A 57,671-nucleotide genomic window follows, 5' to 3' on the forward strand; every position below is an offset into this window, starting at 1 on the left:
GGCTCGATCAGATCGTTGTCCTCGCAGAACCTCAGAAGAACGGTACCCAGGATCCACGCCATGGCGGTGCGGGCCGCGTGTTCCTCCTGTTCCGAGGAGGAAGCGGACGGCCGCAGTGCCGAAGGCTCGCGTAGGTGAGCCTCCAGGGCGACCATCTGTCGGCGGATGTCGGCCAGTAGAGCCGTCCGATCGATCATCGAAGTCTCCTTTGAGGCAGACGCCTGCTCGGGGGCGTACGGACATCGGCAGTTCGCGGCTTTGACGGCCACGGTATGGGACAACTCCCCTCGGATGACGCCGGTCGTGCCCTTCTCGGAAGGGCAGTGGTATTTATCTTAGCGTGTTAGCGACATCTCCTGCGGCCTTCGCTGGTAGGGAGCCTGGAGGATGATCAGGGCGTGCTTCGCTCCTGTGACGTCCGCTTCTCCCTTCTAAGCGTCGCGTTCTGGTGATGTCCGCCTGTCCTCCGTTAGAAGGAGTTGCGGAATCCAATGATTTTTAGCATCGTGTTAGAAGCCATCCTCTCCCCCTAGGAGGTTGCACATGTCAGGCACAGTGAGCTGGAACGCCCCTCACCTGGTCTTCAGGTTTCCGTTCGACCGCAGCGCCAACGAAGCGCTCCAGGTCGCCACGTGTGGAGTCGCCCGCTGGGATTCGGAGCTCCGCGGGTTCGTCGTCCCTGTCCACCCGCGTGGTCTCGCGGGTGCCCTGCTGGATTCGATCAATCGGTTCGTCGTGGAGCACAAGCTCCAAATCGCTCCCGAGGCGCTCAAGCCGCTGGGTCGTCGTCCTACCGGCGGTTCTCGTGCGTGGGTGATGGAAGTCAACTCGTCATCTCACGGCCTGGGACAAGGACGGCTCCGTGCCGACCTCCTGCCGGCCGACACGTGGGGGTCCAACCTGAGGGGAATCCTCCCCAGCGCTGATTGGGATCGATTGCGTATCCCTGTCTGCGAGAGCGTGGGCAACCGGTGTGAGGTGTGCAAGGCGCTGTGCTTCATGGAAGGCGACCGGAAACGGCGCCCTGACTGCCACGAGCTCTGGGTTTTCGAAAGTAGCGAGGGTCGCCATGTCCAGCGGCTTGAGCGGCTGATCGCTCTCTGCCCTGATTGTCACCGTGTGCAGCACATGGGCTGGGCTGAGGCCAGGGGTGAGATGCCGCAGGTGATCGCCAAGCTCCGTGAGGTGAATCGCTGGACTTCGGATCAGGCCATGGCCGAGATCTCGCGTGCTCGCCGGATCTGCGCCCAGCGCGAGCTGGTCCGCTGGGACCTCGATCTCTCCGTGCTCGCTGAGCTCATCTCGATCGATGGATTTCCGGATCTTTATGTCCCCTCAGCCGACCGCCGGCGTTTGGGCAACTCGTTCTACGGAGAACGTTGAATTTCCTTAGAGGTTGTCGCCGGGCTCGTAGAACTTGAAGCGGCGGTCCCCGCCTCGGGCATACCTGGTGGTAGGGCTGGAGCAATCGCCATTTCACTTCTGAGTGAGATGGCCGGTCGCCGCTGTCGACGACTTCGTGGGCTGAGGTCGTGGTGCGCCGATAGGGTTCGGAACGTGGACCAGCACAGTGTTCCTGGGGGTCCTGCCCTCCCTAGCGAGGGCGGGCAGGTCATGCTGCCCTTGGAATCACTGTCGCCGACGGCGGCGGCTGTATCGGCTCCTGTCCCGTTCGCGATTGCGCTCCTCGCTCTCGGCGGGGTACGCGGGCTGGGGGTTAAGGGGTTGCGCGCTCTGGTGCGCGAGTACAGGGAGCAACTGGGTCGGCTCTGGGATCTGCCTGCTGACGCCTTACGTCAGGAGTTGGCTCGGGTCAAGGTGCCGACCGCGGCCAAGGTCGCTGACGAACTCGGGGACCATCGTCCCAGGTTGCTGGAAGCGGCCCAGGCCAAGGCCGCAGGCCTCGCTGAGCGCGGCGTTCACGTGCTGGGCCCCTCCACGGTTCCCCCACGACTGGCCGCGCTGAGCGATGGCCCACTGTGGCTGTTCGTTGAAGGCGATCCACAGGCGCTGTTCGTCGGCCCGCATATTGCAGTGGTCGGCACGCGCAATGCCACCAAGGAGGGGGTACGCGCCACTGACGCCGCGGTTCGCTCCCTAGCCGCGTACCCGATCACTGTGGTGTCCGGGTTGGCTAACGGGATCGACGCGGTCGCGCACGCGGCTGCCCTGCGCGATGGTGTGCGTAACGTCGCTTTCCTCGGGCACGGGACCGACCTGGTCTTTCCTGCGGAGACGGCCGAGATGCGCGCGCGGATCGTACACGCCGGAGGCGCGATTGCCAGCGAATACATGCCAGGCGAGCATTACCGCAAGGCGCAGTTTGTTCAGCGTAATCGGCTTCAGGCGGCTCTGGCGGACGTAGTGGTTGCCGTCGAGGGTGAGCGCCGCGGAGGGACCGCGCACACAGTGCGTTTCGCCAGCGCCTATGGCCGCCCAATCGTCGGCTTCACGTGGCCCGGTGCCGGAGACCTAACCGTGCTGATCGAGGCCGAGCCCGCGGGGCAGCTGATCGATATCTTCTCCCTGACCGGGCGCCGCGCGTTCGATGGGTTGTGCCGCCGCCTCGCTGACTCCTATGGGCACGTGACCTTCGGTCTCACCCTGGTGGAGCGCCAGCTCATCCGCGAGGTTCAGCTTCGCGCGCTGCCTCGCGAGGATCTCGCGCGGTTGCGGCGGCGTATTGATGCCCTTCTGGATGAACGATGAGGTGCCATGGCTGTCCAGGCTGTTATCTTCGACTACAAGACGCTGCTGATGCGGCCCGGCACCCCCCAGGCCCAAGCGGCGCGCGGCATGCTGGAATGGCTGCGCGATAGAGGGCTGCGCTGGTGCGTCTTCACCACCGACCCCTTCTCCGAAAACTACCGGCAGGACTTTGGCCAACTGGGATATCCAGAACCGGACCTGCTGGTCGACCTTGGCCACATAGCCAGCGGAAAGCGGCGCGGCTCGCCGGACTGGGTGGATACCGTCACCGCGGCGTTCGAGCTTGAGCGCCGCGAGTTGCTGTATGTCGGTTGCAACGTGATGGACTGGCGCACCGCCATCAACTCCGGTGTGCTGTACCTGCACGCCTGCTGGGCCGGTCCGATGCCCAGCGGAACCACCTCGCTCACAGCAGACTCGCCACAGGAGATCCCTAAGTTCACCGAGACCTTCCTGACTGGTCCGCCCTCCTGGTCGCACCGCCTGGACCAGGACCACTGGTCCCTGCGCTCCCTGCTCCCCGCGAGTGCGACCCTGCCCTCCACCAGCCCGGCGAGATGGTTCGCCCTCCAGGACGTCTTCACCTACGACAAGACTATAAAGATTAATAATGACGATGCTCGCGACGTGCTCATGCTCTTTGTTCTCGCAAACGCGTACTTGGAAGGGTTGATCCCGGCCAACCCCTACATATGCGTCTACCCGGGAAGCAAGAAGGGCAAGGTGAGCGCACAGCTTAAGGACTATCTGGACAAGGCGGCGAAGCTGTTCCACGGCTACTACCGCGACGACCTGCTGGTCCGCATGGTTGACGCCCCCGATACCAGCATCGAGCGTGCGAGGGCGCGCAGGCAGGGCGGTACGGCCGACGTGTCAATCGCTACACAGGCGACGACCGTGCACCTTGGTCCCAAATATCGGGGCAAGCTCAAGGGTAAGACCGTTGTCGTCTTTGACGACTTCACTACCCATGGCATGTCTCTGGAATGGGCACGCCTCCTGCTCGCTGCGGCCGGTGTCGGACGGATCGTCATGCTGACCGTCGGCAAGTACGGGACGGGACACACCCGCTACGAGCTCAAGGACGGCAAGGTCCTAGACCCGTACGTCCTTAATGCGCTGACCGCCGACGACTTCAGCTCCGTCAACTGTCGGCCCATCGTGGACCAGGCGGCTGAGGGCCGCCTGAGTACTCTCATCTCGATCTCCCTGGGCACGACCGGCCATTGAGTCGACCCTCGCGCCGCAGCCTACGCTGGGATCGCGATAGCGGCGTCGCCGTGAGTTGCAGGAGGAACAGGAACGCAAGAAAAGAGAGCAGCGAACGCGATGGGAAGCCGCAGTACGCGAGACGCAGGAGGCCGCGGCGGAGGAACGCCGGAGGCGATTGTTCGCCAATGCCTTGGAAGCCTGGCGATCCGCGGCCGAGCTGCGTAGGTTCTGCGCAGCGCTCCAGGAGTCGGCGGCGGCGAACGAAGATGCCGAGGCAGTCGAGAACCTCACCCTGTGGATCCGCTGGGGCCAGTCCCTCGCGGACACCTTGGATCCGGTACTGGCCCCCGGGGCGCTTGCGGAGGAGGGCTTCGATCCGGAGCTCGACGGCGATGAACTCCGTCCCTATCTGGACGCTTGGAGTCCGTACGGTCCCCACATGGAGTACCGGTTTCGGTCGACGGGACAGTCTCCGTCGGCACCGCCAGCTCCTCCAGCGAGGGGGCAAGTACGGCGGTTCAGCAGGGAGGGAACGGAATGGTGGCGCTGGACATAGCTTTCTTCGCCCCCCCGGCTGTGTGGGTCCGGACATGCGACCCGGTGGCGATCAAGGAAATCGGGTACAGCTCACGTACTTCGTGCCACCTGCACCTCAGAGGTCAGCTCGGTCACGATGCCGCCCACCTGGGCCAGGAGCCGCTCGGCGGGCAGCATGAGGTCGAGCGCGTGACAGACGATCTCGATCCCCGCATGCCGCACCACGTGCGAGGCTGCGGGGGCGTTTCCCTTGGCGTAGACCAGATAGCCGCGCGGCAGCCGCAGCGCGGTGCAGTAGGCCAGCATCTGATAGAGGTCCGCATCCGGATAGCCGGCCGGTTTCTCTCGTTTGTACTTGGCGTCAACCACTGCCGCGGGGCAGCCGTTCAGCTCCCATACCAGGTCGGGCCGCATCCGCACGGCCAGCGCTTCGTCCAGGTGGCAGTTGTACTGGGGGTAGGCGGCTCCGCCGTACCTGGCGTGGAGTTCCTCCGAGACGGCCACGGTCACAAAGTCCTCGAAGATCTTCGGGAGGTCGAAGAGGAAGCCGTTGGCGGCCACGGAGCCAGGGGAGTGTTCCGGGGAAGTCGCCCGCCAGACGATCTCCGCCAGTCGCAGCGCCGTGTGATAGCGCGTGTTCAACCGTGACGCGTGCCAGTCCGGTAGCGACGTTCCCCGGACTAAGGTGGTGACGTTCGCCAGCCTGGCCCGCAGAGCGGCCAGCCGCCGCCGGGACTCCCCATCCACACGCGGTACGGTCAGCAGCCGCGTGATGGCGGCCAGAAGGATCTGGTTCTCGGGGATGTCCACGGTGAAGTCGTCGTGGCGGATCTCCAGCGGGATCACGCGCCCATGGTGCCGCCGGAGCTGATCACCTTCCCGGAGGCGCCCGCGGAGAACGTACGAGATCTCCTCGACGGTGCGATATCCCTGGAGCAGCCCCTGCCGCAGGGCACGCTCGCTCTGTCGCCACAGAGCCTGTGCCACGGCCGGGATCAGCCCGTCCCGGACGTCCAGGTGAACGGTCTCGTCCCGCCACCCTTTGGGATCGACCGCGTATCCGACCAGGAAAAGGAGCCGGTCGATCGGCAGTTTCGGCGTTACCCACACCTCGACGTCGCCGATCAGCGCAACGCCGACCTTGCCGCGCGGAGTGATCTCCCACAGATCCGGCTCGTACGGAGACGGCCGCGCGTCCACGACTCCGGAGCTCGCCAGCCGGCGTCCCTGCGAGGGCGTGAGCTGTTCCAGAGTGTGGCCGGTTTCGGCGACCTCGATCCTCATTCGGGCGCGGCCAGCCCTCGGCGGAGGGAGGCGAGGCGGTAGCGGTCGAGAACGCTGGGCGGGCTGCCGTAGTGGTGCTCGGCGAGTAACGGCAGGATCGCGGTCTCCCAGACGTCGGCCAATCCGTCCTCGCGTCGGTAGATCCCGGGCTTCATCAGATACGACGGGCCGATCGCCAGGTCGTGATCCTCAATCCGGGCGTTGAGCGCGTCCAGCACCTCGGGGGCGTCCAGGTTGTGCACGGCAGCCTCGTCATCCTTACGGAGACGCTCCAGCCAGCGGCCGAGCAGGCCTTTGACGGGATCGAGGCCCGGGTGCAGCTCGACGAAGCGGAACCGGCGGCGCATCGCCGCGTCCACCAGCGCGATTGATCGGTCGGTGGTGTTCATGGTGCCGATGACGAACACGTTCGGAGGCAACGTGAAGTCGGTCTCGCCCGAGTAGAGCAGGCCGATGGCGTCGTCACGGTATTCGAGCAGGAAGTACAGCTCGCCGAAGACCTTGGCCAGGTTCGCCCGGTTGATCTCGTCGATGATGAGAATGTACGGGTCAGATGGGTGCTGCCTGGCAGCCTCGACGAGCTGCCGGAACGGTCCTGGGCGTAGCTCGAAGGCGAGTTGCCCGTCCGCGCGCTGCACCGGGCGGAACCCCTCGAAGAAGTCCTCGTAGGTGTAGGACGGGTGGAACTGCACCAGCTTGATTGCGCTCGGTTCGGCGAGGCTTCCGGCGAGCTTCCGAGCGATGAAGGTCTTTCCCGTGCCGGGCGGGCCGTACAGGATGAGCTGCTTGTTCTCCCAGAGGAGGTCGGCGAACCGCTGGAGTCGCACGCGGTCGACAAGAATCTCATCGGCCAGGTCCTGATCGATTGCCGGGAAGGCAAGTTCCTTGGCCGGCTCGGAAGCGGCGTCGCCGAGGTCGATGTCGAGAGCGGCCAGTAGTTCCTCGATCGCGCCGATGTTCTCGGTCAGCTCGACCACGTCCGACTGACTGTGCAGCTTGGCCGGGAGCGGCTGGGGCAGGTTCGCGAACGGCACCGGAGCCGTGGGGTTGAGCCACTCGGCGGACCGACGGAGGTTGGAGCGCTTGTCGGAGGAGGCGACGAACATGGCATCCCCGGTGATCCGGCCGACATATGTCTTACCCTGCGTGGTGGTGAGGACGTAGTCGCCGGGCCGCATCCGGTTGCAGAACGCGTCGAACTCAGCGAGCTTCGTCTCACGCACCGCGTAGGACTTGTGCTGATAGTTGTCCTCGACGATCGCCTTCAACTCATCGCGGGCGACGGGGATGGGGATCTCCTGCAGGCTGGACGCGGCCAGAGAGGCGGACTCCTTGTGCAACCAGATCGGCACCAGGTCCCGCCCGTCCACCGATGACCCGCGCACCAGCCAGGCCCGCTGGACTTGCGACTCCGGATCAGCAGGTGGGAGCTGGGCCAGGCGTTCCTGGATTTCCCCGCCGGTCACACGGTCCTCGGCGGCCAGGCGACCCTGGTCGTCGAACGTCGCGCCTTCGGCTTTGAGCCGTCGTGCGATGTCGCCGCCCCGGTAGCGGAAGTGACGCATACCGTCGCTGGGCAGCGTGCCGTCCTCATAAGCGACCCGGTACGCGCCGGGGATGTCGACATGCGCGAGAAAATGGGAAAGCTGCTCCTCCGGCAGGCCGGTCGCCTCGGCGAGGTCGCGGTACGAGGTCCAGCTCCCTCCGGGAACCGCACCAAGGGCATTCGCGAGCAACTGCTCGCTGCCCGATAGCGCCTTGTGCGCCTGGATACGGTGCTTTCTGATCTCCTGGTAGCGACGCAGGAGTTCCGCGAAAAGTTCGGCTTCGGAGTATGTTTCCAGGGCATCGATGCCGGGCTCTGTGAGCGCCCACAGGCCGTCGCGCTTGATGATCCAACCTACGGTGCCGGCGTCGCCGGTCCGCCAGCCGAGCATCACCTCCCAGCGAGGACGACCGTGATCGTCGCGCTGGTTCTCATAGGGAGTGAACTCGAACCGGCTTGCGACCGCCTCCGTGACCTGTCGCTTGGTCAGGGGTTCCGGGCTGTCCCGGAGCACCTCCATGGCGGCACGGAACATCGCCTCGATGCGTACGTTGTCAGCCACGATCGTTCTCCGAGGGGTTGAGCCTCCGCTCGGGATGGCGGGGGCCGTGGCCGGGCGGGGGAGTGAGGACGGATCGGTACGGCGTGGAATCGGCGATCGCCATGGCCATGGCCTCGTAGATCTCCAGAATCGCCTTCTTGGTACGGGCGAACAGATCCGGGCTGACGTTCCGGAACGCGCGGAAGCTGTCCATGATGTAGTGCACGTCATCCTCGGCAACGCCGTAGAGGTGGAAGTAGGCCGCATCGAGCTCGGCCCGCAGCCAGAACCGCCGCTCCTCGTCCCACCGGTACGGCGGACCGTCGTCACCGTGGTCCCGCGCGAACGGCTCCATGGCATAGGAGGTGTAGGTAAGTTCCAGCACCCGTGCCCGTACCCAGTCATCCAGCCGCTCCCCCCCATCCCAGGGGCACTTCTCTTCGTAAGCCGAAGGTGGCAGCACGGGAAGCTGCTTGAAGTAGTTTTGCGTGTAGTTGGTTCCTGCCATCTTCTGGCGGCCGACGAAGTCTAACGCGAACGACGCAAGATTCGCATAGAGCAGAGCAGCCAAGCCTAAACGGGGGAGGATAAGCGGGAAGCTGTGTGCTACTCCCGCATACGGAAGCAAGCTGCAGATTAATGTACGAACATCACTGCTACGCGCAATATTGCGCCAGCCGAGGAGCCAACCGTGGGCCCACTGGCGGGACCGTCTGCTGCTAACGTCGTCTTCAGGATGCAGCCGGTCCGCGACGTCCTTCTCCGGGACCCAGTAGCGGGGGATGGTGACGTAGGCCGGGTTGTCCTTTTGCTCGGACGTCGGATGAGGGACTGTGCCGACATTGGCCTGGGCCTCGGTCTGGCCCTTGTAGGTGCCGAACCGATCATCGAAGTGGTGCAGCATCTTCGCCTCATATAGAGGCAGCAACCGCTGGCCGTCACGGATGAGGACGTTGCCGTCGAACATCCACCCCGTGTCGAGCATGTCCTGCAGCGTTTCACTATCGGTTGCGCTTGGCCGGAAGAGTTCCGAGTCGCTGGCTATGTTAAAAATGCCTTGCATGAAGGCAAGGGCCCAGAGATTGGTTTCGGGCGACTCCTGCCAGAGAACGGGGACGCGGCGGTAGATGCCGATCGTGATGTCAGCGTTCCGCCTGTAGTCGAACACCGGGAGGGTTCCGGTGTTCGGGTTGAGCCGGCTGATGTCCTCTGGAGTGAGAACGAACCTGCGTTCGGCGATCTGTGACACCTGCCGAAGCCGAAACGCCAAACTAATGCGCGGCTGAGGTGCGCGGCGACCTGCCCCGCTCCAAAGGCAGAACCGGAAGGAGTGGTGCACATTGAGAAAGAGCTTTTCCTCGTTCTCGAAGTCGTACAGCGACGCGACCGTCTTGGTCTCCACCATGTCCCTGAAGAAGAACTGCGTCGTGGCGTCGGTGGCGATGCCGGTTGGCAGGACCATGCCGACCCGGCCGTACGGTGATAGGAGCATCCGGCCGGTTTCGGCGAACACGGCGTAAGTGTTGAGTCGTCCCATGCCTGTCAGTGGGTAGCGGCCCGACGTCTTAAGGAAGTGGGTCAATGCTGATGGTGTACGCAATGCCAGAACGAATTCGCCGTAGAGATTTCGGTCGAACTCCTCCTCGCTGTCCTTGAGCGCGGCGATGGCCTTCTTGCGGGCAGCGGCGTTCTTGGCGTTCGCGATGTCCTCGTTGCGGGAGGCGAAGAACTCCTGTTCCTTGAACTCGACCTTTTCCCAGGGCGGGTTGCCGATGACGCAGGTGAACCCGCCGTCCCAGCCGGTACGCGGGTCTTCCCGACCGTCCTGCGACACCCGGAACACGTGTGGGAACTCGACATGCCAATGGAAGAACTGGTACTGCTTCGTGAGCTCGTCGACTCGGCCGGCGATCAGCGCCTGGTGCTCATCGAGTTCTTCGCCGCCGATCCAGTCCAGGGCCGCCTGGGTGATGGCGGTCGTCCGGGTCTTCGGAGTGAGCTCCTGCACGAACGCGGCGCACCAGGCGTCGGCCACGCGCTTGGCCGCGCGGCGTTCCGCGTCGACCAGACGCAGCCTGCGCCGCTGCACGGCCGCTTTGGTGAGATCGTCGGGCAGGAACGTGACGATGTCACGGGTGCCCTCGGCGATCGCCGCATTGGACCAGTCGAGCTGAGCCTCGTCGAACAGGCTGACCTGTGTAAGACCGTGCGACCGATGATCCCGTTCGGTCGCGTTCTCCTTCGCGACGGCCGACGCTACCGCGCGGTCGTCGCCCTCGATCGGCTTGAACGCCTCTTTCGGGATCCCCCCGTCGATCAGAGCGGGCGTGGCGCCGAGCAGGGCGTTGCCGACGCGGATGTTGGTGTCGAGGAACGCCAGAGGCCGGCCCGGCTCGACCGACTCGATCCACAGCGACACCTTGGCCAGCTCCGCCGCCATATCGTTGATGTCCACGCCGTAGATGCAGCGTGACACCACCTCGCGCATGGCGTGCCGTACGAGATCGGGGGAGGGCTCGTCCTCCCCGGAGCGGATCTGCGCGAGGCGGCGGGCGATCCGGCGGGCGGCGGCGACCAGGAAATGACCGGAGCCACAGGCCGGGTCGCAGACAGTCACGTTCAGCAGGGCCTCGATCTTGGCGTCGACCATGTCTGCGCTGCCGGCGGCCTCATCCAGAACGGGGTCGAGCGTGGTGTCGAGCAGCGCCTCGGTCAGTGAGGAGGGCGTGTAGTAGGAACCCGACCTCTTGCGATCGTTCCCGTCTGCCTTCTTCAACGTGAAGGTGCGCTCGGCGGTGTCCAGCTCGACGTGGAACTCCAGCAGCCACTCGTAGACGCTGCCTAGCTCCTCCGAGTCGAGCTCGCGGAAGTTGACCGGCCGCCGCTGGAACTCCGAGTCCACGACGGCGAGGTGGCGGATGGCCTTAAGGAGGTGTCCGTTCTCGATCCGCATGCCTTCCAGTGGGGCGTCCAGTGCGTCCGGCCGGCTGTCCTTCAGGGGAGTGCCGTCGTCGTCCTCTGTGATGCGCTCGAACAACCCGCCGAGACCGGGGATGGCCAGTTCGGGACGTCCGTTCTCCTCGCCGAGGCTGCGGAGCACGAGCTGGACGGCCTCCCAGAGGTCGTCGTGGTGATCGGTGCCCCCGCGAATGGCCCGTTCCCTTAGGCGTTGGGCCGAGAAGTACCTCGTGTAGCGTTCTCGCGCGGCCAGGACGAGCTTGCGCTCGTGTGCCTGTTCCGGGCCGTCGGGGAGCGGGATCAGCAGGACGTCGCGGTCCTCGGCCACGAACCAGAACAGCAGCCGGTAGACCAGGCGCAGGACCGCCCTGTTGTAGTCCTCCTTGCCGAGCCTGTGGCCTTCCAGGGCGGCGCGGAGCGCGTCGTTCGCCGGGTGTCTGAGGAAACCGGTGCCGAGGGTGTTGATGGCCTGCGCGACGCCGGTGCGTAGCCGGGCCAGCGCTCGCTCGCCTACCTGGACGGAATCGGCGCGCCAGCGTTCCAGCCAGCAGTCCGCGGGCGTTTTCTCCGGCGGTACGGCGAAGCGCGACGCGTGGACCAGGCGGAACAGCAGCACGAAGTCGGCGAAGAGCTGCTCGGAAAAGATCAGTTCGAGATCGAATTCGACGAACGCCGACCCGGCCAGCGCCCGTGAGTCCCGCAGCAGCCGGAGCTTGCTTCCGTTTGAGAGGATCGCCCACAGGTGGTCGTCGCTGCGGTTGAGCAGCTCCTGCACCATCGACTGCGGAGCCTGGGCGGTGACACGGGGAGTCCGATGATCGAGGTCGACGTTCCAGCCGAGCAGGTGGATGGGCACGTGCTCCCAGCGGTGGCTCACCGGGAAGGAAACACCATCAACGGTGATGCCGCTCGCCGCGGTCAGATGGCCGTAATCAAGCTGCCGCAGCAGCGGCACCAGCCATCGGTCGCGGGTACGCAGTGTGCGGCCCTCCTGGGCGGCCTTCTCTCGCTCTCTTGTGAAGGCCTGCCAGGCGCCGTTGAGGTAGTCGAAGGCACGCGCGGCGGCTTCGCGGACGTTCTCGTGCGGGAGCAGCCCGTATGTCTCCGGTTCCCGGCCGGGGAGCGTGCTCTCCCCGGATTTGGCCTCCAGGATCCGATTGAACAGGTCGGCCGGAAGCAGGCCGCCGGCGGTGCGAACCGAAGGGAAGGGGGAACGGCTCATGCGCTGCCCTCACGACTGGCTGGTGCCGCCACGACCTGGGCGCCGTGGTTGATGTCTCGCTCGCTCACTTGGTGACTCCGGAGGGGACCGGGACATAGACGTAGACGCCGAGGAGGTCGGCGGGGGTGTTCGGGGTGACGGTGATCTTGCTGATGCTCTGCCGCGAGGCGGCCCGCGCTCGGGCGTGCGACTCGCGCAGTCGTTCCGCCATCGCGTGCGCCTCGTCGTCGAGGGTGCTTCCCAGCTCCCACATCAACCGAGGCCATGTCTGCTCCTCGCCGTCCTGATCCATTCCCGTTTGAAGTGTGAGCAGCCGGTCGAGGTCGTCGCGGGCGATGTCGGAGGCCACGTTGCCGCCCGGCTTGGCCGTGAGCAGTGTCTCCACTTCCTCCTGCGGCAGCCACTCCGGTGCGGCCGGCTTGCCGCGGAAGGCGAGCACTCGCGCCTCCTCTGCGACGAGGAGTTTCTTGCCGCCCTTGGCCGGCAGTTCCAGGTGCAGGCGGAATCGGACGAGGAGGAGGGTCGTGCGGCGTTGCACGGCCGCGGTGCGCATGACACCGCACCGGCTCGGGCGGTTCGAGGTCGGCCAGGACACCGAGCGGTCCAGCGCCGCGTCGAGCACGTAGCGGGCGATGGCGCCGACGGAGGGGTCCGTACGGTCGAGATGGGCATGCCAGCGAGGCACGGGAAGGACGCGATGGAACGGCAGCGGCTGAGCCTGCCCCGGTGGGAGCGTGTCCTGTAGGCCGCTCGGCAGAGTCGCGGTGACCGCCCTGAAACCATCCTCCTGGTCGGTCATCGACGCGCCGAGCGCGTCCAGAGCCTCGCGAGTGAATGCCTCGATCTCGCCGGAGGAGCCGAGGCTGGCGCGGACCTCCGCCAGTTCCCGGGCGACCTCGTCGGGCTTGATACCGACCTGGGCGAATTTGGTGCGTGACTGGCGTTCCTTGGCCGCGGAGCTCTCCCACTCGGCGTGCAGGTCGCCCGCACCGAAGCCGTCGAGCGGCAGTTGCTGCCAGCTCTCGCTGGGGGAGCTCATCAGCTCTTCCATGAGCGCTTCGACGACTTGGTTCGAGGAGTTCGGGACAGGGACGCTCACGCCGAGGCTCTTGCGGATCTCCTCGTGCTTGCGGATCAGGACCCGCATGACGACCTCGTCGATGAGGTTGTCGGCGCCGATGATGGTGACGGCGCGGACGGTGTCGGCAGACTGGCCGAACCGGTCGACACGTCCCTCGCGCTGTTCGTGCCGTGTCGGGTTCCACGCCAGGTCGTAGTGGACGACGGCCTGGAATGCCTCCTGCAGGTTGACGCCCTCGGAAAGGCAGTCGGTGGCGACGAGGACATGGCGGCCCTCGATCGCACTCAGCTCGGCGATACGGGCCTCGCGTTCGCTCGGCGGGAGAGTTCCGGTGACGCAGCCGACCTCCGCGGTCTTGCCGAGCGTCTTGCGCAGGTGGTCGGCCACGTATTCGGCCGTGTCGATGAATCGGCAGAACACGATGGGGTCGTAGCCGTCGGCGAGCAGCCCTTGCACGACATCGGTGAGTTTCGTGAGCTTCGCATCGCCCTTCCCGGTCAGCGCGCTCGCCTGCTTGGCGAACCGTAGAAGCCGCGCCCGCTCGCTCTGGTCGTCATCGTCGAGGTCGTCGGCGCCGGGGATGACATCGATCGACTCGGCGGCCTCGTCCTCGGCCATGTCCAGCACCGTGGCGCGGCCGATCCGGTCGGCTTCCTCCGGAGTTTCGGATTCCATGCTCTTGGCACGCGTCTGCAGAGTGGCAGCCGCGGCCTTCGGGGAGGATGCCAGGGCACGCAGCAGCGCGAGGATCGACCAGTAGCGGACCCTTTGGCGGAGCTGCCCACCCGAGGCGTCACGTACCGTCTCCCGGGCGTACGTGAGGACCTGGCGGAACAGCTTCCGGTAGTCGTCGGTGAGGTAGTAGCGCTCCTCGTGGGTCTCGCGATCGGAGGGGAACTTGGTCTCCTCATCCAGATACTTTCGGATGTCGCCACGGCGGCGCTGGACCATGTATCTGGCCAGCTCGTCGCGGCCCTTCGCATCGTCGAGGTCGAGGCCCGGCAGGGCAGGGTCGAGCAGGCCGATCAGGTTGTGGAAACCTTCGTTCTTGCCGCTGTGCGGGGTCGCGGTGACCAGGAGCAGATGCCGGTCCTTGTTCGCGGCGAGTTCCCGGACGAGGTTGTAGCGCTGGGTGCGGCTGCCACTGGTCGAGCCGTCCGCGACACAGGTGTGCGCCTCGTCCACGATGACCAGGTCCGGGCACGACTGGATGAATTCCTTCATCCGTGTCGGCGACTTGATGAAGTCCGTGGAGACGACGGTGTGCTTGTAATAGTGGAAGATCGACTCGTCATCGGCCAGGACGGCATTCCGGTGCAGTCCCTTGACGGTGCTCGGCAGGACCAATTCGGCGTCGATGTGGAACTTGCTGGCCAGTTCTTGTTGCCACTGCTCGGCGAGTGCAGGGCTGCACAGCACGGTCAAGCCGGTAGTGCTGCCCTGGGCGAGCAGCTCGGCGGCGATCAGGGATGCCTCGATCGTTTTTCCGATGCCGACGTCGTCGGCGATCAGCAGCCGTACGGTCTCTTGTCGCAGCGCCATCAGCAGGGGCACGAGCTGGTACGGCCGCGGCTCCACCGCGAGCCCGGCCAGGGACCGGAACGGTCCTGCCGTCGCGCGGAACCCGACCCGCAGCGCGGTGCGCAACAGCCCTGCGCTCACCGCATTGCCGGCCTCGGCCGTCTGCGGGGGCGGAAACGTGGCCGGGGCAATGTCTTCAACCCCGCGCAGGATGCCGGCGACTTCGTCATCGCCACCGCCCAGCGGCCGGGCGACCAGCAACGCGTCTGTGGTTTCCGGCAGCACGACCCAATCGCGGCCACGCGCGTGGACGAGTGATCCGGGGCTGTAGACGGAGGTCAATGCTGCTCCCTGCGGCTCGTTCCGAACACACTCGGGTACTTCTTCACGATCTGCGCGTAGTCCCCACCGTAGGGGACACGCACGACACTCCACCCAAGATCGCGAAGCTCGTCTTCGGCGTCCTCGTCGCGGCCGGGATCGTCGGCGTTGTCCGGGCCATCGACGAACAAAGCCACCTGCGCGTGTGGAGTTTCATAGACCATTTCGACCCGTATGCCGTTCAGGTCCACCTTGAGCGCATTCGGCGCACGGTACTCCCACTCCTCCAGCCAGCACACGAATGCGTGCAGCGGATCGTTCGACTCGGCGTCGGAGCGAACCGGTTCCCAGGTGTCCTGAGGCTTGGTCGCCGGGGGCCGGGGTACGCGGGCCTGGGCGAGGGCCAGCAGCAGATCACGCGCCAGGTGGCGGTCGATCTGCTCGTGCTTGCCCTGGTTGCTGAACGAGAGCAGGCAGTCGTAGCAAGCCTTGGCGCAGCGCTCGCCGTTGATCGCACCACCGGTGTCCTCCCCGGTGTCGGGGTCGAAGTGTGCGATCTCCAATGCCCGTCGGGCGGCGTTGGCGAGGGCGTCGTCCTCCATAACCAGGCGGCGCAACACCCCCGCGCCGCCCTCGGAGCTCTCGATGAACAGCGCCCGGCCGCGGTGGGCCTCGTCGGGCAGGGGTTCGCTGGTCAGTTCGCTGTCTTCGAGCTGGAACTCGGCCTCGATACCGCGCTCCAGCGCGTACATGAAACTGATCGCCGTCTCCTCGCTCACCGCCGTGGCCACGCGGGTGACCAGGATGTTGCGGCGGTCCTCGACGTACGGGATGACCTGCTGCTTGGCCTCAACCCGGCTGGCGTCGTCGACGGGGTTGAGCTCGGGGGTAAGCGCGTCCTTCTCCGACAACCACCTGCCGGTGTGGACGTTGATCCAGAACCCGGCGCTCGTATGCTGCCGGCGTCCCATGTTGGTGACCCGCACCGTCGCGGTGTCGCCGTACTGCAGCTGCAGCACGGCGCCCTTGTTCACGGCCGCGGTGTCAAGACGACCGGGACGGACGCCGTGGTCGTTGAAGCGGTAGGAAGTGACCAGGTCGTATCCGGCACGGCGCCGCTCCTCCTCGTCGGAGGAGATCCGATCGCGGCGGACCGTCTTGACGGTCTGCAGTCGAAGCAGGCGGTGCATGGTCTTGCCGAGTTTTCCGCCGCAGGACTCGCACATATCGATGCCGACGACGGAGTCGTGCAGGTAGCCGCAGAACTCGCAGCGTCGCGCGGACTTGGTGTCGAGCCCGCTGCCTCCTTGCTCGTTGGGGGCGAGCTGGACCTCCTTGACCTGGTAGCGCGAGCCCTCGTGATAGATGAGGGCGTCCGGGCCGAATTCGCGGATGGCTATGAAGCGCGGCCGGTGGATGAACTCGACTTCGGTGGTCTTGCCCTTGCGGGCGGCGATGTAGGCACGCAGTGGCAGCCGGGGGAACGAATAGCCCGGCAGGAACCCCTCGGAGGCGAGGTATCGGTAGGAGTAGAAGTCTGTCTGGAAGTCCTCGGAATCCTCGTTGCGGAGCAGCTTGAGCTGGTTTTCTGCCTCGCGCCGACGGGCGGTCGCGATGTCGCGCTTGTTCTTGCCCGTGGAGTGGTCGCCGATGATGCGATGTTGTTCCTCCCGCTCGGCCTGCGCCGTACGGTAGAGCTCGCGCCAGCGGTCGAATGCGGCGTTGAACTCTTTCGGCGCGTCCTGAACGGTCCGGTCGATCCAGTCGTCGTGCCACCATGAGGTCAGGTCCAGCTCGCTGACGTGCTCCGCCAGGACCACGCGGGCCCGTTCTCCCGCCCGCGTCTGGGCGTGCGTATTGGCGACCGCCGTCCGCACCTTCGGCAGCAGGGGGAAGCCGGGGGCGTCGACGTCGAGGATCTTGCTGATCGAGCTGTCGAGGGGGAGCTCGGTCTCGGCCAGCCAGATCGCATGCACATGAGAGCGGATCAGGTCCTCGTTGGTGAGGTCGAGCCGAGGCGCCGCCACCGACCCCGCCACCATCTGGTCACGGTGCCGGAAGTAGTACTGGTCGTGGGCGTTGCCGGTGGCGCAGTAGGTCACCACCAGGGCCGGTTGCCCGGACCGGCCCGCCCGGCCCGCCCGCTGGGCGTAGTTTGCCGGTGTGGGCGGGACGTTGCGCATCGCGACCGCGTTCAGGCTGGCGATGTCGATGCCCAGCTCCATTGTGGGTGAGCAGTAGAGCACCTGGAGATCACCGGCGCGGAACAGCTCTTCACGGATGCTGCGCAGCTCGTTCATCACCTGGGCGGTATGCTCCCGGGCCTGCAGGCCGGCGAGGTTGGCCGCCTTCTCGGTGTAGAGGCGCTGGAAGAACGGGTTGATCCGCGGGCCGGTGTCGGCCGCGACATGCTTGCGGATCCGGTCCTCTGCCCCCGCCTTGCCGTCACCGAGCCGCCAGATGATCGACGAGGCCTTGAGCTGGTAACCGTCCCGTTCCCGGACGAGGATGCCGCAGCGTTCCAGGACCGCCAGCATGTCCCGGATCATCGCGTGCGCGTCGTCCCGGGAAAGACCCGTGTGCTCGCGCAGCAGATACTTGCCGTACGCGCCGAACCCGGTCAGATACAGGTCCTTGCTGGATCGCAGGCCGCCATGCCGCCCAGCGCGGGGATAGGCGACGGCAGCGTAGACCACGTTCTCCGTCGGCTCCATGGCCCACGGATCCTTGAGGTAGTGGCGGCTCTCCTCCTTGATCTGCATGAACCCGGGCTCGGTCAGGCAGTCGGCGTCGATCGCCAGGACCCGGCGCAATTCGTCCAGCAGAGTCCGCAACAGCTCGTCACGTAACTCGGGCCGGTCGTCCCGCAGCGCGTAGTGCGCGCCGTCCCAGAGATCCTGCGCTGCGGCGATGTCTGGAAGGTCCAGGTAGTCGACCTTCAGCAGGCCCGTCTGCTCCAGGTTCGGCATCGTGATCCGCCAGCCGCGTTCCAGGTCCAGATAGAGCCGGTAGTTGATGAGCTGACGTAGTGCCTTCCACGTGTTGCGCTCCGCGGTGAACCTGGCCTCGGGGTTCTGCGCGAAGTCGGCGAAGGCGAGATTCAGCGCCTCGGTGACTCGCTGCGCGATCACTTCGTGGGTGAGGCCGTCGGGGGCCGCCTGAAGCGCCCTGTAGAGAGCGCCGCGGAGCTGGACGACCTGCACAAAATCGTTGAAGTGGCCGGCCTGCAGGCTGGCGTCCTGCCGGTTGTCCGTGAACGCCAGCAACTTGCGCTGAGGCTTCTCAATCTCCGGGTTCTCGCGCAGGGTCCGCACCACAGTGGAGCTGATCACGCTCGTGGCCGAACTACGGCCCTCCACCGCGAGCGACCCCAGCTTGGCGAAGTCACTGCCGCGTACCTGCTCATACGACGTCCGGCAGGCAAGACAGAAGGTGAAAGGGGCAGCGATATACGCGGCGCGGGTGCCGTCTTCGTCCACATAGCCGTTCGGGGCGACATGGACGATCTCGGGGAGGTACTTCCGTTTGGCTGCGATCACACTGGGGGATCCGTCGCTCGACGTCTCCAGCCACGACTCCGGCACCCGCTGATCATCGATCGCGATCTGTGTGGTGTCCGGCCACGGGAAATCGCTCGAGACATACAGGTAGCCGTCCAGCTCATCACCGGTCTGATCGACGTCACGGCGGGATTTGAACCGGATGGTCCCCTTGTCGTCCACCCGTCGCACGGTCAGGTACTCCTGACCACACTCCCGGCAGAACGACGCGGGTAGCAGGATGTGGTCTTCCTTGCCGGGCTGGGGAACCACTTTCTGATAGCGGCTGGTGATGTAACGGACGTCCTCCGGCTCGATGCTCAGGTAGACGTCGTCACCCTTGGAAAGGAACTGGTGCAGCCGGAAGGCGAACACCGGCCGCTGAGTCCGCGGATGGCTGATCGCCGCGCCTCGTTTGAGCGTTTCCTGGATCGCCGCCGCACACTCCTCCGGGGCGTATCCGGTTCGAGCGGCAAGATCGCGAGCCGCTTCCGGGACCGTACGCGGACGGGGCGGACGCGTCAGCGCACCCGTGGCCGGATCGGCGACCACGCCGAACTGAGCCTCCACCCACGCCGCGAGCGGGTCGGCGATGAAACTGTCGTAGTCCTGTTCGGGAATCTTGAGTGCGGTCACGGCGTCCGGATCCGCTGTGGTGGCACGCTCCAACGTCTCGCCGATCACATGCGCCCGCGCCACCGGAACACCGAACAGACGGGTCGCGGTCTCCGCCACCTTCTCGCGGCGATGCTGCTCACTGCCCTCGGTCGTCATCGTCGCGGACGTGCCGACACACTGGATCTCATCGGCGTCGCATGCATCCCGTACGCGACGGACCAGCATCGCCACGTCGGCGCCCTGCCGGCCGCGATAGGTGTGCAACTCGTCGAGAACCAGCCAGCGCAGGCCCCGCGCCGCGGTGATGAGACTGTCCCGCTCACCCGGCCGGGTCAGGACCAGGTCGAGCATGACGTAGTTGGTCAGCAGAATGTCCGGAGGGTCGGCCAGGATCTGCTGCCGCTCATGCCCCTTCTCCTGCCCGGTGTACCGGCGAAACGTCACCGGCTCACGGCCAGGGCCGTACCCCTCCTTGAGGAACTTGTCGAGCTCATGCACCTGGCTGTTGGCAAGGGCGTTCATCGGATAGACGATGATCGCCTTCACGCCCGGCTGATAGGCGCCGCTCTCCTTCTGGCGGAGCACCCAGTCGACGATCGGCACGATGTAACTGAGGCTCTTACCCGATCCCGTCCCGGTGGTGAGCACGTAGCTTGCGCCCGTCCGCGCGATCTCCACAGCCTCACGCTGGTGACGGTGCAGGTTGAGGACGTGGCCCTCGGAGGAGTCGTCCTTGCCGACGCGGAAGATGCGCTCGCACTCTTCGACAAGCAGGCCCTGCCCAATGAGCTCGCTGATGGAGCCGCCGGGCGCGAAGTTCGGATTCAGCGACAGGTAGGGATCAGGCCACTGCTCGCCCTCACCGAGCCGTTTCTGGACGTGTCCCTTGATCCGCTCGTCCTCGATCTCGGTGAAACCCGATGTGAACGCAGCGTAGTCGGCAATCAGCTGTTCGTGAACCTTGAAGACGTCCATCCTGCCCATATTCCGCGATCTTCAAACCTGTGGGCACGCTATCGCTCATCACCCTCAAGCGGTACACGCTCGTCGAAGGTCACCGCCTTCTGGGACATCCGTAATCCATGACCTGCCGTTACACGCTCAAGTAAAGCTCATGCCGAGAGGTGGTGATCCGACCTCCCAGGGGGACTGGCAGATCGGTCTTGAGCGCGCTCTATCGGTGCCGTGCTGCTGGCGGCTCCGCCGCGCCCCATGGCCGTGAAACCATCGTTCAAAATGCTCGAGCGCGGGAGGGTGAGGTGGTGGCGGTCCTGGGGTGGGATCGCTCCCGGTCCGGCCCCTTCGGCAGGGAGGTCAGCCACTCCGCGACGTTTCTGTTCGGACGTGTATACGGAGAGCCTGCCTTCAAGCGGTAGCAGGGTTTACACGAGAAGGTCGTCCGTGTCGGCGCCCAGTGCTCTGACGAGGCTAAGGATCGTGAAGTAGCCCGGTTCGACCACTGCCGCTGTCTCAATCTTTCTCAGGGTTGAGAGTGCGATTTCAGCGCTCGCTGCCAGCTGCTGTTGCGTGTACCCCCTCTGCAGGCGAAGCTCTCTGAGCCGCGCCCCCAGACGTGCTGCCTGCGCGACGTATCTGCTCTCAGCTCGTTTTCTACGTCCTGCGCCCACCGAACCACCGCTTGGAGTGATAAATTAATACCGCTCAAAATTTATCACCGCTGATAGCGTGAGGTCACTGCTCAGGCGTGACGCGGCCAAAGGGGTTAGTCATGGCTAGACGAACGGCGATCGAGTGGACGGAAGTCACCTGGAACCCGAGCACGGGCTGTGACCGGATCTCAGCTGGCTGCGACAACTGCTATGCCCTGACGTTGGCCAAGCGGCTCAAAGCTATGGGCGCGGCGAAGTATCAGAACGACGGCGATCCTCGGACGTCAGGGCCGGGATTCGGTGTGACACTCCATCCGTCAGCACTGCGTCAGCCCTACACCTGGCGCACTCCTCAAGTGGTTTTTGTCAACTCGATGAGTGACCTGTTCCACGCGCGGGTCCCTCTTGACTTCGTGCGCCAGGTTTTCAAGGTGATCAAGGAGACGCCACAGCATACTTACCAGGTCCTAACGAAACGCTCCGCGCGGCTACGCAAAGTCGCACAGCTGCTCGAATGGCCTGACAACTTGTGGATCGGGGTTTCGGTCGAAGACGAAGATGCCCTGTATCGAGTGGATGACCTACGGGCTGTGCCTGCCCGTACAAGGTTCCTGTCCTGCGAACCGCTCCTGGGTCCTTTGTCCCGGCTAACGTTGACTGGCATGGATTGGGTCATAGTCGGTGGCGAGAGTGGACCGGTTCACCGGCCCATCTCAGCGTCCTGGGTGCGCGAGATCCGCGATCTGTGCCAGGAAAGCCGAGTACCCTTCTTCTTTAAGCAGTGGGGCGGGCGCACGCCGAAAGCCGGCGGGCGGCTACTCGACGGACGAACGTGGGACGAGCTCCCCGTCCTCGCACGACCAACTGCGGCCATTGAACCTAGCGCTGTCACAGTCTGATAGCTACAGCACAAGTCGGCGGTAGACGGCTTACGAGGGCGGGTAAGAAGTGACGTATGCCTGCCCCCCAAACGCCGACGTGGGACTGCGACCCGCACACACGCGCTAAGCACGAGTTACTCCAGCGCTACCTAGAAGCGTGGTTCCCCATCCTCCTTCAAGGGCCCCGCGCACGCCAATCGGTGACATACGCGGAAGGCTTCGCCGGCCCAGGAATCTACAAAGGAGGCGAGCCGGGCTCTCCGGTCATCGCGCTCGGGGTTTTCTTGCGAAGAAAACAGCTCCTGAGCGGAAAGCGAATGAACGTCATCCTGGTGGAAGGCGATTCAACGCGCCTCCAGCGGCTAAAGAGTGAAATAGGGAAATCCGCTGCTCAGTATGGCGGTGTGCCTGAGAGTATGAACATCGAATACCATAATGGCCGCTGTGGGGATGTCCTTATTCCTGCCCTTAATGGCGCTGGTGCCACGACCTCCCCTATCTTCGCCTTTCTCGATAGCTGGGGCGGGCCAGACATCCCCCTCGATATCGCACGAGTCATTGCGAAAGTTCCTTCCAGTGAGGTGCTGGTCACATTCGGCACGCGCTTCCTGATGCAATTCGGCAACATTGAGGCGCATCAGGAGAAGGGGGATGTTGCCTTTGGTGGCACTTCCTGGCGCAAGGTCCGAAATCTTCCGTCGCACCAGAAGAAGGGGTACCTCGTAACGGCCTATCGTGAGTCCCTCAATGCTGCGGGATTTCCCTATGTGATCTCGTTTGAGATGCTCGATGAGGGTGGTCACGACCTGCACCTTGTGTACGGAACAAGTAGTCACAAGGGGCTCGAAAAAATGAAGGAGGCGATGTGGAAGGTTGATCCCATTCGGGGCGTTAGCTACCGCGATCCTCGCGATCCTGACCAGCTTCAGTTCGAATTGAAATTCGACCCTGACACACGCCCTCTGCGGCGGGCCATCCTTGAGGAACTATCGAAGGGTGAACGGACGCTAGCGCAGCTAAGGGAATTCGCACTATTGGAGACTGTTTATCGGCCCCCGCATGTGACGCCAGTTGTCCGGTACCTTCTAGAGCAAGGTATCGCCGAACGCTTTCCAAGCGGCGGACAACTGTCCGGAGATAAGATCATCAGACTGGTTCCTGAGGAAGCCCCTTCGATGGATACGCTTTTTTAGACTTCTGTCGAAAGGAAGGACCTTGGTCGCCGTCTATCCAGCAGGCGGTGCAACCTAAAGATCGTCTTCTCGCCATGCCTGGATTTCCGCTTCCAGCGCTGCTTCGTCGAGAGGGGGCACTCTCGCAACTGATGCCCACGCGTCGATCAGTTCCGCGACTTGCTCCACGTTCTCGCTCGTGACCTCGCCATGGACGGTGAACCAAGCGATCAAGGCCCCGGCTTCTGGTTGGCCTATGTCGCAGCGCGGGCAGAGAACGACGATGCCCGTGCCCGGGACGGTTTCATTCCGAGCATTGACGAGATGATGCGGGACCCGGGCCGAGAGGATGCCTTCCTGGCCGCATCGACCACACTCAGGTGACTCTGCTGCCAGGATGACTTCGACTCGGCTCGGATCCGGGGTGGAGTTGGTCGTCACGGCACAACGAGTGCGTTCGCGCCCAGAAGAACCTTGATATCTCCGGCGAATGCACCGTTGTTTATGTTCACTGCGTAGTCGGGGAGCTCAACGACGTTGATCTTCCGGTTGAGTCGCTCTACTCGCAAGCGGACGGGGGTTTCACCCGGGTGGACGGTCAAGATCCGCTTTAGTTCGTGGACGAGGTCCCTGTTTATGCGCTCCTCGCGGAGGGCGATCACGATCGGCTCGCGGCCGTCATCTTGGATACCGGAGATGTCGAGGAATGTGATGTCGATAGCGTTGAAGGAGATAGTGGCTTCGTCACCGTCGCCGCGTGAACGGATCCGGCCGGTAACGGAGACGACCAGATCGGGTGCGAGGTTGGTGCCGTAAAGCTGGTAGGTCTGAGGGAAGCAGGGAACCTCAATCGACGCGTCGTGGTCTTCAATCTTGAGAATGGCCCAGACGTCACCCTTTTTCGTGACCTTCTTATCGACGCCTGAGATGATGCCGGCGATGCGGACGTTGCCTGCTCCGGCCTGCCCGTCCAGAACTTGAGCGATGGTCAGATCTCGGTTGCGTTCCAGAATGCGTTCGGCGCCGTTGAGTGGGTGGTCGGAAACGTAAAGACCAAGCATCTCCCGCTCGAAGGCTAGTTTGGTCTTCTTGTCCCACTCGCCTTCCGGTACGGAGATATGGAAGACATTCCCTGCATCACCGTCCTCATCGAGCGCACCGAAGAGTGAGTCCTGGCCCAGTGCTTCCTTGCGCTTGACATCGATCACCGCGTCGACGGCCTGCTCGTGAATCTGGATCAGCCCATGCCGGGCATGGTCAAGGCCGTCGAATGCTCCGGCTTTGATCAGAGATTCAATGGTGCGCTTGTTGCAGACGACCTGGGGAACCTTGGTCAGGAAGTCGTTGAAGTCGGTGTAGGCGCCCTTCTCGCGACGTGCGGAGATGATGCCCTTGATGGCGTTTTCCCCGACGTTCTGGATCGCGCCCAATCCGAAGCGAACGTCCTCCCCGACGGCTGAGAACCGCAGTCCGGACTCGTTGACGTCAGGAGGCAGAACCTTGAGCTTCATGCGTCGGCACTCGGCGAGGTAGAGCGCCATGCGGTCCTTGTTCGTGCCGACCGAGGTGAGCAGGGCGGCCATGTACTCGGCCGGGTAGTTGGCCTTGAGGTAGGCGGTCCAGTAGGAGACAAGACCGTACCCGGCGGTGTGGGACTTGTTGAAGCCGTAGGAGCTGAACGGTTCCAGAACGTCCCAGACGGCCTTCGCCGCTTCCTCGGTGTAGCCCTTGGCGACCATGCCGGAGGAGAAGGTAGCCCACTGCTTGTCCATCTCCTCTTTCTTCTTCTTGCCCATGGCCCGGCGCAGGATGTCGGCGCCACCGAGGGTGTAGCCGGCCAGTTGCTGGGCGATGGCCATGACCTGCTCCTGGTAGACCACCAGGTGGTAGGTCGTGCCGAGGATCGGCTCAAGGGCTTCCTTGAGCGAAGGATGGATCGGGGTGATCTCCTGCTGCCCGGCCTTGCGTAGCGCATAGTTGACGTGTGCGTTCGCGCCCATAGGACCGGGACGGCCCAAGGCCAGGATGGACGAGATGTCTTCGAATCGGGCCGGAGCGATCAGCTTGGTGAGGTCCCGCATCATCGAGCTGTCGAGCTGGAACACGCCGAGCGTCTCGCCGCGGGCCAGCAGCTCATAGGTCTTCTTGTCGTCCAGCGGAAGGCTGAGCATGTCCAGGTCGACGCCGCGGTTGTCCTTCACGTTCTGCACCGCGTCACCGATGACGGTGAGGTTGCGCAGGCCCAGGAAGTCCATCTTCAGGGCGCCCATGGACTCTGAACTGGGTCCGTCGAAGCCGGTGATGCGAGCACCGTCATCAGGGCGCATGAAGATCGGCATGACGTCGATCAACGGCTGAGAGGAAAGGATGACACCTGCGGCGTGGACACCGGTGCCCCGGGTCAGCCCTTCAAGGCCAAGCGCGGTGTCGATGACCCGCTTGACGTCTTGGTCTTCTTCGTAGAGTTTCCTCAACTCGGTCGCTTCGGCGTACCGGGGGTGCTTCTCGTCGAAGATGCCGGTAAGCGGGATTTCCTTACCCATGACGGCCGGTGGGAATGCTTTGGTGATCTTCTCGCCCACCGGGAAGGGATAGCCGAGGACGCGGGCCGCGTCCTTGACCGCCGCCTTCGACTTGATCGTCATGTAGGTGATGATCAGCGAGACGTTGTCCTCGCCATACTTCTCCGTGACATAACGGATCATGTCGCCGCGCCGACGCTCGTCGAAGTCGAGGTCGACGTCAGGCATGGAGATGCGTTCAGGGTTCAGGAACCGCTCGAACAGCAGTGAATGCTCGATGGGGTCGAGCTCGGTGATGCCCGTGACGTAGGCGACCATGGACCCGGTGGCCGATCCTCGGCCCGGGCCCAGCCAGATGCCGTTCTCTCGGGCGTAGCGGCAGATGTCCGCGACGACGAGGAAGTACCCGGGAAAACCCATGCCCTCGATGACACCGAGCTCGTATTCGATCCGCTCCACAACCTCGGCCGGCACGGGATCGCCGTAACGCCGCACCGCGCCACGCTCGGCCTCCTTGCGGAGCCAGCTCATCTCGGTCTCCCCTTCGGGAACCGGGAACTTGGCGGCGAGGTCACGGTGAGCGAACACCTCGTCGTACGGCTCGACCCGCTCAGCGATCAGCAGGGTGTTCTTGCAGCCCTCGGCCCACATATCGGAGTTGGGGTTGAGAGCCCACATCTCCTCGGCGGTGCGTACGTAGTAGCCGTTGCCGGAGAAGCGGAACCGGCTGGGGTCGCTGAGTAGGGAGTTGGTGCCGACGCAGAGCAACGCGTCGTGGGCGGTGGCCTGGTCTTCGGTCACATAGTGGGAGTCGTTGGTGACCAGGGGCGGGATGCCGAGGGTCTTGCCGATCCGCAGCAGGTCCTCGCGGACCCCGGTCTCGATCGGGATCCCCCCGTGGTCCATGAGCTCCAGGAAGTAATTGTCCCGCCCGAAGATGTCCTGGTACTTGGCGGCGTGTTCCAGCGCCTTGTCGTACTGCCCGAGCCGCAACCGCGTCTGCACCGCTCCGGACGGGCAGCCGGTGGTGGCGACGATCCCCTCGTGGTACTCCGCGAACAACTCGTCGTCCATGCGCGGGTACTTCTTCATGTGGCCTTGAAGGGAGGCCAGCGATGAGATTCTGAACAGGTTCCGCAGGCCCTGCGCGTTGACCGCCCACATGGTCTTGTGAAGGTAGGTGCCGCTGGCCGACACGTCACCGCCCAGACCGGTGCGCTCGTCGGACTTACGCTGGTGGGGTTCTCCCCAGAACACCGGCTGCTTGTAGTGGCGGGATTCCGGGCTGACATAACCCTCGATGCCGATGATGGGCTTGACCCCGGCGGCCTTCATCTTCGACTGGAACTCATAGGCGCCGAACATGTTGCCGTGGTCGCTCATGGCGATCGCGGGCATGCCCAGCGCGGCTGCCCGCTCGGCCAGTTTGCCGATCTTCGCCGCCCCGTCCAGCATGGAGTATTCGGTGTGAACATGCAGGTGAACGAACGAATCAGCCACTGGTGATCTCTGGCCTTTCGTAGTGGGTCGAGCGGAGACCCAACTCTATCGAGAGCCCGGAGTGGCCGTCGTGGCTCATCTGGAAACAGGTGATCGTTGGTGCGGGAGAGTCCTCCCGGCTACGCGAGAGGCCCCGCAGCCGGGTTGCTGCGGGGCCGGTGAGGCAGTGGCTGGTCAGGCGGTGGAGCCCGCCAGGGTCACGGTGGTGGCGGTTCGCAGGGCGAAGTTGTCCTGCATGCCCTTGTCGCAGGCGGTCTCCGGGGCGATGAGCCCCTTGCGGGTGGCTTCGAGGAAGGCCGCGGTGTCCTCCGAATCGAGGCCGAGGCCGAGGCCCGGGCCCTCCAGCCGCAGACTGGTGGCGGCCCTCTCATTGGGCTGGGTCATGGTGCCAGTTCCTTTCTCTCCTTTGTGACCCGGTCGATTTACCGGGAGCAGGTGGCCACGGCCACGACGAGCTGCTGACCGTGCTCGATGGGGACGACCGAATGGGTAAGCCAGCCGGGGGCGATCGTCAGGGCGCCGGGCACGGGCCGGACGAGGACCTGACGGCCCCAGGGCAGTCCGGGCATCGCGGTGAGGTCGCTGCCCGCACGAGGGTCGGCCAGGGACAGGCACCCCGATTCGGCGGTCGAGGGCGCGGCCGTCGCGGACAGGCAGCACCAGCCGACGTAGGGGGAGGTGTCAGCGGCGGCAGGGATACCGTGGCCCTCACGCCAGCCCTGGACGCGTACGCTCACCAATGCGACCGGCGGGGCGGCGTCCATCCTCGCGACCGCGTTCATCCCGGACAGGAACATCTCCTCCAGCGCGGCCTGGTCGGTGACGAATAGCGCAGGGTCGAGGTCTTCGCAGATCGGCCCGGTCTCGGACAGGCGCACGTCGGGTCTGACGATGTCCTGGAGCTCCGCCTCCTCCACCAGGACGTTGGTGCCCCACAGGAACTGGACCGGCGCTTCGTTGCGCGCTTCGAGCAGGGTCGTCATTTCATCCCCGTCCAATCCTTGTCGTAGGCCACGTTCCAGGCGATGCAGATGCGCCGGCCTCCGCCGGTCAAAGTGGCCTGGACCGAGTGCGGCAGCCAGCCTGGGAAGGCGACCATCCGCCCGGGCACGGGTTCGACCCGGTACACGCCCTCGGAGGCTTCTCTGGCGATGGCGGCGGGCCGGGGGTCGAGCAGTTGCAGGTATCCAGCATCGCCGGTCCCGCCGCCGTCGCCGGACTCGACGTAGTAGACGCCGGACCAGGCTGAGTCGTGATGGGTATGTGGTCGAAGGCTCCCGCCTTCGGCGTAGACGACCGTCCAGGCCTCGGCAATCACGCCCTGCGTCACCTCGTTGGCCGCCTCCCCGAGCACCGCGGCGGTGAGCGCCGACACGGCGTTCATGATCTGGCCCCTGAACCAGTCCACGGCCGGGTGGGCCCAGGCGAGGATGTCCTGGTTGGCCTTGGTCGCCGAGATCACTCCGAAGTTCGACGCCTCGGGATCGGTCATCGTGCGCGTGACGATGAGGTCGCGCAGGACCTCGTTGTGCTCGGCGGCACCGGGGAGATCGGCGATGTACAGCGGGCTCTTCCACGCCGACATCGGTTTGATCCCGGCGCCGGGGCGAGCGGGGGCGGTGATGCTACTCATGGGCCTCCTTCAGATGACGGGCGATCTCGCGCCCTAGATCGGTCAGGTCCTCGGCGATCTGGTCCAACAGGGTCAGGCATCCGGCCCGGTAGTCCGCCAGCCTCTCCAGGCGTCCTTCCGGGGCGTCGCCTGCCACTGAGTAGAGGCGGGTCAGTACGGCGGCGACATGAGCCGCTCCCAGCACCTCCGAGGGAGAGCGGTTGGCGGTGCCGGACGGGAGTGCGACCGGCTGCGCGGACGGCACCTCGAGCCGCCACAGCTCTTCGATCAGGTAGAGCCACTGGTGAGACAGCTCGTGCGTGATCTGCTCTCGCAGCTCAACGGGGGTGGCGAATGCCTCCTCGGAGAGGAGGATGTGCTGCGGCCACGCCCTGGACGAGGCCGATATCGCGCCGTTGGCGGGGTGGAGCAGGGCATACCGGATCGGCAGGCTGGTCAGGTGCGACCACGAGGGGATCAACGAACCGAGTTCCTGCAACGCCGCGGCTATCTGGCCTTTCTGCCGAGGAGCCAGCGGCATGGCGGGCATCGGCCGCGTACCGGCCAGTAACAGTGCGCGCGACGGTCCGAGCCAGGTCTCGATGGACTGGTCGGTGATTCGATCCGCCTTGCCTTCCGCCTGCGCGGTGACATGACGGGCCGCTGCGACCGCGGCCATCAGCCGTTTGGTCATGAACCCCTCGTCCAGGAAAGGCAGGCCGTCGAGCAGCGCCAGGGGGTCGGACAGGTCGTAGGCCAGCGTCATGCGGATGCCTCCAAAACGAGGTCGTGGCCGGTCAACGCCGGATGGCGATCGAGTGGGCCGGCGTCGAGGCCGATTACGGTGATTCCTGTCCCGCCTCGTCGTCCCACCTGAAGGCAGGGAAGCGGCCACGAGGCGTCCGGATCGGGGGTCCAGTAGCGCGCCGGCGGCGACGGCATCACGGCGAAGGCCGACCGATCACATGGACGCCCGCCGTAGATGTCGAAGGAGAACCGGGCGTGGCCGATGTCGAAATCGTCGACCAGAACGACGCCCCTCGCGATGGCTGCGAGCTCGGCGTCCAAGGGCCAGCGATCCTCCCAGTGCGCATCCAGATAGATCAGCGGCCGCTCGTACAGTTGGCTGATCGTTTCCACCAGCGCAGGGGAGTCAGAGCACGACACCAAGGCGTTCTGGCAACCTGCCGCAGCCAACCGGCGGCGGGTGAACTCCACGTGTTCGGGAACGATGTCGCAGCTGTAGACGGGAAGATCGGGATACCGGGCCGCCAGGTAGCGGGTGGTGTCGCCGAGAAAACAGCCCGTCTCCAGAACCGCATCGCACCGATAGACCTGCAGAAGGTCGTCAACCAATAAGGCCCGAGTGATATCGAACCCGAACGGGCCTCCGCCATCCGACAAGCGAACGGCGCCTGCTCGTTCTACCTGATAGAAAACTTCGAAGGTCGCTCGCACGGATTCTTCCATCGAAAGCCGCCTTCCTGCCATTCGGTCAAGCGCGCCAGCTTGATCGACTAAACCTGCGAACCTGGCGAACCGGACTTACTTCCACACCTGGAGAAATCGGCACTGACTGCTCTGACTGCGCCTCTGAGAAACAACGCATCGGAACGCATGAGCTGGCAAGACCAGAGAACCCCGGACGGTTCTACCGGTCCAGCGAATCGCTGTTGTCTCGCTGTTGTCTTTGCGGGTTTCGGACTGCTGAGACCATTTCTAAAGCTGGCGATAGATGTACAGTCGTCCGTAATAAGGAGGTCGACATGGTGCGACGAGCGTCAAGCAACCCTCCTGGGCGGCTCGTTCATCCGCTGAGCTACGTTCGGTGGGAACGCAACTGGACGCTTCAAGATCTCGTGGATGTGATCGCTCGTCGGATCAACACGGCGAACCGCCGCGAAAAGGCATGGCGGTGGGAACACTGGGGAGTCGAGCCCGACGTGGACACACAACTCGCGCTGGCCGCCGAGTTGGGTGTGCCCGCAGAGTTGGTGCGGACTCTCCGGTGGCCTGACTGGCTACCGATCGGTGAGCGGATCGACACCGACGCGCCGTGGACCGTCGAAGGCGGGCTCGCCCTCCTGGACAGTGCTGGAGGCGCCTTGCTAGACCGTCGCGGTTTCCTGATTCTCAGCAGCGGCACGGCGGTGTCCGTAGCCAACAACTGGCTGACCATCGAGCCTCCCCAACTCGTCTCCGCGCTGCGGGGCGGTCGAGTGGACGCCGGACTGGTGAGCTGCTTCGAGCAACGGCTACCTGCTCTACGCCGCATCGATCACACCCTGGGCGGCGGTCACGTCGGGACGGTGGTTGACTCCGAGTTAACGCTGGTGACCAATTTGCTCTCCAGCGGTTCGTACTCCGCGAGCACCGGCCGCCGGCTCTTCGCCGTCGCCGCCGAGCTGGGACGCATCGCCGGATGGGCGAGCTGCGACGCCGGGCTCCACGCCGCCGCCGAACGGTATTGGATCGCAGCTCTTCGGGCTGCTCACCTTGCGAAAGACCGGGGTATCGGGGCCAACATCCTCAAGTCCATGAGCTTGCAGCAGGCCGAGGCCCAGCGGCTGGACGAGGCATTGGCACTGGCACGGGCGGCCCGAGACGGCGCGAGACAGGCACCTGCGCGCGTGGTGGCGATGCTGACCATCCGGCAGGCGCGAGCGCACGCCTCACGAGGCGAAGCCAACGAGTGCGAGAAGCTGCTCGTCGCGGCCGAGGAAGCGATGTCCCGCGCGGACGATGAGCCCGCGCCTTCCTGGGCCGCCTACTTCGACGAGGCCGAGTACTGCGCCCAGGTCGCCGCGTGCTACTTGCTGATGCGTCGTTACAAGGCCACGGACCGCTGGCTGGGCCAGACTCTCGCGCTGCAGCCGGATGAGCGCAGCCGGGACCGGGCGACCTATTTCATCTGGAGGGCCGATAGCGTTCTCAACCTCGGGGAGGTGGAGCATGCGTGCACACTGCTCGGCGAGGCCATACCCGACATCGCATCCGCCCGTTCCGCGCGTAATCGCAAGAGGCTGCTTGAGGTTCACGACAAGCTCAGCAAGCACCGTCGCCTCCCCGCGGTACAGGAACTACAGGAACGGTTGAAACCCTTGATCACATCAGCGGCATGAGTGAAGACATTCAGCGCGTCGCCGTAGTCACCGGCGGCAACAGGGGGCTTGGCCGCGCTATCGCTTCCGCCCTGGCCGAACACGGCCTTCACGTTGTGCTCACAGCCCGCAGCGAGCAGGCCGCCGAGCAGGCGGCGGAGGAACTGGCTGGGCAAGGACTCTCTGTTTCCGCCCATCAGCTCGACGTGACGGATCCGGCGAGCGTTGTTCGCGCAATGGCCGACACCGGCTACACGTACGGCAGGCTGGATGTGCTGGTGAACAACGCCGCTGTCGCCATCGATCGTGAGCGGCCTGCCACCAGCGCGGATATGGAGAGAGTCCGCGCCACCCTCGATGTGAACCTCATGGGTGCGTGGCGGTGCTGTACGGCCGCCATTCCGGAGATGAAGAACAACGCATACGGCCGGATTGTCAACGTGACGACGCACATGAGTCAGCTTTCTCGCATGAGCACCGGGAGCGCCGCTTATCGCGTCTCGAAGGCCGGCGTCAACGCGCTGACGTGCATCCTGGCCGCCGAACTACGCGAATCCAACATCCTGGTCAATTCGGCATCGCCAGGGAAGGTGTCCACTCGCCTCGCGTACGGGAAAGCCGACCAAACGCCCGAAGCGGCGGTTGACGCTTTCGTCTGGCTCGCCACGTTGCCGAATGATGGCCCCACTGGTGGCTTGTTCTATCGACGGCAACAGTTGGACTGGTAGCCCGTGACTCGAGCCGTGCAGAGCGTGGAAATGCCGCGAACTAAGAGTCGCGAGACAACAAGAAGACTACGCGAATTCCCTTCCAGTGCAAGGCGGGATCCGTTTGTCTATCATCTGTGAACAACGCGTTCCTCTGGCCGCAAGGCCCTGATCCCCGAAGGCGATTCCCCATCGGCCATCAGCGGCTCCCTTTCGAGAGCGGCGTGGCAGAGGCTAGGGATTCATCACAGCCCACACCCAGCCTTTGTGATGGGGTCGGCGAAAATCGCAGGAATGAGCCTGTACACGCGGCTGAGCGGCTCCAGGCAGCGTTGCTGAAACGCGGTCTGGAGACGGATACGCATGTGCTCACTTCGAGCCAGGCGGCGATCTCGGTAGCACCCGGCCTGCTTGTGCGCACGGACGGAAGGTATCTCTGGTGGGTGGTTTGGGGGCCGGATGGGACCCGGCGGAGCACGCCGCGCTTGGCTGTCTACATGACGCCGGAGTTGGCGGCCGAGCGGCTCTCGCAGCACCCAGCGGTGGTAGAGCGCCTTCGATCCGACAGCAGAAGTGCGACGCATGGAGCAGCGTAGGGGTCCGGCAGGGAAGCCGGCGTCCCGGCTACGGGAGGAGTTGGGCCACGCGGGGATCTCGGCAACGGTCAGTTCGGGGTTCGGGCTGGCGCTGGTGATGGCCGACCAGGTGAACGTGTGGGTGGAGTTCGGCCCGCAGGGATGGGGCTTCCGCTGGTGGACTGGCCGGGTCTCGGACCGGGGCCTGTGGGACTACACCTTCTGCCCTGCTTCAGCAGTAGAGAGGGTCGTCCGGCTGATCGGGGCTCGTGTCCGTGAGGTGCGTCGGAAGACGGTGTCGGTGCGAGAGCTGGGCCGCTTGCAGCTGGCGGCCCAGCTGGCGGATGCGGCGCCCATGGTGTCAGGGGTCAGGTCGGCCCTGCAGGCAAGCGAGGACGCTTTGTTCGGCAGCGAGGGGTGTACGTCATGACGGTGCCGGGTCCGCTCGGGGTGGGCGTGTACGACGGCTTGGAGGTGGAGTATCAGCCGCGCGGCGCGCTGGTGTACGTGCGTGATCCCCGCGACGCCTCTCATGGATACGTGCGGGTGAGCCTGGCGCGGTGGTCCCGTTTCGTGGGGGCGGTCAAGGCCCGCCAGTTCGTCCCGCAGCAGGAGGGCGACGTCGTCACGGTCACGATTGGGGACCTGTGGAACGCCGGAATCGTCACCGCGTCCGCCTTCCTGGTGACCAGCGCGCACACCTGGGAGATCTTCTGCAGGGCGGTCAGGGCCGGTGCGTTTGACGCGATCGACGCCACCTCGGCGGCTGGGCAGGGCGAGTACCCCTCGGATTCGGCCGGTCTCGCCAGCGGGTGACCGGTCCGTTGTGAGCTGTGCGGCGGGGCAGTGAGATGCCGGGACTGGCAGGCGTCGCCTTGTTCATCCTGCTTCGCCGCGCGTACGACAGGTGCGGGGGGATCGGCCACAGCCCCGCACCTTTGGCCTGCTCCGTCTCCGGGTCAATGCGCCTGACCATCTGGCCTGATCAGTATTCCTGGGGGTGCTGCCCCCGCGCATGACTCGGTCGCTCCCGCACCCAGCCGCTTCCGGGAGTCGCCTACAGGTCAGGGACGCGACGGTCAGGCATCGGAGGCGGGGGCGGAAACGGCCAGCGTTGATCTCGCGAATAGAATATAGCGGACAAAGGGAAGGGTAAGCCAATTGGCTTGCGCCAATTCTCCCCATCGCTGGTCGTGCCGGGTTGATGGGAACGCAGTCCCTTCGGTTCCTCACTAGCCGCAGTCGAGCGCGAGACTGTTTGGGTAACATGAGAAAGATGTGTGGATTGTGTGATTTGATAATCGTTGGGTGTGTGACTGAAAAGCGATGTGTCATTAGAAATTCTTGATCGTCCGCAGTTCTTGAAGGTCATCTCTGCAGGGTAGATCGCCGGTGAGCGTCACATATGGCGAAGCCCGTTTTTCGGGGGTGACGAGTGGTCCTATGGAAAGTTACTTCGTCCGAGGGGAAAGCTGAGCGCCTGTCGCTGGCAATCGGGGTCGGCGTCGCTGGCTGGACTGCGATACTGGGCTGCTTGGCCGGGGCGGCTGTGCCATCTTCCCGGGAACCGTGGTGCAATGCGACGATATCCGCGGAGGCGCAGAGGTACTACGACGCTGACAAGTGGTGCGCTCTGATCAAAGAGGAACTCGCGAAAGGGCGTGTCCCTGACTACTGGGGCCTGCTGGAGAAGGCGAGGCGCCAGCCGATAGCCGAAACCTCAAATTCGCCTGGGCAGAGATCTGATGTGGAGGCGACGGAGCCGAAGCGACAGAACGCCAAGGGGGCGCGCGGCCCAAGGGATACTCGGCCCAGAACACGTCCCAATCCGCAGCCCCGCCACAATCTGCAGGGGCATGTCCGTCATTCGCTTACCGCTACGAAACCTGCTACGACCAAGGCCGCCGAGCCGAGAAAGAAGCAGGAACGTGAATTCCTGCGGCCGTCCTCTCCTGCTCGGGGCCGACGCCAGGGAACGTTCACCTCGTCGCCGGCGCCCGTGCCGTCTACGCCCTACGCGCAGCCTCGGCCTTCGTCCGGAGGAGTTGCTCCTCGGCAGCGGCCTTCGGGGTTGACGGTGCATCTGGATAGGACCGGTGGAACAAGCGCCGCTGCCGGGTGGGCTCACGCCGCTTCCGCCGTGTTGTTCGGCGTCTTCGTGATGGCGGTCAACGCGGTCCTCATCCAGCGGTCCCGCGCCCTGACAGGAGGCGCTGTCGCGGGGGTGCCCGGAGCGTTGCTTCCGGTGCCAGTGGTTCCCGACGCTGATTTCGGGCGTGAGCGGGAGGCACCTGCTAAGCCGTCGGAACCTTCGGCCGCCGCTGTGCAACCTGCTGAAGAGACGGCTGGACACGCTGAGACCGCGATAGAGGCCGACCTCGGGAAAGTGGGGGAGACGTCAGCCGCCGCGGTCGTCTCGCCGCAGTCGGCCACCACCGCGGGGCTGCAGCTCAGGGTTCCGCCGTCTGCGCTTGTCTCCGGACGGCTGTTCGGAAGGACCCGTGTGCAGGCAGCGGATCGGGAGGTGGGCTTCACCCGCACGGAAGGCCGGGATCTGTTTGCGCTGTTGGCCACGTCCAAGGACGGCGTGCGACAGGATCTCGTTATTGAACACCTATGGCCTGAGCAGGGGGAACACGGGCCGCAGCACCTGGAGACCGGGGTCCGTGACATCAACGCCGCGCTGCGTGGCGCGACCGGGCTGTCTACCGGCGTGAGGTTCGTGATCAAGACTGGACAGTGCCGGCACCTTGCCTCAGCCTTCTTCGACATCGACCTGTGGCGGTTCGAGCAGGCGCATCTGGTGGCGAACACGGCACCGGAGGAGGACACCCGGGTGCAGGCGCTCAGGCAGATGGTCGCCATCCATGAGGGGCCGCTGCTCGCCGAGCGAGATGATCTCTGGTGCCTGCCGCTCCGGCAGGCCGCGGCCAGGAAGGCGACGAACGCGGTGATGCGGCTGGCCGAGCTGGAGCACAAGACCGACCCGGATCACGCACTGGATCTGCTGACTCTCGCGGTGGACCGAATCGATCCCTACAGCGAGGTCCTGTGGTGCCGGATCATGACCATCCATGGCGAGCTGGGACGGCTGCCGGCCGTACGCGCGGCCTTCCAGCAGTTCACCGAGCGGCTGCGGGAGGTCGACGCTGAGCCGAGCCGTCAGGCGAGGCAGATCTACCGGGGGCTCGCCGGGTAGCGGCGGATGACGAGGGGAGGTCCTGACCGGAGGCCGGGCCAGGACCTCCCTCTGCGCGGCAGAGGCCAATGTCGAGAGATGCCGTGACGGCGCGGTCTGCTGGGTTTCTCTTCCACGAACGGATCGAGGTCATACGCGGAGGAGCTCTTGGTCTCCACTGCTGTAGGTCGCCTGCGTCTCTGCGGCGAGGAGCTGGGCGGGGTGGGTGCCGTAGATCTGCGCGAGGAGCCGCAGCACACGTGCTGGTGGGCGGCGACCGGACTCGGGCCAGCTCTCGTATTCGTACAGCCTGCTCTCGCGTAGCGGAGCCGCGCCCGTGGACTCCAGGGCGTTGAACGTGGCGACGGCCTGGGCGGCGGTGAGACCGGCGGCGTAGCGGTAGAGGCGTAGCGGTGCGACGTCGTGGTCGAGGGAGAGCACGATGGCGATCTGGTCGACAGTGAAGCCGTGGCCGCGCAGGTGGAAGCCGCGGCGTCGGCATTCGAGCAGGGTCTGGTAGCCCTTCCCGGACATGATCACTCCCGTCTTGGCGGTGTTCGCTGGCCAACCACGCGGACGGTAGGGCGCCTTCCTGCGAGCTCTCCAGTCGATGTGGGGTGATCCATCCTCCGGGACACTGCCGCCCAGCGCTGTGGCGGTGTGTTGGCGCAGGTCAACGCCTATTTCGGCGTGGCGGGTGACGGGTGGCTGTGGGGGTTCGATTCGGGCGCGGAGTTGGTTCATGGTGTGGGCCCCTTCCTGGGGACGGCCGGGACGACATGGAGGTGCCCTGACGATGACCGGACGCGACAACGCGGACGCGCTTGTGCTGGACGACTGCGGACGGGCCGGATTTCCCGGCCTGTCACCTGGCCCCGCGTTGATCCGCCGGTGGTGGAGCGGGCTCGACGGGCCGATGCTGTGGCGCAGGCGATTCCCCGGGCGGGAGGACCAGGTCACGGCTGTCCGGAAGATGGTGCGCCTGCTGCTGGAGGACACTCCCCGAGCCTGCGATGCCGAATGGGTCACGGCAGAGCTGGCCGCCAATGCCCTGTTGCACTCGCGCTCGGGTCTGCCGGGGGGATTCTTCCTGGTAGAGGTGCTGCGCGGCCTGCACATGGCTCGTATCACTGTCTATGACCTCGGTGGCGGAGGAACCCCTGCTGTTCAAGCGCGGAGGCCGGGGCAGGACATCGGCGAGCACGGGCACGGCCTGCGCGGGGTACGGCAGCTTGCCGCACGATCCGGGGTACGAGGAGATGCGACCACCGGGCACGCGGTCTGGGCGCAACTCGCTTTGAACTGCGGCGCGAGCGCGCGGACCGCATGATGGCCTGGAGCACGCGGACCCAGTGGCCGGGCTCGAGCCCAGGACCGGTGCCGGATAGTGAGGAGGTGATTCGTCGCGAGCTGAAGGAGTTGCGGAAGGAGTTCCCGAACTGGGGCTTCCTCGTTCTCCACAAGGTGTGGGTCGCAGTCCGGGGGAAGACCATCATGGTCACCGCCGACACCCCCAAGGGGCTGCGGGCCGGATTGCCGCCTGCGCCCGCTGATCCCCCCGTCGTGCCCGCGCTGGCCACGACGTGGCCTATGACGGCCGACGATGTCCTGCCTGGGGCAATGACATGCTCGCCCACGATCGCGGGCGTGTGGCCCCGTATAGCGGTTCCGCTAGTGCCGACGCGGCGGGCCCGGCAGCCCGGCCGCCGTCGCCGTGGTCGGACGGGTGCTTGACAGCCGGGGTGAAGGTGGGCGTCGATGTCATGGAGCGATCGCAGTGTGCTGTAGCGGCATGTTCGATGGTGCCGCAGGGCCAGGGCACGGCGGAGACCGAACCCCGCTGCCGCGGCCCTCGGGCGCGGAAATCCCTGACGACCGTTTCGTGCGTGAGGCCGCCAAGGCGCTCGAGCTTCGCGTTCTGGTGGTGGGCGGTTGAGAGGCTGTCCGGGACGCCAGCGGATTTCGCTACGCGGCCCGTCTCATCCCTGCGGCGTTCTCTGGTGTGTCCCATGTTGCCGCTGGCGTTGCGTTCGCTGTAGCCGCTTGGACCACATCGACACCGGGCCGGTGTTCGCGCAGGTGGACGCGGTATGGGGCGATGCGTTGCTCCGCCAGACTCGCCCTACGGGCGACAAACCAATACGTGCGGCGCCGTACGGATGCGGGCCATCTGAATCCGCGGTGGTTCCCGCCGTACGTCGCTTTCCCTCTCTACCGAGCTGGCCTTGGGCCGGCCGGCGGCCGGACCGCCGGCCGAGACGAACGGGTGAGCCCCGCCGCCAGCTCGCCCGGTCTGCGCGCTTGCAGCCCCCATCTCGGCCTGTGACCGGTTGTCTGCGCTGGGGGGACGGCGTGATCGCCCTGGACGCAATGCGGTACGGCCTCCACACGTGCACGCAAGGGACCTGCGGGACCCTGGGCCGGTGCCTGGGGTGATGCGGGCGGTCCCAGCGAGCTCAGCGATCCTTGCGCCGTGCGGCTTGCCCTCGTCGGCGAGCCACCGCATGTGCTGCAGTCCCTCGTAGATGATTACCTCTGGCAGGCGGTCGTCATCGCCCTCTTCGGGACGCGTGAGCAGGACATCGTCACCGCTCCGCATCAGCGCCCATCCGTGGCCGTAGATGTTCAGTCCGCGTACGTGCGTCGCGTCCACTGTGATCGCGGCCCGTTCCATGCGTGCGCCCCCTTTCGGTCCCTGTCGCACCGCTGAATACACCCGGCGGCTATTTCGTGGTGCGAATCTATGGACGCTCGACGGGGCCGGTCCAGTCAAGTCGATTTGGTAGCTGCTTCATAGCTCCTTCGGTCTCAGCTGAAAGATTGGGTAGTGCATCCGTAGTCTTCGGTGAATTCGCATCAACGGGACGACCTGACTGCATCCGGGCTGGAAGCCACACCTCGGCGGGATGGATACCAGCAGGTGGAGGAGCTTCTTGTTAGGCGAGCCTCTCCGAAATGGGGGCGGCTGAAAAATGTTCCGCGACACGCTTGCAACGCGCGCTGATGCGAGCGATGGTCGAGCTCCACGAAATCCGTACCGGCCAAACAGCGGGCCGGTATGTGGCTGGAAAGGAGTCTTACCAATGGTCGCTATCACCGTCACGGAAAACGCGTACGACATTGACGCGAACGCGATTTCTACCGTCCCGGACGCGGACGACAACGCCCCGGACACCCACACCGGCACCGCGCTGAACACCCGTGAGGAGGCCGTATGGGCCGCGCTGGCGGCCAGCCCCGGTACGTCGGTCGCCCTGATCGCGGCTGCGGCCGGAATCAGCCGGGTGACGGTGGGAAAGATCCTCAATCAGTTCGAGGCCGAGGGGCGCACGACGCGAGTTCCCGGCGGGCACGACGGCCGGGGCCGCACCCCTGACCTCTGGTACCCCGCCGATGGCGCGATCGTCTCGGGCGGGGACACCCCGGAGGAGGCCCCTGACTCGCCCGGCTCGGATGACCCGGCCGACCCGGACGTCCCCGCCGTGAGCGACGTGGACGACGAGGGCAGTGCGGACGAGGAGGAGGCCACCGATGCGGCGGTGCCCGCAATGGATGGCCACCTCGATCAGGCCGACCCGGAGGGCGCGACCCCAGCCGACGTAGCCGGTGACACCCCCGGCCTGGACAGCGGCGGCTCGGATGACGCCCCGGACGAGGTCCTTGACTCGCCCGCTGAGGTGTCCGACTCGGACACGACCGACTCGGACGCGGATGTTCCGGCCGACGATTCCGAGGATGCGGCCGAGACTGAAGACCCAGCCTGGGCATGGGCGCGGACGGCCCTGCTGGAGCTGGCCGACCTGATCACCGGAGCAGTCAGGGCGCTCGACGATGACGGGGACGCGGTCACGGCGTTGGGCCGGTTGGAGATGGCCATGGCCAAGGCTCCGCAGGCGCACCGCGACGCCCGCGCCGTGCTGACCGGCACCAACCCCTCCGGACGGGGAACGGGCGGACGTGGGAGCACCGGCGGCGGTACGAGCGCGGGTGGGGCTCGTCCCGGTCACCTGCGAGACCGAGTGCTGTCTCACCTGCTCGACCATCCGGGGAAGGACTTCACCCCGTACGAGATCGGCCGGGTATTGGAGAGCTCGTCCGGCGCGGTCGCCAACGCCCTGGACCGCCTGGTCGGCCTCGGTCAGGCCGAGCTGACCTGCGAGCGCCCCCGCCGCTACGCCCTCGCCGTCAACCCCGCCCCCGGCGACTGACGGCGGCCCGTGGGGTGGGCCGTCCCCGAGGCGGCCCACCCCACACAGCACGGCCCCGGTACCTGAGTTGGCACGCGGTATGCCCCTCGTATCGCCTGGCCCCAGCGGACGCCCCCGGTGCGGCAACCGTGGCCAGTCAGCCCAATGCCACCGGGACAGGCGTCTGCCGTCTCTGATCGCCCACCCACCCATCTGTTTGTTCGGTTTCACCCATCGCCAAGGAGGCACTGTCATGGCCCACGAGATCGAGATCTTCGCCGACGGCTCCGCTGGATTCGCCGCTGCGACCAGGCCCGGCTGGCACCGGCTCGGCTACACCGCTCCCGGCCCGATGACGTCCGAGGAGCTCCTGACCCGCGCACAGCTCGCCGCATGGAACGTCCGCAAGGTGCCGGTCGGCACGGTCACCGATCCGGACACCGGGCGGCCCGTGACCGCAGAGGAGGACTTCCTGGTCGTCCGTACCAACCCGGTGACGGGCGAGCCGGAACGGCTCGGCATGGTCGGAAAGGACTACAAGATCGTCCAAAACGAGGAGGTTGCCGAGTTCCTGCAGACTCTGGTTGACGAGTCTGGGGCGATCTTCGACACAGGTGGCTCACTGAACGGCGGACGGCGCGTGTTCGTCACGATGCGCCTGCCCGAGCCGCTGATGGTCGGCGGCTTCGATCGGGTCGACCTGTACCTGGCGGCGTTCTCCCGGCATGACGGCTGGGGCGCGTTCACCACGGTCGCCACCCCTGTCCGGGTGGTGTGCGCGAACACCGAACGCGCCGCGCTGCGGAACCACGCATCGATGTTCAAGGTCCGCCACACGGGCCATATCGCGGGCCGGATCGCCGAGGCGCGTGAGGCGCTGAAGCTGACGTGGCGGCACGGCGAGGCGTTCGCCGCCGAGGCCGAAAAACTGCTCGCCACGCCGATGGACCTGAAGGAGTTCCGGCAGTTCGCCACCACCCTTCACCCGGTGCCCACAGACGCGAAACCCGTTACCCGCCGCAACTACGAGCTGGCGATGCGCCAGCTGGAGCTGTTGTTCACCGACGCGCCGACGAACGAGTCGATCCGGGGAACCCGCTGGGCGGCCTACAACGCGGTGACCGAGCGCCTGGATCACCGCAGCCCTGTCATCGGCCGCCGCGAGGCCGACATCGTGCGGGCCGAGCGTGCGCTGCTGGACGACCACGCCCACTCGAAGATCAAAACGCGAGCGTTCCAGTTGCTCACCGCCTGACCGGGCGCTCGGCTTCCCCACCTCCCCCTTGCTCGTCCGGTACGGCTCGGCGCGGGGCCGTACCGGACCCCATCCCCCCGGAAACCGCACCTCGGTTCCGGACCAACCCACGCAGTCGCAGCACGGGCCCGACGCCCCTCAGAGCATCGATCGAAGGAGAAACCATGGGACCGTTCGAGCAGATCGCTATCGACTACCTCATCGACGCCACTCGCACCCTGGACGAAGCCGCCAGCCACTTCGCGTCCGCGTGGGAGACGGGGGAGTGCGTTACCGCCGAGGAGTTGTCCCGCGCCGCCGTCGCGCAGCACCTTCGGGACTGGTGGCAGCAGGTCATGAACCAGATCGATGCTGATGAGGCGGTCGACATCGTGACCGCGATCATGGAGAGCCGCCGGGCCGCCGAAGCGTACCTGATCAATGCCAGCCAGCTCTCGTACGGCGAACTGTTCACCCAGGCCATGGCCCAGGCCCGCCGTCAGGCCGCCCGGCAGTTCCTGGACTCCACCCGGCATCTCGCCGAGGCACTCACCGGCCCCACCTCCGCAGGCCGCTCGGTCCTCGCCACCAGTGCGTCCGGTGGGGAGCGCCGGGTGTGAACGCCCCTGCAAACCAGTTCCAGAAAGGACATGACCACCATGAACGTCGGTACCGAGTCCGCCACCGGCGACGCAGCGGGCGAACCCGCCGGGGGACCGCAGCTCGCCCAACTGTGGGAGCCGAGCGGTCCTGTAGTGCCGGACAACTCCGCGCCTCCGGACGCTCCCACCGCCTCGACCACCGTCCCGAGCTTCGCGGACACGTTCGCCGGGCCGGAGGCCCCGGACGGCGTCGAAGCCGAGGGGCTGGCGGTCCCGGTCGCTGAGCTCGTCGCCCACGCCCGGCACGCCGACTACGCGGCATCGGCCGCGTTGGTCTGCCATATCCAGCGCGGCCACCGGCTCACCTCCGAGCCCCTCTACAGCGCGGTCTACTCCCACGCCCTGCGCACCTGGTGGGAATTCGTCCCGGCCCAGATCAGCGCGAACAGCGTCGACGTCGCGCACGCCGTCCGGCGAGTTCGCGCGTGGGCGCGGCACTACCTGACAGGCGAACCGGCCGCCGCACGGCCGGGAACCCTGTTCGACCACGCGCTCGCGCATGCCTCCCGGGCCGTCGCCCGCCACTTCCTGGCCGCCTCGGGCGAACTCCTCGCCAGCCGCGCGAACGCCGAGACGGCTACCGCCGAACCCAGCCAGCACCAGACCGGCCAATGAGTCAACCGGCCTACCTCAACTCCGCGAGACCGGCTTCTTCTGGCCGGCTGCCTGAAGCACCTCCCAGAAAGGAACCGTTCACCATGACCACCACCCGCGCCGACGCGAGCCGGGACGACACCGAGGCGTTCCGCTTCCTGGCCTGGGCCTGGAACGTCACCGCCGCCAAGACGTACGCCAACGGCAGGACACCCGAGGGGCGGCTGTCCCCTCGCGCATGGGCAGGCTTCCTATCCGCGATCTGGATAAACGAAGACCACACCAGCGAGGTGGACCTTTCGGCCCCGCTCATCGCCGTCCCTATCCCGAACGCCGGGCCCTTCATCATCGACGGCTGGCACCGGATCGCCCGCGCCCTGCGCGAGCAGGTTGCCGAGCTATCGGTGATCATCCTGACCGAGCAGGAGGAATACGACTGCCGAATCTACGGCGGCGACAAGGTTCCCACCGCCCGGTTCCGCTGACCCCATCCCAACCGGCGGCCGGGCGGCGATCCGGCCCCATCACCCGTACCAAGGAGCGATCAATCATGGAAACGCTGGAAGCACTCATACGGCGCAACGAGCGCACCAGCCGGGCCAAGTACGAAGCGGCTGCGGCCGAGCTGACCCGCCAGCTCGAAAGGCGTTACCGGCTGACGTCCACGGTCCTGCAGGAAGTGACCTACGCCCAGGCCCATCACGTGTGGTGGGACATGGTGCTCATGCAGACCGACAAGTACGACGTGGAGGTAGAGGAGGCTCTCGGCATTGTCCGGTCCTGGACCACCCGCTACGTGGAGACTGCCCTGCCCGGGGCCGTACCCCTTCCCCGTGCGGCGGAGACTGGGGTCACAGCCGCCGACCTGTTCGAGCATGCCTTGTCCGTCACCGGCCTGGAGGCAGGCCACCGCTTCCTGTCAGCCACTGAGGGCGGTCGGGCGGCATCATGATGACCGAGGTCGAGACATTCCGCCTGATGGGGTGGACCTGGGACGTTTCCGCCGCCAAGAAGTACGCGGCAAGTCGTCACCCGGGTGGGCACCTGCGGCCGCGTCACTGGGCCGGTCTGCTCGCCCTGATCGACGTCGACCAGGCGCACGCCGAGCTGGTGGACCTGAGCGAGCCGTTGATCGCCGTACCAGCCTCACCCCGGGGTGGAGCGCTGGTGATCGATGGCTGGCACCGTATCGCCCGTGCGTTGCGGGAAGGGGTCACCGAGTTGCCGGTGATCTTGTTGAGCAAGGAAGAGGAGTACGCCTGCCGGATTCACGGCGGGAGCAGGTGCTACGGCTGGGCATAGCTGCCCGGCGGTGCAGGTGGTGTGCCCCGGTCGTGCAGGACATGTGCGCGGCCGGGGCGTACCTCCTGCACCACCGGAGGCAGATGACCGGATCGGACAAGCTTCATTGGGGCGGAGAGGAAGCGGAGGCGGCGCGCTGCTGCTGAAGCCGCTTACGGAGCGCATCGAGGGACACCTTTCCTTGCGGCGTCTCGACCCGCCAGAAGGTCCAGCCGTTCACCTCGTACCCCGCTAGCTCCTGCGCGGGGTTGGACACCGCCTCGCGCCGCGTACCACGGAACTGGAGGCTGCCGTCGGGATTGACCACGGCTGTGTCTGTGTGGGACCGCGACTTGGGGACGAGGACCGTCCCGGGAGGCACCAGGCCCTCTCGAACCAGGTCGATCAACTTGATGTCGCTCTTGGTCTTCGTGGACTTCTTCCCCTTCGGCGTCGCCGCGCTTGGGCTCGAGGTCGCGACGACAGGACGGCCAACCTCGCTGGTCGTCTTTCCTCGCTGGCTCTTTCGCAAGTCGAAGACCCGCCGCCCGGCGATGGTAGGGGTGGCGGTGAGCCTGTGGCCGAGGATGTGCAGCGTGTGCAACACCGGGGGAATGTAGGTGCGCAGGCTGAGCTGCTCCTCGATGGAGATGCTGTCGTCCTGGGGCCGGTTGCCGTTGTGCAGTTGGACCTGGCCCGAGGCGTGCAGCAGGTCGTAGAGGTGGCCTTCCAGCCAGCCGGCCTCGGCGCTGTTCAGCGTCTTCTTCGAGTCTCGGCGTATGAGGATCGCCCGATACCAATGATCGCGGGCCTTGAGGTGTTCACGGAGACGGCTGCGCAGTCCCCGGGAGGCGGCCTTGCCCACGTAGGCGCCCCACCGGCCCACGAGGTCGGGGCGGTCGAGGAGCAGGTAGACACCAGGCACGTCCCACTCGGGATCCAGGCGGGTCAGGGTGGCGCGTTCGGTGACCACGATCCCGACCACCGAGTGCTCAACGGTGATCACGAAAGGGCCGTCCAGCGTCAGGGGAAGGGACACGCTCAGATGCGCAGTGGTGGGCTCCTGTACCTGCATGCCCCCGGGCCTCCTTTGATCACGAGCGAACCGAGATCTTCTTGGAGGGTACCGAAGCGATACCGTCACCGGTCGTGTGTCGCGAACGGTTCGCACTCAGTCCGTTGGAGCTGCCAAGCGCTCCGTCTGAGCTGGAGTCGAACTCTCATGCCGATGTGCGGATGCCTACGAGTGACGGCGAGCCAGTTCTGTCGGTGCATGCGCATACATTGCCGCTGTCCGAGTCAAGAGCAGGGGGCAGAGATGTTCGATCGCGACGTGGACTATCCGACAGCGGTTGCTAGCCATGACGAAGAGGGAGTGGACGCGGCCATCGACTGGTGCTGCCAGCACTTGGAGGACGGCGACACGCTGACCGTATGGACCGGGTATAAGTCTGACCTGCAGACTGCCTCGCAGCTGGAACAGCTCGTGAATCGGCACTCCAACGTCAAGCATGTCATCGGCAGGGGCGGCGGGTCCGTCCGTGGCAAAGGCCCGGTGCTGATGGCGTGGGCAGGCATGGACGACATCGGGAAGCTGGTGCGGTACGGCGGCCACAAAATCCGGGCGCTGTGCGTTATCGCCTGGAACGAGGATGCGATCAGGCCGTGGGTATCAGCCGCAAGGCCAACGGTCCTCGGTGATGGCTCGGCATGGGAGGGCTCGACACCCGAGCTGGACCCCGTTGTTGTTGAGGAGATGAAGAGCCTCACCCTGACGGTCAACCACAACAACACCATCTCGGCAGGCTTCGAGAAAGACAAGGTCGTGAGCACCCTGCTCGCACTTCATGACGCTGGCATCCGAATGGATGGTGTGGCGATGCAGGGCTGGGCCCTCGCAAACGGGTGGTCCGGTAAGAACCCTAAACACCTGGCCAAGTACGTGGAGGACATCAACGCAGGCAAGCGCCCCCGTTGCAATCACGTGCTCCGAGCGGACTACATCGACGACCTTCGGCGCCGAGCTGCGGAGGGCGAGTAGAGTCCCACCGTCCCTGAGCCTCCTATCCCTCGAGGAATTCTCCGCGATCTGGCTTCCGCCGGGCGAGCTGGGTGAGCGGAGTCTTGTAGCCGCGCCCGAGGCGGCGGGGTTCTTGTCCCCGGAACGAGCGAGCAGGCTGCTGGCCAGTCTTGCCGCTCGCGACCCCGGGACTGTGCACCTGGAAGACGGCCTGTCTCCCTAACGAGCTTCAGAGGCGATCGGCCGCGTGAAGCCGACGAGGTCTGCCCGCTCGTACAGTGCGATTTTGACGACCTCGCGGCTGTTGGGGGCGTGAATCATCTGCCCGTTCCCGATGACGATGCCGACGTGGCCGGGGCCATCCTGCTCCATTCGGAAGAAGGCCAGGTCTCCTGGCTGCTCCTGCCCGGCTGGGATGCGCGAGCCGTGCCGCCATTGGTCGGCGGCGACGCGGGGGATGGTGATTCCGGCGGCCTGGAAGGCGCGCATCGTGAGGCCGGAGCAGTCGAAGGCGGCCGGACCTTCGGCTCCCCATCGGTACGGTTTGCCGAGCTGGGCGTAGGCGTAGGCGATGACGGCGGCGACCTGCTCGCCGGGGATGACGGGCACGCAGGAGCCGGTGAACGTGTCGACTACCTGCTGGGCGAGCGCTTCCCATCGCGCGTATGCGTTGGGGGTGGCGGATCGCTGGACGGCTTGGGCGGCTTTGGTGAGCGGAAGCTGTTCCCACCTGCGTACGGTGACGAGCCGCTTGTAGAAGCTGCGGGAGGCGTAGGCCGGGTCGAGGATCTGCTCGGGAGTTCCCCAGCCTTGGGAGGGACGCTGTTGGAACAGCCCGAGGGAGTCCAGGTGCCCATGCGGGAGGTTGCGCAGCCCGGATTCCTGGAGGGCGGTGGCGACGGCGATGACGGCGGCACGGGCCGGAAGCCCGAGCTGCAAGGCGGTCTGGATGATAAGGGTGGCGTTTCCGCGCTGTTCCTCGTCCAGCTCCGCGACAGCCCCGGACCGGATATCAGCGGGCGCGGCGAGGACGCAGGTCGTGTCTCCGCCGGAGCTGGTGAACATGCCGGTGGCTGCTGCGGTGAAGGCGATGACGAAGAGCAGGAGTACGGCGGCGCCGGCCGCGGCGGCGTTCATCTCTCCTCCCCTTCGGGGCCGTCCGTAGCCGAGCCGAGGAGCATCTCTGGCCAGGCAACGGCGAGCTCGGCGAGCCGGAGTCTGTTTCCGGTGGCACCAGCGGGGAGCCAGATTGGTCCGGCAGGGCCGTCGCCGAGGCTGGTGTGCGTGGCGGTGGCGACCGGCACTTCTACGCGATCGAGTCGCTGGCGGAGGTGGGCCTCGCGGGCGGTCCCGGGTAGCCAGATCAGCACGGGTGTGGTGATGCCGGTGGCCTCGGCCAGGTTGGCGTAGTCGTTGAGCTTGGCGGCCACCTTGGTCAGCGGTTCGGTCCCGGTGTCGTGTTCGAAGAAGAAGTCCAGCTCCCGGCCGTTTTCCGTCCAGCGGCCGTAGGCGTCGGGGCGGGCCAGGTCTCCCCACAGTTCGACGCAGCGACGTTCGGGCCACCACTTCCGCACCGTCGCCTGGCTTTGGGAGCGGCGGGCGTAGGCGTGCAGGTCGGCGAAGAAGTCGTTCACCCCGATCTGATGGGCCAGCCGGGAGGACAGGCAGATCGCTATCGCGGTGTCGTAGCGGTAGCCGAGCTCGGCCACGGTGATGTTCCGGTTCGCGGCCAGGGCGGCGGCACCGGCCCGTCCTAGCACCCAGTGCGCAGGGGCTGATCCTGCGCCGTACGGTTTCCAGGGCCGGAACCGGGTGAGGGCACCGAGCCGGTGCAGGATGCCGAGGCGGCGGCGGGTCGGCTGGGGCAGCGTGAAGAAGATCTTCTGGATCTGGTGGGTCGTGAGGACCCGGTGCTCGTGGACGCAGGTAAGGATCCGGTAGTCGCGTTCGGTGAGGCGGGCGGCCAGCTCGGCGAGGGCGGCGGATTCGAGGCGGGATTGCCCGAGCTGAGCGCGGTGTGCTGGTGTCATCTTCCTCCTCGTGGTTGTGGTCAATCAGCGCGAGGGTCCCGGCCACGTCCGCTCCGTCGCGCTTTCCGTCGGGACTGTTGCTCGGTCGCTCTGCCGATTCCTGCCGTCCCCGCGGCGTTGGCGGGTGTGGTGAACCGGTCGCGGGAGGCTTGCCGGATCGCTGCCTCGCGTCCGGGAACGGCGGGCGGCAGAGGCCGGGTGCGCAGGGTAAACGCCGGGGTTTGCTGGCCGCCGGCGACCACCCGGGCGACTGCCTGGAACGCCCCGAGGTGGGCGAGGTCGTAGGGGGTGACGAGCGGAGCGGTGTGGGTTTTGAGCTCGCCGGCGTCCTTCGGTGAGACGGCGAAGTAGATCTTGTTGCGGGCGTCGGCGGACAGGGCTTCGCGTAGGTCGGCGGGGAGTTGGTCCAGGTGCTGGTGGGCGAGCACCAGCGAGAGGCGGTAGCCGCGGGCCTCGGCGAGGACGTCGTTGATGTGGCCGGGCAGGTTCAGGAAGTTGTGGCACTCGTCGATGTACAGGGCCGCGTCGCGGCGGTTGGTCTCGGCGAGAGTGGCGCGGCGGGTGGCGGCCTGCCAGGTGTGGGCGAGCAGGATCGACCCGAACAGGCGCGCGGCGTCGTCGCCGAGGATGCCCTTTGGGAGCCGGGCGAGCACGAGGCCGCCGTCGTTCAGGAGCTGCCCGATGGGGACGGTGGTGGCTGGACTGGTCAGCGCGTGCCGGATGAAGGGCCGTAGCAGGACGGCACGCAGCTTGTTCATGACCGGCCCGATCACGCTGGCCTGTCCGGCGGGGGTGAGCGCCTGGTAGGAGTCCCAGAACCCGCGCAGCAGCTCATCGTCCAGCCGGGCGGTGACCCGCGTCCGGTAGGCGGAATCGGTCAGCAGCCGGGGGACGTCGGCCAAGGTGGCGCGGGGGCCGAGCACCTTGGTGAGGGTGAGGCAGGTGGAGCGGAGCAGATCATCCACCCGCGGTCCCCATGCGGAGGAGAAACAGCGGTGGAAGATCGTGACGATCGAGTCGACCGCGAACGCCGGGTCGGGCCCGGCGAGCACGTTGATCGCCGGAGGCCGGGCCGGGTCTTGCGGATCGAAGACGACCGTACGGCCGACCGCGGAATCGGGGAGCCGGGCGAGTACGTCGGTGATGAGGTCACCTTTGGGATCGATGACCAGCGCTCCACGCCCGGCCTCGGCGTCGGAGAGGATCATGTTGGCCAGCAGGGTGGATTTGCCGACGCCGGTCGCGCCGAGGACGTGGACGTGGTGGCGGGCATCGGCCACGGTGAGGGCTACGGGCCGCGTTGGGCCGCAGTCGGCGTCCCCCAGCATCCGCACCGTACCGGGGGCCCCGCCACGCGGCACGGCCGGTGATGGGGCGATGGGACGGGCCGCGGCGCGGGTGATGCCGGGGGCGTCGGCGTCCCACGGCAGGTGCGCGAGCGCGGCCAGCTCGCTGACCGACAGCAGATAGCCGCCGTCCATCCGCCGCAACGCGAGCACTGAAGCCGGTCGCGGTAGCCGGCGCCTGCGCAGGTACTGGTGGCCGGAGGTGAACACGGCGAAGACGCCGGCCAGCGTGTGTGCCTGCCCACGCAGCCGCTCGCGCGTCGCCTCACCGGATGCGGTCGAGGTGACGGCGTAGCGAAGCACGATCTGGTAACGCGGCTGACCTGATTTTGTGAGGATGGCGCGGATCTGCTCGGCTCGCTCGGGAAACATGCGGGCCAGCTCGCCGGGATGAGCATGGCCGGACATTGGCGCGAGTTCGTCCAGGACCTGACCGATAGGGTTGCTGGTGGGTGCGCCTCGGAGTGCCGCCGCCGCGCGGTGGGCTCGGCGCAGTCGGCGGCCGGTGGCGGGCCGGGCCAGGATCTGGACGATGGCCTGCTCGCCGGAGCGCAGGCCGCTCATCGCGGTGAGCAGGGGACGAACTGGGTCGTTAGCGTGGTCGATCTTGAGAGGAAAATGCTCGGCCCTGCCCAGTACGAGATGCCCGCCTGCTACTTGGAAGCCGGAGAACAAGGACGGCTCTGACGGACGGGTGGTGACAGTGGCGCCTGGCCACGCCGCCTGGATGGCCTTCTCCACCAAGCCCGGTGGGACGACGCCAGGCACCCACATCCTGACGCGAATCCCGGCCTCATCGGCGAGGTACTCCCATGACAGATGCGGCTGGCCGTAGAGAGCGCGCTTCCAGGCGGGGCGCAGCAGGCCGATGAGCTGACTCCACAACACGACCGCGGCCTTCGGATCGCACTCGGGAGGGGAGGAGATCTCGATCAGGCGGGCACCGGGCTCCAGCCACGCGTGCCGCACCCGGACGAGCGCAGCGCGCATCATCGCGAGCGCTGACAGTGCCACTGCGATGACGAGCGCGACCTTCCAGCCGTAGGTCAGGAAGAGTTCCGGCAGCCGGGCGGGCAACTCGCGGAAGAAGTCCAGAACAGCCTGCACATCACGGTCGTCGAGATCGCACAGAAGGCACTCGGTCACAGCGGATCACCGTCCTCCTCGTCCTCATCCCGGACGAATGCGGATACGAGCGGTGGAGACGCGGGGCCGTCGCGAGACTCGCGGCGGGCCAGCTCGGCGAGCTCGGCCGGATCGGTCGTGATCAGCTCCGCCTCGGCGGGAGAGGCAATCACCTGGAACGCGATCCGGCTGGCCGGCCCAGCGACGAGGAGGGCCTCGCCGCGCTCCGCGGTGAGCAGGAACTGCCGCTCGCCCTCCGACAGGCCGAACGCCTCCCCGATCGCGCCGATCGCCTGCGGGGCCTGGCGGAGCAGGATCTGACCGGCGGCATTGGCGACGATGGCCTGACCGACTTCGGAGCCGAGCAGGTCGGCGGCGTCCTGGGTGACCACGGCCAGGCCCGCCCAGTGCTTACGGGCGGCCTTGGCCATCCGGAACAGGAACCGCGCGCCTGCGTCCTCGCGCATCAGCAGCCACGCCTCGTCTACGACGACGAGCCGCTTGCGCCGGTCGCGAGGGTTGGCCACGCGCCGCCAGATCGCATCGAGTGCCAGGAGGGTGCCGACCGCTTTCATCTCCTCGGGCAGGTCGCGCAGGGAGAAGACGATGAGGTGGCCGGAGGGGTGGGTGGTGGTCGGCCCGTCGAACAGTTCGCGGTAGGAGCCGGTCACGTACGGGGTGAGCTGCACAGCGATGTCCTCACCCTGTGGATAACCGCCGAGGGTGGTGACGAGGTCGCCGAGCAGCGGGGCGGGCCTGGACCAGGTGGCCGGGTCGCGGGTGATGCCTGCCTCGGTGTAGGTGGTGAGGACGGCTGTGTCCAGCGTGGCGCGGATGTGCGGGCCGAGTGACGCCTGGCCGAGCATGGTGGCGATGAGGGTCTGCAGGAACAGCGCCCGCCGAGCGAGCACGTCATCACGGGGGCCGTGGCTGGCCGGGAGGTCGAGGGGGTTCCACCGGACCCCGGTTGCGCCGAGCCGAAGGTAGGTGCCGCCGATGGCCTGGGCGAGCCGGGCGTACTCGTCCTCGGGGTCCACGACGGCGACCTCGACCCCTTGATAGAGCAGCCTTAGCGTCTCGAGTTTGGTGAAGAAGCTCTTGCCGGCGCCGGACCGCGCCAGGGTGACGGAGTTGTGGTTGTCCTGGGCGAAGCGGTCCCATAGGACGACGCCGGAGCTGGAGGCACTCAGCCCGTACAGCACCGCGCTTCCGGAGGCGGGGACGGGCAGGTCGGGCGAGGTGAACGGGAACGCCGCCGCCAACGCGGTGGTGTCGAAGCTGCGCGTCAGCCCGATTGCGTCGGTGGCCAGCGGCAGGCAGGTCACCCAGCCCTGGAGGGCGCGGAAGGTGGCGGGCTGGGCGTCCAGCAGGAGTGAGGCCGCCAGCGCGCGGACCCGCTCCACCTCCGCGGTCAGGTCCTCCTGGCTTGCGGCGTGGACGGTGAGGTACAGGCCGACTTTGAACAGGCGGCCGTGTCCTCGGGCGAGGCTGGCGGCCAGCTCGGTGGCGTCGTCGGCGGCGGTCTCGGTGTCGAAGTCCTGCAGCCGTCCCTGCTGGGCGTCGGCCTGGCTGGAGGATTCGAGCCGGGCGAGCTGGCGGCGCAGCCGCATCGCGGCGACCGCTTGCGGGATCGGCTCGATGTGCAGGCTGACGTCCAGGCGGCCCGGGTAGGTGAGCAGCGGTTCCAGCCAGCCCGCGCCGACCTCGCGCGGGTACCCGGTGACGGCGAACGAGGCCAGCACGCCGTTCGGCAGCGTGAGGGTCTGCGCGCCCACCTGAAGGGCGCCGGGGTGGGCAAAGCTGCTCGGTGCGGGCTTGGTGCGGCGGAGTTTCATCAAGCCTCCAGACCACTGATCAACTCGTCGGGAAGTGCGGTCCCGGCCGGATGCCAGCCGCCCGGGTCCAGGCACTCGGTCAGCACCCGGCTGGCCGCGTCGGCGTTCAGCACCGCGGCGGCGACGCCGAGGGCGGCAAGGGCGCGTTGGGTCTCGACTGCGTAGCGCAACACCACCGCGGCCGAGGCGTCCCGTACGGTCGAGCGCCGCCCGCGAGGCGGATGCGGGTCGCGGATGACGATGAGCACCTGCCGGGCCAGAAGATCCCGGGAGGCGTTGAGCTGGTTCAGGAACGCGGCGTGTTCGGCGGCGGCATGGGCCAGCGCCGGATGCGGAAGGTGCTCGGCCCGCTGCTCCAGAACCTCGACCAGGCCGGCGAGATCGACCGGGCGGGCGCGGACGAGGATCTGCACGGTGGTGTCCAGGGAGTTCAGCCACCGTCCGAACGCCCCGACCAGCGACGCCTGCTCATCGGCGGTGCGCAGGTGGAAGGACAGGGTGGAGGTCTCCACCAGCACCGCGGTCCCGCCATCGGCCAGTTCCAAGGCTCCATCGCTGCGGACCGCACGAACGGGCAGGCGCAGCGGAGCGGGAAGCTTCCCACGCAGCCGGCACCACCTCGGCGGCGGCACGACGCCATCCGGCGCGGCCACCACTTTCTTGGGCGAGCGCAGGAACAGCACGGCGGCGAGGGTGAATCGGTCGAGGGTGAGGCCGTCACGGCGGCCGAGCGCGAGCGTCGCGCCGAGCGCCACCAGTGGCAGCACCACGGCGGCGATGACCACGACCGGCACCACCTGCCGGAAGAGGTAGTAGATGGAAGAGGCGAGAGCACCGGTGACGGCGAGGATGGCCAACTGCCGCGCGGTGAACCCATAGGCGATCTTGTCGGGGCGAGCGACGTCTGCCGGTATGCGGACGATCAGTGGCTCGGAGTCGTTCACCTCTCACCTCGTTTCGGCATCCGGCGCGGCGGCGGGTCGAGCCGTAGCCGGAGCTGCCGGGGCCGTGCGGGACGGGTCGGCATGCCGGGCAGCAGGTCCTGCACGTACGGCGGCTTGGGCCTGATCCACGTCCCCTTCACCGGCGGCGGTGCGGGGGAGGGCGCGGGTGGGCGCGGGACGCGGGTCACGGGGAACGGCAACGCCAACTGCTTCCCCTGGTGCGCCTTACGCGAAGACGCAGGGGTGATCCCGAGCGGCAAGGCGAGCTGCTGTGCGGAACGGGAACTTCCCGACGCGGAGCCGGACGGGCTGGGGCGGGTAGGCGGGTTCATGGGCTTGCCTCCCGAGGCGGTAGGAGGTGAACCGGCGGCGGACGAGGCGCGCCGCGCCGTGGGGCGGGGCCATACGGTGCGGGAACCCGTGCCGTGCCGGTGGGCGGTGACCGTGGGACCGGGTGAGGGGCGTGAGCGGGCTCCGCGGAACACGCCGCCGAGCGCGCCCAGGGTCTTGTAGACGACCACGCCCTTGACCGCCCGCATCAGCAACTGCGGCTTGGCCTGCTGCCAGATGCTCCGCGCGACCCACCCCGGGATCTTGATCAGCACGTACAGCAGGCCAATCAAGATCAGTACATCCAAGGCGCTCCCGGCGGGGGAGGGCCGCCCGGCGGCGAACAGGTCGCGGGAGTCGGTGAGGTGGACCTTGAACGCCAGCAGCAGCACCAGCGCCTGCAGGACCTGTATGGCCAGCACCCCGGTGAAGGCGCGCCACCACAGCCGGGCGATCCCCTCGGTCTGCGGCAACGCGTGGCACAGCAGCGCGAGCGGAGCAGAGATGATCAGGAACAGCAGCAGAGTGACGCGGATGACCGCGATGAACGCCAGGATCAGCCCCAGCAGCACGCTGCCCCCGGCCAGCAGCACCAGATACAGCGCGGCATTCACCGGATCGCTGACGACGGCGGCGACCCTGCCGGCCAGCAGATTCCCGGCCCGATCGGCGTCGACGCCCGTCCCGACCAATCCGTCGACCAGGCCGTTGGCGAACCGGACGGCATACTCACTGATCGTCAGTGAGCTGTTGCTCAGGATCGTCGCCAGCACCAGGCGCGGTATGAGATCCACCGCTGTGGTCGCGGTCTGCACGCTGCCGTACGCCATGACGATTACTCCGCCCGCCAGGACGAACAGCACGAGCAGCGCGTTGGAGACCACCCTCACCTGGCCTGTCAGCTCGCGCACTCGGGAAAGCAGCGCCGGCGGCGGGGAAGAGAGCAGAGTCCGTCCGACCATCGCGAAGGCCGGGTTGACCGCGTCGCGGACCAGGTCGGTGAACCAGCCGTTGACGGCCTTGTTCACCTTGCAGCCGACATCCATCCAGCCGCACTCGCCCTTCCCCGTGGGCTGGGCAGGTGCCGTCGTGGGAGCGATCCAGCTCACCTGTGGTGAAGGAGACTGCGACGGCGCCGAGGTTGCCGTCGGTGCCGGAGTCGGCGTCGCCGGAGCGGCGGACGCGGGGCTCGCCATGAGCAGCGCAAGCGCGGCGGTGACCAGGGCGAGAGGGACGAGGCGACGGATGCGAGCGCCGCATTTGGCAAGGCCCGGTCCGTGAGAGCTTCGGCGGTTCACGGTCAGGCTCCCACGACGCCCTTGAGGATGCTGACCAGCAGCGGCGCCAGGGTCGCGATGCCGTACCCGATCCCGGCGTAGCGCAGAGTCTTCTTGGCCGCCTCGACCTCACTCGGGTCGCCACCGGCGAGGATGTAACGGACACCGCCGATCGTCAGAAACAACGTGGCGAGGGCGACGAGCAGGCCGACGATGACGTTGCGCAGGTTGTCGATGACCTCGTTCAGCGACGACGGCGCGGCCAAGACGTCGGAGGCGGTACCGGTGTCGCTGATGGCCCACGCGATGCTCGTCTCGATGAGCAGGCCGAGCGTCATACCGGTCGCCACGGCGGCGACGGCCCGCACGGTCTGGCGTCTGGTGCGGTGGGATGTCACTGCTGCCTCCTGAGTCATTGCCGGTGATGCCTGGAGGTAGGTGCCGGGAAGCACGCACGCCGCCGGCCTGCCGTGGCCTGGTGGGCGTCCTCCTTCGCATGGGCTGGAAGTTCCGATTCCGGTGGGTGACAGGGACCGGTGGCCGGAGTGCGGCCCGGCGAGCTCGGAAGATGCGCCCGTACTTCCCTTGCACCTGTGGAAAGACTTGGCTTCCTGCCCCGGTTGGGACATGGCCGCCGGAAATCGATCAGAGCGAGGGCAGGGACAGTTCCCCGTCGATGAGCGCCTTGGCCAGGCGGGCCTCGGCCCGCTGGCGGCGCTTGAGTACCGCGCAGTAGAGCAGGCCGCGGTGGCGGCAGTAGACCGACAGCGGAAGGTTCTCCAGCCGGGTCAGCCCGATCAGCTCGGCTGCTTCCGCCGTGATGATGCGCTGGCGGACCGCCTCCGCCAGGAGCAGGTCAGGGTGGCCGGCGGGGTAGACGAGGCTCTCGTCGCGGGTCGGGTCGGGATCGGTCAGCAGCTCGGGTGGCTTGACGGCGTAGGCGCGGAGGACGGCGAACCGGGTGAGACGGAACAGCCGCAGCAGCGGGTGCGTCCAGGCCAGGTTCACCCGGTTCAGGGCGTCCAGGTAGCAGGCGAGCACTTCGGCTTCCAGGTCTTCCCGGTCTGCGGTGACGGTCTCGGACAGCGTCCTGACCAGGCGGCGCAGCATCGGCAGAGCGAGTGCGACGGCGGCGACGGTCCACGCGCCGTGCTGGGTGCGGGACTGGGCGATGAGGTGCCGCCAGACTTCATCGCGCGTCTTCCGCCCGCAGGACGGGTGCAGAAGGATCGCCCGCAGCTCGTCCAGCGGGATCGTCCGCCGCAGAAGGCCGGCGCAGAACCTGGTGCCGTCGACCGACAGCGGCTCCGGGCCCTGCATGAGTAGACGGAAGGCGTTCTCCGCGACGTCCAGCGGGAGACGGGAGGTGGCGGCAGCGCGCGGTGTGGTTTCGAAGAGGTGTCGCTCGCCCCCGGAGACCTGCAGGTCGTCGCAGGCGGTATCGGTGGTGATGGTGTCGGTGGATGTCATTGCGGCCCCCGAATATCGATCGGTTCGGACACCGCTGATCTGCCACCGGCCCTGGTCAAGAACGGGACAAGACCAGTACGGACACCGGACAGCGCAATGATCACCAAAAGGATTCGTCAACGCCCGGAACCTGCTCTGATCTGCTGAAAGAGCGCTCAGAAGCCCCGGCGTAATTTGTAGAGGGCTCCCCAAAGGTGTGCCGGAACTGTCTGACCTGCGGCGATGACGCCAGTAGATCGGGCTCGGTCAAGTTCTCGTCATCACTGGCCGGAGAAAGGCTGCCCGGGTCTTCTTGACCACTTGTGCGTCCTGAGGAACGTTGACTTCATGAGGGCCCGCAGAGAATTTCAGGCGTGAGGTGGCTCCTGGCCCCGGAGAAGAAACGCTGCTATGCGGTGGGTCTGTGCGGCGCAGAGCATCTCGAAAGTCGTCGTCGCAGGCTCCCCTGTGCTGCGCGCCGAGCACGTCGATGCGCTTCTAGGCACATCAACCGTCATGGAGTGGAAGTGGCCGAAAAGAGTCAACAAGACCTGTTTGCCGACTTTATCCGGGCGCTGACTATCGCCACCAATCGGGGTTAACGTTCGACCGCTGAGATCACGAACGAAATCGCGCTTGCGAACCAGGTGGGTGGGGTGAAGCTCACGTTCACGGCTTCGGCACCACTGGAGGAGCTGCTACGGCACGTCAACGACACGCTGCGGACGCTCAACCAGTTGCATGCCCGGGAGAACGGCGTACATCTGGCGGTGGCGTTGCTGCTCGTCGACTCGCTTGCCGATGCAACTGGCAAGACTCCTTCGGAAGTGGTCCAGAGGCTGGCTCTCGCTATTGAAGGGCTCTTCCCTGAAGAGGCATAGCATGGCGGTCGTACCTGGTGTAGGAAAAAGGGTTCGTTAACCCTGATCGAACTCTCCGTCTTTGACGCCGCTGATGAAGGCGTCCCATTCTTCGGGAGTAAAGAGCAGTTTAGGGCCATTGGGGTTCTTGCTGTCGCGGACCGCGATCACACCAGGTAGATTGGCGGCGACTTCCACGCACTGCCCGCCGTTCCCGGAAGAGCGCGACGACTTCCGCCATACGGCGGCGCTCAGGTCCATTCCTGCTTCACTTCCTCGATCATTCTGAGTGACTCGTGCTCAGGATAGGCCCACAGCCGTATCGCTTCATACCGGTTTCGGATGGAGGTCACGAGGTTCGGATCGGATGAGACATGCCCCTCTGCTGGGGAGTCCGCGTGGACTGTCTCTGGCTCCCCGTTCGGTAGCTCTGCGATCATGAAGGCGCCCGCCAGACCTGGAAGGCACCGGGGGTCGACGACCTGAATGGAAATGGCGGGGTGGGTGGCGATCTCAAGGAGGTAGCCGAGTTGGTCGCGCATCACCTCGC

The 57,671-nt window shown here is 66.3% G+C and carries 45 protein-coding genes (2 of these 45 only partly in view); 19 read left to right on the forward strand and 26 right to left on the reverse strand.

What is annotated here, in order from left to right; translation table 11 throughout:
• Positions 1 to 197, reverse strand: partial view of a BREX-2 system adenine-specific DNA-methyltransferase PglX gene (gene pglX / locus HHX41_RS22225; protein ID WP_182907557.1) — the start only. Its footprint begins 3,334 nt before the window's first position; the window shows 197 of its 3,531 coding nt (coding positions 1–197); its start codon is at positions 195 to 197; the stop codon falls past the left edge of the window.
• Positions 198 to 543: 346 nt separating this feature from the next.
• On the opposite strand from pglX, the gene HHX41_RS22230 reads away from it, so the two are divergent.
• From HHX41_RS22230 to HHX41_RS22240, 3 genes are all read left to right on the forward strand, one after another.
• Positions 544 to 1,383: a hypothetical protein gene (locus tag HHX41_RS22230; protein WP_182907558.1), complete on the forward strand. Its 840-nt coding sequence runs from the start codon at positions 544 to 546 to the stop codon at positions 1,381 to 1,383.
• Positions 1,384 to 1,614: 231 nt separating this feature from the next.
• A complete protein-coding gene (locus HHX41_RS22235) occupies positions 1,615 to 2,709 on the forward strand; it encodes a DNA-processing protein DprA (protein WP_182907559.1) in 1,095 nt (364 codons plus the stop codon).
• 6 nt (positions 2,710 to 2,715) lie between these two features.
• Entirely contained in the window at positions 2,716 to 3,939 is a 1,224-nt protein-coding gene (locus tag HHX41_RS22240) for a hypothetical protein (RefSeq protein WP_182907560.1), read from the forward strand.
• 609 nt (positions 3,940 to 4,548) lie between these two features.
• On the opposite strand, the gene HHX41_RS22245 is transcribed toward HHX41_RS22240, so the two are convergent.
• The 6 genes from HHX41_RS22245 to HHX41_RS42365 form a co-directional block, all read right to left on the reverse strand.
• Positions 4,549 to 5,742, reverse strand: a complete 1,194-nt coding sequence (locus HHX41_RS22245) for an McrC family protein (RefSeq protein ID WP_182907561.1) — start codon at positions 5,740 to 5,742, stop codon at positions 4,549 to 4,551.
• Positions 5,739 to 7,850, reverse strand: coding sequence for an AAA family ATPase (locus tag HHX41_RS41910; protein ID WP_182907562.1), 2,112 nt, complete (start codon positions 7,848 to 7,850; stop codon positions 5,739 to 5,741). Before HHX41_RS41910 ends, HHX41_RS22245 begins: the two co-directional genes overlap by 4 nt.
• Positions 7,843 to 12,009 carry an Eco57I restriction-modification methylase domain-containing protein gene (locus HHX41_RS22255; protein ID WP_182907563.1) on the reverse strand — a complete coding sequence of 1,389 codons (4,167 nt, stop codon included), beginning with the start codon at positions 12,007 to 12,009 and terminating at the stop codon, positions 7,843 to 7,845. Before HHX41_RS22255 ends, HHX41_RS41910 begins: the two co-directional genes overlap by 8 nt.
• Before the next feature lie 64 nt (positions 12,010 to 12,073).
• The gene (locus HHX41_RS22260) at positions 12,074 to 14,953 is read right to left on the reverse strand and encodes a helicase-related protein (protein WP_182907564.1); all 2,880 of its coding nucleotides are present in this window, start codon (positions 14,951 to 14,953) and stop codon (positions 12,074 to 12,076) included.
• Entirely contained in the window at positions 14,950 to 20,064 is a 5,115-nt protein-coding gene (locus tag HHX41_RS22265) for a DEAD/DEAH box helicase (protein WP_182907565.1), read from the reverse strand. The genes HHX41_RS22260 and HHX41_RS22265 overlap by 4 nt, the downstream gene beginning before the upstream one ends.
• A 407-nt stretch (positions 20,065 to 20,471) precedes the next feature.
• Positions 20,472 to 20,717 (reverse strand): helix-turn-helix transcriptional regulator, encoded by a 246-nt coding sequence (locus tag HHX41_RS42365; RefSeq protein ID WP_182907566.1) that lies wholly within the window; start codon positions 20,715 to 20,717, stop codon positions 20,472 to 20,474.
• Positions 20,718 to 20,818: 101 nt separating this feature from the next.
• Between HHX41_RS42365 and HHX41_RS22275 the strand changes: the two genes are divergently transcribed.
• Together HHX41_RS22275 and HHX41_RS22280 are read left to right on the forward strand one after the other, a co-directional pair.
• On the forward strand, positions 20,819 to 21,598 hold the full coding sequence (locus HHX41_RS22275; RefSeq protein ID WP_182907567.1) for a DUF5131 family protein: 780 nt from the start codon (positions 20,819 to 20,821) through the stop codon (positions 21,596 to 21,598).
• A 56-nt stretch (positions 21,599 to 21,654) separates the two neighbouring features.
• Positions 21,655 to 22,773: a three-Cys-motif partner protein TcmP gene (locus tag HHX41_RS22280; protein ID WP_182907568.1), complete on the forward strand. Its 1,119-nt coding sequence runs from the start codon at positions 21,655 to 21,657 to the stop codon at positions 22,771 to 22,773.
• Between the two features lie 54 nt (positions 22,774 to 22,827).
• On the opposite strand, the gene HHX41_RS22285 is transcribed toward HHX41_RS22280, so the two are convergent.
• The 7 genes from HHX41_RS22285 to HHX41_RS22315 all read right to left on the reverse strand — a co-directional run bounded on the left by HHX41_RS22285 (position 22,828) and on the right by HHX41_RS22315 (position 29,856).
• Entirely contained in the window at positions 22,828 to 23,193 is a 366-nt protein-coding gene (locus HHX41_RS22285) for a DUF6300 family protein (RefSeq protein ID WP_182907569.1), read from the reverse strand.
• On the reverse strand, positions 23,190 to 26,774 hold the full coding sequence (gene dnaE, locus HHX41_RS22290; RefSeq protein WP_182907570.1) for a DNA polymerase III subunit alpha: 3,585 nt from the start codon (positions 26,772 to 26,774) through the stop codon (positions 23,190 to 23,192). The genes HHX41_RS22285 and dnaE overlap by 4 nt, the downstream gene beginning before the upstream one ends.
• Positions 26,775 to 26,948: 174 nt before the next feature.
• Positions 26,949 to 27,158: a hypothetical protein gene (locus HHX41_RS22295; protein ID WP_182907571.1), complete on the reverse strand. Its 210-nt coding sequence runs from the start codon at positions 27,156 to 27,158 to the stop codon at positions 26,949 to 26,951.
• Positions 27,159 to 27,196: 38 nt separating this feature from the next.
• Positions 27,197 to 27,757: a hypothetical protein gene (locus HHX41_RS22300; RefSeq protein ID WP_182907572.1), complete on the reverse strand. Its 561-nt coding sequence runs from the start codon at positions 27,755 to 27,757 to the stop codon at positions 27,197 to 27,199.
• Positions 27,754 to 28,407 carry a TIGR02466 family protein gene (locus tag HHX41_RS22305; RefSeq protein WP_182907573.1) on the reverse strand — a complete coding sequence of 218 codons (654 nt, stop codon included), beginning with the start codon at positions 28,405 to 28,407 and terminating at the stop codon, positions 27,754 to 27,756. Before HHX41_RS22305 ends, HHX41_RS22300 begins: the two co-directional genes overlap by 4 nt.
• Positions 28,400 to 29,152, reverse strand: a complete 753-nt coding sequence (locus tag HHX41_RS22310; protein WP_182907574.1) for an aKG-HExxH-type peptide beta-hydroxylase — start codon at positions 29,150 to 29,152, stop codon at positions 28,400 to 28,402. The genes HHX41_RS22305 and HHX41_RS22310 overlap by 8 nt, the downstream gene beginning before the upstream one ends.
• Entirely contained in the window at positions 29,149 to 29,856 is a 708-nt protein-coding gene (locus HHX41_RS22315) for a class I SAM-dependent methyltransferase (protein ID WP_182907575.1), read from the reverse strand. Before HHX41_RS22315 ends, HHX41_RS22310 begins: the two co-directional genes overlap by 4 nt.
• A 296-nt stretch (positions 29,857 to 30,152) precedes the next feature.
• Here HHX41_RS22315 and HHX41_RS22320 point away from each other — a divergent pair, with 296 nt between their 5' ends.
• The 4 genes from HHX41_RS22320 (at position 30,153) to HHX41_RS22335 (ending at position 35,968) form a co-directional block, all read left to right on the forward strand.
• Positions 30,153 to 31,508: a transcriptional regulator gene (locus HHX41_RS22320; protein ID WP_182907576.1), complete on the forward strand. Its 1,356-nt coding sequence runs from the start codon at positions 30,153 to 30,155 to the stop codon at positions 31,506 to 31,508.
• Complete coding sequence (locus HHX41_RS22325; RefSeq protein ID WP_150936447.1) at positions 31,505 to 32,215, forward strand: SDR family NAD(P)-dependent oxidoreductase; 711 nt, start codon at positions 31,505 to 31,507, stop codon at positions 32,213 to 32,215. The genes HHX41_RS22320 and HHX41_RS22325 overlap by 4 nt, the downstream gene beginning before the upstream one ends.
• 980 nt (positions 32,216 to 33,195) lie before the next feature.
• A complete protein-coding gene (locus HHX41_RS22330; protein WP_182907577.1) occupies positions 33,196 to 33,585 on the forward strand; it encodes a hypothetical protein in 390 nt (129 codons plus the stop codon).
• Positions 33,586 to 34,909: 1,324 nt separating this feature from the next.
• Positions 34,910 to 35,968, forward strand: coding sequence for a BTAD domain-containing putative transcriptional regulator (locus tag HHX41_RS22335; protein WP_182907578.1), 1,059 nt, complete (start codon positions 34,910 to 34,912; stop codon positions 35,966 to 35,968).
• 129 nt (positions 35,969 to 36,097) lie between these two features.
• Here the strand turns inward: HHX41_RS22335 and HHX41_RS22340 are convergent, their stop codons facing one another.
• Entirely contained in the window at positions 36,098 to 36,481 is a 384-nt protein-coding gene (locus tag HHX41_RS22340) for a hypothetical protein (protein ID WP_182907579.1), read from the reverse strand.
• Between the two features lie 262 nt (positions 36,482 to 36,743).
• Between HHX41_RS22340 and HHX41_RS22345 the strand changes: the two genes are divergently transcribed.
• From HHX41_RS22345 to HHX41_RS22380, 8 genes are all read left to right on the forward strand, one after another.
• Entirely contained in the window at positions 36,744 to 37,277 is a 534-nt protein-coding gene (locus HHX41_RS22345; protein ID WP_182907580.1) for an ATP-binding protein, read from the forward strand.
• Positions 37,278 to 39,030: 1,753 nt separating this feature from the next.
• On the forward strand, positions 39,031 to 40,155 hold the full coding sequence (locus tag HHX41_RS22350) for a helix-turn-helix domain-containing protein (RefSeq protein WP_182907581.1): 1,125 nt from the start codon (positions 39,031 to 39,033) through the stop codon (positions 40,153 to 40,155).
• A gap of 232 nt (positions 40,156 to 40,387) precedes the next feature.
• Positions 40,388 to 41,389: a DUF932 domain-containing protein gene (locus HHX41_RS22355; protein ID WP_182907582.1), complete on the forward strand. Its 1,002-nt coding sequence runs from the start codon at positions 40,388 to 40,390 to the stop codon at positions 41,387 to 41,389.
• A gap of 164 nt (positions 41,390 to 41,553) precedes the next feature.
• Positions 41,554 to 41,988: a hypothetical protein gene (locus HHX41_RS22360; RefSeq protein ID WP_182907583.1), complete on the forward strand. Its 435-nt coding sequence runs from the start codon at positions 41,554 to 41,556 to the stop codon at positions 41,986 to 41,988.
• 39 nt (positions 41,989 to 42,027) lie between these two features.
• Positions 42,028 to 42,645: a hypothetical protein gene (locus HHX41_RS22365; protein WP_182907584.1), complete on the forward strand. Its 618-nt coding sequence runs from the start codon at positions 42,028 to 42,030 to the stop codon at positions 42,643 to 42,645.
• An 83-nt stretch (positions 42,646 to 42,728) separates the two neighbouring features.
• Positions 42,729 to 43,109 carry a hypothetical protein gene (locus HHX41_RS22370; protein ID WP_182907585.1) on the forward strand — a complete coding sequence of 127 codons (381 nt, stop codon included), beginning with the start codon at positions 42,729 to 42,731 and terminating at the stop codon, positions 43,107 to 43,109.
• Between the two features lie 65 nt (positions 43,110 to 43,174).
• A complete protein-coding gene (locus HHX41_RS22375) occupies positions 43,175 to 43,576 on the forward strand; it encodes a hypothetical protein (RefSeq protein ID WP_182907586.1) in 402 nt (133 codons plus the stop codon).
• Entirely contained in the window at positions 43,573 to 43,926 is a 354-nt protein-coding gene (locus tag HHX41_RS22380) for a hypothetical protein (RefSeq protein ID WP_182907587.1), read from the forward strand. The genes HHX41_RS22375 and HHX41_RS22380 overlap by 4 nt, the downstream gene beginning before the upstream one ends.
• 103 nt (positions 43,927 to 44,029) lie before the next feature.
• Here the strand turns inward: HHX41_RS22380 and HHX41_RS22385 are convergent, their stop codons facing one another.
• Complete coding sequence (locus HHX41_RS22385; protein WP_182907588.1) at positions 44,030 to 44,980, reverse strand: hypothetical protein; 951 nt, start codon at positions 44,978 to 44,980, stop codon at positions 44,030 to 44,032.
• Positions 44,981 to 45,223: 243 nt separating this feature from the next.
• Here HHX41_RS22385 and HHX41_RS22390 point away from each other — a divergent pair, with 243 nt between their 5' ends.
• On the forward strand, positions 45,224 to 45,946 hold the full coding sequence (locus HHX41_RS22390; protein ID WP_182907589.1) for a hypothetical protein: 723 nt from the start codon (positions 45,224 to 45,226) through the stop codon (positions 45,944 to 45,946).
• 198 nt (positions 45,947 to 46,144) lie between these two features.
• Here the strand turns inward: HHX41_RS22390 and HHX41_RS22395 are convergent, their stop codons facing one another.
• The 8 genes from HHX41_RS22395 to HHX41_RS22430 all read right to left on the reverse strand — a co-directional run bounded on the left by HHX41_RS22395 (position 46,145) and on the right by HHX41_RS22430 (position 56,282).
• The gene (locus HHX41_RS22395) at positions 46,145 to 47,062 is read right to left on the reverse strand and encodes an NlpC/P60 family protein (RefSeq protein ID WP_111699068.1); all 918 of its coding nucleotides are present in this window, start codon (positions 47,060 to 47,062) and stop codon (positions 46,145 to 46,147) included.
• Positions 47,059 to 47,955, reverse strand: a complete 897-nt coding sequence (locus HHX41_RS22400; protein ID WP_182907590.1) for a replication-relaxation family protein — start codon at positions 47,953 to 47,955, stop codon at positions 47,059 to 47,061. The genes HHX41_RS22395 and HHX41_RS22400 overlap by 4 nt, the downstream gene beginning before the upstream one ends.
• A 20-nt stretch (positions 47,956 to 47,975) precedes the next feature.
• Entirely contained in the window at positions 47,976 to 50,447 is a 2,472-nt protein-coding gene (locus HHX41_RS41915; RefSeq protein WP_182907591.1) for a helicase HerA domain-containing protein, read from the reverse strand.
• A complete protein-coding gene (locus tag HHX41_RS22410) occupies positions 50,444 to 52,261 on the reverse strand; it encodes a VirB4 family type IV secretion system protein (protein ID WP_182907592.1) in 1,818 nt (605 codons plus the stop codon). The genes HHX41_RS41915 and HHX41_RS22410 overlap by 4 nt, the downstream gene beginning before the upstream one ends.
• Entirely contained in the window at positions 52,261 to 53,205 is a 945-nt protein-coding gene (locus HHX41_RS22415) for a PrgI family protein (RefSeq protein ID WP_182907593.1), read from the reverse strand. Before HHX41_RS22415 ends, HHX41_RS22410 begins: the two co-directional genes overlap by 1 nt.
• Positions 53,202 to 54,644 carry a hypothetical protein gene (locus HHX41_RS22420; RefSeq protein WP_182907594.1) on the reverse strand — a complete coding sequence of 481 codons (1,443 nt, stop codon included), beginning with the start codon at positions 54,642 to 54,644 and terminating at the stop codon, positions 53,202 to 53,204. Before HHX41_RS22420 ends, HHX41_RS22415 begins: the two co-directional genes overlap by 4 nt.
• A gap of 191 nt (positions 54,645 to 54,835) precedes the next feature.
• Positions 54,836 to 55,210, reverse strand: coding sequence for a pilin (locus tag HHX41_RS22425; protein WP_310742123.1), 375 nt, complete (start codon positions 55,208 to 55,210; stop codon positions 54,836 to 54,838).
• Positions 55,211 to 55,457: 247 nt separating this feature from the next.
• Positions 55,458 to 56,282: a hypothetical protein gene (locus HHX41_RS22430; RefSeq protein WP_182907595.1), complete on the reverse strand. Its 825-nt coding sequence runs from the start codon at positions 56,280 to 56,282 to the stop codon at positions 55,458 to 55,460.
• Positions 56,283 to 56,917: 635 nt separating this feature from the next.
• Between HHX41_RS22430 and HHX41_RS22435 the strand changes: the two genes are divergently transcribed.
• Positions 56,918 to 57,142, forward strand: coding sequence for a hypothetical protein (locus HHX41_RS22435; protein ID WP_182907596.1), 225 nt, complete (start codon positions 56,918 to 56,920; stop codon positions 57,140 to 57,142).
• A 36-nt stretch (positions 57,143 to 57,178) separates the two neighbouring features.
• On the opposite strand, the gene HHX41_RS22440 is transcribed toward HHX41_RS22435, so the two are convergent.
• Together HHX41_RS22440 and HHX41_RS22445 are read right to left on the reverse strand one after the other, a co-directional pair.
• Positions 57,179 to 57,382, reverse strand: coding sequence for a DUF397 domain-containing protein (locus HHX41_RS22440; protein ID WP_182907597.1), 204 nt, complete (start codon positions 57,380 to 57,382; stop codon positions 57,179 to 57,181).
• A protein-coding gene (locus HHX41_RS22445) for a helix-turn-helix transcriptional regulator (protein ID WP_182907598.1) crosses the window boundary here: on the reverse strand, positions 57,373 to 57,671 show its end. 529 nt of this gene lie beyond the right edge of the window; 299 of the gene's 828 nt are visible here — the last part of the coding sequence; its start codon lies beyond the right edge, outside the window; the stop codon is at positions 57,373 to 57,375. Before HHX41_RS22445 ends, HHX41_RS22440 begins: the two co-directional genes overlap by 10 nt.

The sequence above is a fragment of the Microbispora sp. H13382 genome (genome assembly GCF_014161445.1).
Lineage (GTDB): Bacteria > Actinomycetota > Actinomycetes > Streptosporangiales > Streptosporangiaceae > Microbispora.

Bases quoted from the DNA above. Each gene is read 5' to 3' on its own strand.
- HHX41_RS22230 (WP_182907558.1), top strand. From the start codon at position 544: ATGTCAGGCACAGTGAGCTGGAACGCCCCTCACCTGGTCTTCAGGTTT.
- HHX41_RS22235 (WP_182907559.1), top strand. From the start codon at position 1,615: ATGCTGCCCTTGGAATCACTGTCGCCGACGGCGGCGGCTGTATCGGCT.
- HHX41_RS22240 (WP_182907560.1), top strand. From the start codon at position 2,716: ATGGCTGTCCAGGCTGTTATCTTCGACTACAAGACGCTGCTGATGCGG.
- HHX41_RS22245 (WP_182907561.1), bottom strand. From the start codon at position 5,742: ATGAGGATCGAGGTCGCCGAAACCGGCCACACTCTGGAACAGCTCACG.
- HHX41_RS22255 (WP_182907563.1), bottom strand. From the start codon at position 12,009: ATGAGCCGTTCCCCCTTCCCTTCGGTTCGCACCGCCGGCGGCCTGCTT.
- HHX41_RS22265 (WP_182907565.1), bottom strand. From the start codon at position 20,064: ATGGACGTCTTCAAGGTTCACGAACAGCTGATTGCCGACTACGCTGCG.
- HHX41_RS22275 (WP_182907567.1), top strand. From the start codon at position 20,819: ATGGCTAGACGAACGGCGATCGAGTGGACGGAAGTCACCTGGAACCCG.
- HHX41_RS22280 (WP_182907568.1), top strand. From the start codon at position 21,655: ATGCCTGCCCCCCAAACGCCGACGTGGGACTGCGACCCGCACACACGC.
- HHX41_RS22295 (WP_182907571.1), bottom strand. From the start codon at position 27,158: ATGACCCAGCCCAATGAGAGGGCCGCCACCAGTCTGCGGCTGGAGGGC.
- HHX41_RS22300 (WP_182907572.1), bottom strand. From the start codon at position 27,757: ATGACGACCCTGCTCGAAGCGCGCAACGAAGCGCCGGTCCAGTTCCTG.
- HHX41_RS22305 (WP_182907573.1), bottom strand. From the start codon at position 28,407: ATGAGTAGCATCACCGCCCCCGCTCGCCCCGGCGCCGGGATCAAACCG.
- HHX41_RS22310 (WP_182907574.1), bottom strand. From the start codon at position 29,152: ATGACGCTGGCCTACGACCTGTCCGACCCCCTGGCGCTGCTCGACGGC.
- HHX41_RS22315 (WP_182907575.1), bottom strand. From the start codon at position 29,856: ATGGAAGAATCCGTGCGAGCGACCTTCGAAGTTTTCTATCAGGTAGAA.
- HHX41_RS22320 (WP_182907576.1), top strand. From the start codon at position 30,153: ATGGTGCGACGAGCGTCAAGCAACCCTCCTGGGCGGCTCGTTCATCCG.
- HHX41_RS22325 (WP_150936447.1), top strand. From the start codon at position 31,505: ATGAGTGAAGACATTCAGCGCGTCGCCGTAGTCACCGGCGGCAACAGG.
- HHX41_RS22330 (WP_182907577.1), top strand. From the start codon at position 33,196: ATGACGGTGCCGGGTCCGCTCGGGGTGGGCGTGTACGACGGCTTGGAG.
- HHX41_RS22340 (WP_182907579.1), bottom strand. From the start codon at position 36,481: ATGTCCGGGAAGGGCTACCAGACCCTGCTCGAATGCCGACGCCGCGGC.
- HHX41_RS22345 (WP_182907580.1), top strand. From the start codon at position 36,744: ATGACCGGACGCGACAACGCGGACGCGCTTGTGCTGGACGACTGCGGA.
- HHX41_RS22350 (WP_182907581.1), top strand. From the start codon at position 39,031: ATGGTCGCTATCACCGTCACGGAAAACGCGTACGACATTGACGCGAAC.
- HHX41_RS22355 (WP_182907582.1), top strand. From the start codon at position 40,388: ATGGCCCACGAGATCGAGATCTTCGCCGACGGCTCCGCTGGATTCGCC.
- HHX41_RS22360 (WP_182907583.1), top strand. From the start codon at position 41,554: ATGGGACCGTTCGAGCAGATCGCTATCGACTACCTCATCGACGCCACT.
- HHX41_RS22365 (WP_182907584.1), top strand. From the start codon at position 42,028: ATGAACGTCGGTACCGAGTCCGCCACCGGCGACGCAGCGGGCGAACCC.
- HHX41_RS22370 (WP_182907585.1), top strand. From the start codon at position 42,729: ATGACCACCACCCGCGCCGACGCGAGCCGGGACGACACCGAGGCGTTC.
- HHX41_RS22375 (WP_182907586.1), top strand. From the start codon at position 43,175: ATGGAAACGCTGGAAGCACTCATACGGCGCAACGAGCGCACCAGCCGG.
- HHX41_RS22380 (WP_182907587.1), top strand. From the start codon at position 43,573: ATGATGACCGAGGTCGAGACATTCCGCCTGATGGGGTGGACCTGGGAC.
- HHX41_RS22385 (WP_182907588.1), bottom strand. From the start codon at position 44,980: ATGCAGGTACAGGAGCCCACCACTGCGCATCTGAGCGTGTCCCTTCCC.
- HHX41_RS22390 (WP_182907589.1), top strand. From the start codon at position 45,224: ATGTTCGATCGCGACGTGGACTATCCGACAGCGGTTGCTAGCCATGAC.
- HHX41_RS22395 (WP_111699068.1), bottom strand. From the start codon at position 47,062: ATGAACGCCGCCGCGGCCGGCGCCGCCGTACTCCTGCTCTTCGTCATC.
- HHX41_RS22400 (WP_182907590.1), bottom strand. From the start codon at position 47,955: ATGACACCAGCACACCGCGCTCAGCTCGGGCAATCCCGCCTCGAATCC.
- HHX41_RS22410 (WP_182907592.1), bottom strand. From the start codon at position 52,261: ATGAAACTCCGCCGCACCAAGCCCGCACCGAGCAGCTTTGCCCACCCC.
- HHX41_RS22430 (WP_182907595.1), bottom strand. From the start codon at position 56,282: ATGACATCCACCGACACCATCACCACCGATACCGCCTGCGACGACCTG.
- HHX41_RS22440 (WP_182907597.1), bottom strand. From the start codon at position 57,382: ATGGACCTGAGCGCCGCCGTATGGCGGAAGTCGTCGCGCTCTTCCGGG.